The organism is Pseudovibrio denitrificans JCM 12308, from assembly GCF_001310815.1.
GTDB classification, from domain to species: domain Bacteria; phylum Pseudomonadota; class Alphaproteobacteria; order Rhizobiales; family Stappiaceae; genus Pseudovibrio; species Pseudovibrio denitrificans.
Genome location: NZ_BAZK01000001.1, coordinates 1 through 57,671, shown reverse-complemented (window position 1 = coordinate 57,671; position 57,671 = coordinate 1). Strand labels below are relative to the sequence as shown.

Genomic DNA, 57,671 nt, shown 5'->3' with positions numbered 1-57,671 from the left:
GCGCAAAAGGGCCTAAGCGCAGATCCGGAAAGAAAAAGTCTGGCCCTGAAAACGAAGCGACCAAAGCAGGTGAAGTAATGGTCAAGCCATCAGAAGAACTGGCACAGGAACTGGGGCTGGAACGTGAGGACAGCTTTGAACCTGATGAAGAGGAAAAGAGAGCCAGCCTTCAAGATGCAATATCAGCAACTGATCAACTTCTGGAAACTGCAAAAGCAAATGCCAAGGATGTACTGGATGCTTCTGATGCCGAGTTTTACGGCATGATCCTGCAGAAAGCCGAAGAACACGTTGCTGCAGCAAAGGACCAGCTCGCGAATGCCAAGTTTGAAGAGGGCGAAAATAGTATAGAGGATTTAAAAATCGTTCTGGACACATTGCACGATGCTCACAAGCTAGGAGCGGCTACCTCTCAACTCGTACCTGGTTATGAGAAAGAGCTTGATGAAATTGGTAAGGAACTCAGTCTTATCCATCTTAAACGTAATACGGTTAGCGATGAGAAAGATTTGGCTGAGTTTGATAAAGGTTACAACGCAGCAAGTGTATCTGTGTTCAACATAGCTCGTTTGTTGAGGGATAAAAACATCCGCAAAGTCAAATACGAAATGGACACCTTACGTGCACACGTAGGCAACCTTGAAAAAATCCTCGGCCGCCACGTCTCTAGGCGCCAGAAGCTGAAAGACATGTTGAAGCGGAAGAAGAAGTAAGCTGGATTGAGTTAGAAATGCAGCCTGATCCTAATAATTATCGGGCTGCTCCACTCTCGCTTCAGCGGTCAGGCAATCCAGATCTGGCGACGTCAAACTTCGCAGAAACGTCTCTAGATCAGTTCTCTCAGTGCCTGTCAGCTTTAGCGGGTGTATTCGAGGATCCTGCCCGGGCAGGCCTGATCCGCCTTGATCGTAAAACCTGATGACCTCGGTCAGTGTACTAAAGTGCCCATCATGCATGTAAGGTGGTGTGACTGTGAGGTTGCGCAAAGTAGGGGTACGGAACTTCCAGCGATCCAATGGGACTTCAGTGACTTCATAACGTCCCAGATCCGCCTCCCGCTTTATACTAACGGAGAGCACCTTTGAAAAGTCCATCTGATGCACAACGCCCGGTGCAACCTGTACGGGGATGCTTGATGGTGGGTTTTGCCGCTCGTTTTCGCGCATTTGGCCATAACCGGTGTCGTGAAACTGATCATCTGTGAAAAGAGCGTACTCCTCCTCAATCAAATGACAACCGCTGCAGCCGCCTTTACCTGTAAAAATTTCGTAGCCACGTTTAGCTGCGTCAGATACAGCCGCCTCGTTTCCACCAAAGTGCCATTGGTCAAAGGGGCTGTTTCCAGCCATCACAGATCGCTGGTAGGCGCCAAGAGCCATACCTATCCGGTCGAGAGACGCATGCGCACCAAAGGCATCCTCAAACAACGGCTTATACTCAAGCAAGCTGTTTAACAGCGAGACCACATGACCTGCCGATGGGTTTGCCATTTCATTGCGTGCTGTAAGAGGTCCGATGAACTGGGTTTCCAGCGAAGGATCGCGCCCATCATGAAAGAGAGTGCTGAGATACCCAACGTTGAGAATACTGGGCGAGTTTCGCTTGATGCTGCGCCCTTCAACACCGATCGCCGTGCTCAGCTCCCAGTTGGTGAACCCTTGCTCCGGCACATGACACATGGCGCAGGACATGGTGCGGTTGATAGATAAACGCCGGTCAAAAAACAACTTCCGGCCCAGCTCAATCTTCGCGCGCGTTGGTGGATTATCTGCCGGATGAGGAATGGGCGGAAGCCCGAGCGGAGTGGAGAGAGAGCGTTGTAAAGCGGCCTTAGACCAGCTTTCCGGATCAACCTCACAACTCGGTTGCGCGGCTGTGTTACCCAAGGAAATCAGAAAACCAAGCATGATGCATGAAAATGAGAAGCGCGGCATCAGGACCTGCTTTCTTCCATCATAAGTGTCTCAACATCCGTGATCAGCAAGCGTGGATCAATCGTCCCCAATCCATAAACGTTGCGGATGTTCCCTTGACGATCAACCAGATACATCCGCAGTAGGTGATTGATCACATCCTGATCGTTAGAACGGTCAACCACCTGACCATATCCATCCAGAATAGGCTGCAGGGCATCCATGCCGGAGGTCGTCAGCACATGCCAGGGGAGCTTTTTCTCTGCATGTTCATCAATCTGCATGGGGTAAGCGAAGGAGTTGATTGCCTCCACCGTATCGCGCGAAGGATCAAAGCTGATAGTCAGCAGTTGAACATCTTCACGAAGGCGTGGAAGCTTCTCGCTGGTCTCATAAATCTCAAAGAGCGTGGACATTGCAATCGGGCAACCGTTGACATCACCGCACATGAGATAAACGAAACTCACCAGACTAATCTTGCCACTCGTGAGGTCGCTCAGGTTCTTGGATGCCCCATGAATATCGAGCACCTGCCCATCAGGAGCTGCTTTGAATGTGTTCAGGCGATAAGAACCTGGAGCAGGTGGTTCAAACTGGAATTCTTCACTGGCGTTAAAGGCTGCCGCGAAGGGGCGTGAGGCTGCAGCCTGACTAGTTACCATTGCATACCAAAGCACGGGCACAACCGCAGCAAGACAACTCACTGCAAGGATTTTTTTGAGTAAACGCATGTCACCGACCAGCTTTATGAACCAAGCACGGGGCAGCGAGAAAGCCGCCCCGTGTCGAACCTGAGTTAGCTTGAATAAAGCTCTGAGCTGCCAAAACGCATGATGTGCGCGCGCCCAAGGCCAAGCTTGTAAAAGTCGATGTTGAAGTCTTCGACGAGCTCTTTGCCATCCCAGCTAAAGGCCCTCAGATACTGCACGTCATCATCACCTTTTTTGTCCCAGTTGGCTAGTAGAGAGGAGGTGAAGTATACGCGTTTGCCATCCCAGCTCTGGCTGACCATGTTGACCTGTCGGTCGATGGTTTTCTCGTAAATCTGGAAAGGTTTATGCGGGTTGGAAATGTCAAAGAGGCGGGTCTTGCCATCCATGAAACTGTTGACCCAAAGCGTCTGGTCGTCAGCAGCAATGGAAATGTCGACGGGTAGTGGAATGTCTGCCGGATTGCCAATGTCCGCCACATCCTTGGCCTGCCATTCGCCGTCCTCGTCCTCGTAGATCAACCAGAGTTTGGAGGTCAGCGCTGTGGTCGAGAAGGCATAGTTTGCGTTCGGTCCCCACGGGAAACGGATCTCCAATGGAGCTCCCGGCACATTGAACACTTTGCGTGGCTGGCGTGTATGCAAGTCCCACTGCACGATGGTGTTCCCGAACCGCTTCATGGCATCAGCATCCTGCAGCATCTGACCAAAGTCCATCATATAGTTGGACCAGCCAGTGAAGGAGGAGGTCAGCATGACGTTCTTGCGGATCAGCGCTCGGATATCATACCCATACCCGTCGGCAACCGCATCCCCAACGGCAACGGCTCCTTGCATGTTGGCAGTCGTCGGCATCCAGTAGGTCGCCACATAGTCGCCAGCATCATTGTACTCTACCAGTGCGGTACGCCCACCATGATCATCATCATTGGAAAGTCCGGTGATCATCATACTGCCGGGCAGGGCGAAGAAGGTATGTGGGCCAACAACACCGCCAGAATCCTTGACGAACGTCTCTATGGTTTTGTGCAGGGTCGGTTTTGAAGGATCTGTGTGCACATCGAAGATAAAGATGCGGTTGGTGTCTAGCCCACCTGTCCAGAAGTAACGGCGGTCCGCTGAAAACCCTCCGTGATGCGCTTCATTGCGCCCACCAACGGACAGGCTGTTGATCACCTGACCACGCGTTGGCGAGTCCGGGCGCAAGTCAACCGTGACCAGTTTATCTTGCTCATCGCCCATGCCTTCCACGCCCAGTGTCCAGACATAAACGAACTCTTCCTGACCTGTAATCTTAGGCATGTACGGAGACTGGCAGGTCTCATCCGCAAAGGCTCTGAATGGAGCCGTCATGGCCGCAGAAGCTGCAACCAACGCAACAAATTCCCGTCTATTCATAATATCCTCCCCAAAATCAATAAATGAGTATTCCGTTGTGCCTCCGGTTAGTTTGCAAGAGCTTCTGAATGCACTCTTTCTGCATCTACAATTGAACAATGTTGTATCGCTGCCGCCGCCCGGATGTTCTCTTCCATCAAAATCGGCAGAATACGGCTGTGAAGGTGTGTCTTGATCCGGTTTGTCGGGCCCACAACACCCATACTGAAGATGGAGCCAAGCCGGTCCACATTGATTGGAACGGCAACACTGGTAACACCTTCCTCGATCTCACCATCGCACAGCGCATACCCAGAGCGCCGGACTTGCTCCAACTCCGTCGCGATTTGAGAGGCGTCTGTCAGCGTGTTTGCAGTAAAGCCGTGTGGCTCACCAGTCAGCAACTCCTCGCGCAGCTCCGGCAATATGAAAGCAGCGATGGCTTTGGCTGAGGAGCACGCATGGGCTGGCCTGATGCCAAGTCCTGGATAGATGTAGGGGATTGCTGGATCGCTCGGCGTTTCAATATGAATGAGATCAACACGGCCTCCGCGATAACGGGCCAGAAAGGCTGTCTCGCCAATATCAATGACCAGCCGATGGATCATAGCCATCACAGCTTTGATAACATGAGAATCCGATTTACCGGTCAGGGCGATTTTGACAAAACGGATGCCAAGAACATACCGCTTGCCATCATCCACTTCATCCAGAAAACCACAGTCCAGCAGGGACGAGAGATTCCGATAAATCGTTGCTCGTGGCAGCTTCGTCATCTGCGCAAGATCATTCGCACTGACAGGCTTGGCAGACCCCGCGACAGATTCCAGAAGCTGTATCAATCGTTCCTGCATAGAAATCTCACAATTCGGACGCTTTGAGCGTAATCTGAGAAAACTTTTTGCAGCAACCCATAAGAAATCATGGGTCCAATTCGCCTGAACTGGGTGAGGTGAAAACAGAAGTCATGTGAAACGATGTTTCACTTGCAAGCGGCTTTAACTGGCAGATAAGCTGGAAAAATCTGAGGAGCTAGCCTGTAAGCGTGGGGAGTAATCTGCATGTCATTTCGCTCAGCGATTAAATCCAGAATTGCGGAATACATTACAAGTGAAACCAGATTACGCAGAAAACGTGAGGCTTTTGAGAAGCAGCGAAAACGTCAGAGTCGTCCTCATGAGGTTCATTACTTCCATCATGTGTCTGACCCATACTCACACCTGACCCTTCAAAAGCTATCAGGGTTCCAACAGAGCTACAAAATCAAGCTGACGATCCACCTCATCTCAGGCCCACCTGCATGGGCAACACCAGATCGGGCAGGCTTGGATGCATATGCTCTCAAGGACGCCAACCAGCTCGCCGTGCATTTGGGATTATCTGGGGTCTCTCAAAAAGCGCCCAGTGCGGAACGTATCGCCCAAGCTGAAGCTGCAATGGCAGCTTGCCTCAATGCGGGCATGGATATCGGGAAGCTGCAGGACATCAGTAACGCGTTGTGGTCAAACAACGAAATTGCACCGGTCTCTGAAGTGAATGTAGAAGCTGTAAAGGCGCAGGGAGATGCCTTGCTTGAAAAACTCGGCCATTACCTCGGCGCCACATTCTACTATGGAGGAGAATGGTACTGGGGCGTTGATCGACTCCATTATTTGGAAGAGCGCCTGCAACAGCTCGGCTTAGGGCCAGCGCCTTCCAGTGACCGAAAAAACGGTCCGGATCAAGCGTGAGTGATGCCAGGATTTCCTGCAATGAAATAGATCTCTTCCTATCTTTCCGAAGCCCATATTCTTATCTCGCCTTCAACAGAACATGCGAACTCAGCGATCGGTTGGGAGTCAAACTTAACATTCGCCCCGTACTGCCCATGGTCATGCGTGGCCTGCCAGTACCACCGGCCAAGCGAAAGTACATCCTCATGGATGCTGCTCGCGAAGCCCGCTACCACGGCATCCCGTTTGGTCGAATTTGTGATCCTCTAGGACGCCCGATCGAACGTGGCTACTCTCTGCTGCAGTATGCGGAAGAAGAGGGACGCCTCAGAGAATACTGCAGTGCCTTCATGACAAGTGTTTGGTCCAAAGGAGTTGATGCGGGCACCGACATGGGATTGGCGAAGATTGTAGAAACAGCTGGACTGGATTGGAGCAAGGCCCGCATCATTGTCGACAACGATGACTGGCGTGTGCAGGTAGAAAAGAACCGGGAAGATCTGACAGCTCTCGGTCTCTGGGGCGTGCCGAGCTATCGTGTCGGTACCGCCGCAATCTGGGGGCAAGATCGCCTGTGGGCTGTCGAGGCCGCTTTGCAGCACACCACGACACCCATCGTTAGCTGACAGCCTTAACCCAGATAATCCTTAAACGCATTGATGCGCACGGCAAGATCTCGTGGATTTGCAGAATGTTGGCTCAGCTTGGCAAGCAGCTCTACAACCGTCTCACAGCGTGTGCGTAGTGCTTTGTCTTCCGCTGTAGGCTCGTAGCATCTAGCTTCTCATTTTCCTGCAAAGCTGAAACAGCATGCTCCGTCCGTGCAATCGCTTGCGCCAATACCTTATCCAGGATGACCTGTGCACGACCTTCATACTCTTTCTGGTCAGTCATGTTGGAAAGGTGAGGGCACATGAAGGTGATGTCCTCAGCAATCGCACTCTTCATGGCAAATGAAACACGCTTCAAGGCTTTGGAAACCACCGGAGGCATGCGCCCCACAGAGATATCATATCCCGCCATCAACAGTGAGTTCGGCAGGTTTTCAGAGTACTGCATCAACGCAAGATAAAAGAAACCTGAGCACTGGAACAAATCAATCGCAGCACCTTGCACCGCATCGCTTTTCTCGCTCTCACCGTTCAGCAGGACAGTCAGCTCACTCAGCGCATTAAAGCGCTCTTCAATAAGCTTCCGCGCTTCATCCAACCCATTCGCAAACGCTTTGGGAGATCCACTTGCCATTGGCAAAAGCGGGCTGGAAGTATCAAAAAGATCAGCCAGCGTTCTGGCAGCGATTTCGACTTGTTCAGACAAAGTGCGTTTCCTGATCGTAAGAGCGAAGCATGCCGCTTCCTACCCCACGATCAACGGCTGATGCAATGCGCAACATCGCACAGGTGCTCAGGTTCGCTGAGTAACGCACTGATAAATCGACCCCCCAAAATGAAAACGCCTCCATGATCATTCTCAGGAAGATCGTGGAGGCATCTCTCAAAACTCAAAGCTCACGGAGCAATCACTTATAATAGCCATACCCGTAGGAAGCCTGATGCTTGTTGAGCCGTGCTTTGCTGACATCAAAGTTGTTCAACACCACACCAAGCGTCTTACCCGGAGTCTGATCAAGCAACTCCTTTGCCTGCTCAACAAGTCCACCATCCGTATGGTTCCACGAAGCAACCAAAATAGTGCCATCGACAACATGAGACAGTACGCGGCTATCAATCAGTGGAATGACGGGCGGGCTATCAATCACAATGAGGTCAAAGCTCTTACGAGCACCTTCCAAAAGCGTTTTCATCGCTTGAGAGGACAGAAGCTCAGCTGTCTCCCAAAGTTCACGATGATTTGGAGCTGGAAGCGCGTAAAAGTTTGACCCTTCCTTGTGTTTTACGGCATCCGCAATAGTCACTTTGCCTGTCAGGACATCAGCCAGATTCTTCTCGCTTGAATCTCCCTGAGTCTCGGAGGTCAGCTGTCTGCGCATATCTGCATCAATAAACAACACCCGTTCTCCCGCTTTCGCCGCGTAGTGAGCCAGATTGCGGGAGATCGTAGACTTTCCTTCACCCGGGATCGCTGAGGTGATCAGCAGTGCTTGATAGGATCATCCATCCTCGCAAACTTAACGGAGGATCGCAGAGCACGAATTGACTCAGCGTAGTGGCTCAAAGGGTTCTCAGATGCAAACTGCGCGACCTCAGACCGCGTGGCGTCATCATTGCCGGCAGTTTTTGATCTCACCAAACCTTTGCCAAACAGCCATCCGAAAAATGATCGGAGCGATGAAGTCGACGCATAACCTTCAATCAGCGGCACCTGAGAGAAGAGAGGAAGGCCGAGACGGCGTTCGACATCTCTTTTGGATTTCAGTGTGTTGTCAAACTGCTCGATCAGAAGGGCAAGAGCGGTCCCCAGAATGAGGCCCACAACAGCAGAGACCAGCAGGAAAAGCTTCTTGTTTGGGAAGCTTGCAATGCTTGGAACCTCAGCCGGGCTGAGCACGCGGCTACTGACAGAGTTCATTTTCTCGAACTCTTGTGTTTCTTTCAGTCGTGCAAGGAAGGACTCATATAGAGTTCTATTTGCATGGGCTTCACGGATCAACTCACGCAGGTAAACCTGAGCATGGTTTTCTGAGTTGGTGACATCACGCAGTTGCTCAAGACTGTCGGAAATGGAAGCTTCACGACGTTTAGCAACAGCCAGCTCATTCTGCGCCGTATCAACAATACGCTGGAGCTCTTTCTCGATCTGGTCCCGAAGGTCTTTCAGCTGTGAGCGAACACTGACCACAGATGGATGCTTATGGCTGTATTTCACTGTGAGCGCTGCTTCCTTCCGTTCAACTTCAGAAGCTTTCGCGCGCAGTTGTGTAATAACGGCAGATTGGGCGGCATCGGCAAAGGAAGAAGTGGAACCGCCACGCACCAGCACTTTATCAATCTGATCAACCCGCGCCTGAGCTTCAGCAGTTTTTGTCCGGGCATAGACGAGTTGCTGGTTCAGTGCTGCGATCTGCTTTTCGTTGATAGTACCGCCACCAGCAACCTGAAGGTTGAACTCGTTTCTGAACTGTTCAACAGCCTGTTCCGAGCTGCGAACCTTAACACCTAGCTCGGACAAACGAATGCTAAGCCATTCACTGGCCTGACGAATGGCATCGTATTTGGTAGCAAGACGATCCGCTAGATAAGCCTCAGCAAACGCGTTAGCAAGCTGAGCAGCCATCTCAGGAGAATGTGCCCGGTAGGAAAGATCAACCACGGTTGTATTACGGTTCAAAGTCACGTGAAGGCCATCAAGCACACGCTGCTCAAGGCTGACCGTAGCTGGCGGCTCACCTGTCACTTTCGTAAAGACTTCCGACAACAAAGAAGGCTTTGATTGAAAAGCTGGCGAGTTCTCAAGATCGTTTTCTGCAATCACGCGTTTGGCAACCGCATTCGATCCGATAATCTCGATCTGGCTTTGCAGCAACTTGTTGTCAGAGCCAAAGCCGCTAAGAACAGCTTTCACGTCAACCACATTAGATGCACGCGTTTCGATGTAAACGGAGGTTACAGCCGTATATTTAGGCGCTGCAAGAAACGCAAAGGTGAGGCCGAGCACTGTCACAAACCCGGTAACACCAAGGATCAGTGACCAATACTTGCGTACATACTGAAAGGCCAGGCGAAGATTGATAATATCTTCTGTCGGGGCATTCGATGCCAGGGAGTTTTGCATGACTCTCAATACTCTACTTTTGCGGTTATCCCTATCAGATGCCGGTCGTAGCTGTTGTCAGCTTCAGATGACTTGCGTGTTTCAAAGTCATAGTAGGCACCGAATTTCAGGTTGCGATTGATAAGATGTTTTGCTTCCAGTCGTGCACGGAAGGTGTTGTCGCGACGATCCGAGCCGGTGTAGTTTTCACGATTGAAAGAAAGAAGCGGTGAAAGGATGAGGTTGCGACGGAGTTCGTAATCCAATGACAGCCTGGCATTCGAAGTGAGCTTGCTAACCTGTCCATCAAGTGAGCTTTCTTCGACGGCTTGTCGCCCTTTGACTTTTACAACCAAAAGCGGAGAGGGCATCCATTGCATGTCCACATTGAAGGAGTAGGTGGAGATATCTCCGCGGCTACCCAACTGATAATTTTGATTGAGATACCCAATACCTGCAGCGCCATGGAAGTTGCCGCGTTTATCAACTTCCAGCCCTGCCAGAACCTCAAAGCCGCTTGAATCTCGATTATCTTCCCCAGAAGCTTTCCAATTGCGTGCGTTGTATTCCGCACTCACAAAGGTACTCAGTCCAGGCGAGAAAGCGTAGTTCACTTTGCCAATCAGACTATATCGCGTGCCATCGCGCGTATCCTGATCGATGATGCTGCCGTCTCTTGCTTCAACGTCATGATAGTTAAAGTGACTGACTGTACCTCCGCCGATGAACCTCAGACGATTGAAAACTTTGGATATACGAGCCGTCGCAGAGTAAGCTTCCCGTCGAATGCCGTGTTTGGCATCCGAAGACGTATCGGCTTCACCCAGTTCATACTGTCTTGCTTCCATGCCAGCGCCCAGATCCAGCGTAAAGTCTCTGAGAACTTCCAATCTCGCGCCTGTAGAAACGCGGCCAGACAAGGTGGAGGCGTTCGGTTTTGAAAAAGCATGCTTTTTCTGGCCTGATAGGTTTACACGAAACCGATGACGAGAGATCTCTGAGCTAATGGACAGTGAAGGAGCAAATAGACCAACCATGCTACTATCTGCAGACCTTCTGGTCTTATAGAGATTGCTGTCAAAGTAGAGGCCGGAGGTGAGGGAGGGCATGAAAATCCAGTTGGCGTGCCGAATGCCTTTGGCGTTGTACTCTGGATGAGACTTAAGGCCGTATCCTCCGGCGTTTTGCAGCAAAGCCTCCGAAAGATCCGAAGCGGTTGCTGTCTCGAAAGCAGAACCGGCCATGCAAGTTGCCAAAATGAACTTTAAGCTGCGCATTGGGAGAAACTCATTTTCCGTGACTATTTCAAACTCTGTGTCAAAAGGGAGGAACGCAGTCTTGACTGTCGTGCTCAGGAAATTTCATGCAAGAGAGGTGCTGAGGGACTTGAGAACTTCGAAAATGGTTTGCTGCCATCTACACAATGTGCAGTGGCAGCATCTCTCGGTTTTCGAACAGCTCTGCTTCAGCTCATGCGTCGAAGCCTAGTCCTTTTGCTGCACTGAGAGTTGGCTTCCCCGAAACTCTGGCATGGTTGCATGCCCCGCTGCGCTGATGCCTTCACGCTTTAGAACGATGACCATAGTCATGAAGATGATTTTCATATCGAGCCAGAAGCTCTTGTTCTCCACGTACCAGACATCCAGTTCAAAGCGAGAATCCCAGTCGATGCTGTTGCGCCCATTCACTTGAGCCCAACCGGTGATGCCTGGCTTCACAAAATGACGCATCATCTGACGCTTGGAGTAATGCTTCAGAAAACCAGCATGCTGTGGGCGGGGACCAACAACAGACATCTCACCCTTGAGAACATTCAGGAAGCCTGGCAACTCATCGACACTTGTCGCACGCAAAATGCGTCCAAATGTTGTGAGGCGTTGATCGTCTGGCAGAAGGTTTCCATGTGCATCGCGCGCATCGGACATGCTGCGAAACTTGTAGATCTGGAACACGTCGCCGTTCAGCCCGGCACGGTCTTGCTTGAAGATAATAGGGCTTCCGAGTCTCGTGCGCACCAAAATAGCTGCGATAATCATCAGAGGTGATACAAGCAGCAAGACAGCAAAACTAAAGACTATATCGAATATTCTAATCATGGTGCATTTCAACTACTGTCACTCACGGCGCGAATTACTTCACTCCGTCATGGTCTCAATTTGAGCAAGCCCCCAACACCCTCAGAAGAGCCACCTCACGAACAGGTTGCGATTTAACGCAACAGAAATCCTATGTGGCAGTTGTATTGATTAGATTTTTCATAGAAATCTCACCAATGCCAATCTGATTTCAGTTGGGCTAGGTATTTGATTCCAAGTAATAAAGTCAACGAAATAAATATAGATAGTCACATAACTTAATTTATAAAACTACATATAATAGTTTAACTATCTTAATATGGGATTCTATAAATATTTTAACTAATATATACTTTAATGAAAGGGCGTATTGTTTCATTAAAATTCACTAAAATTCTTTATATCTATAACTGGCTATTATTGGCTGATTTCAGCCAATAATAGCTCTGAAAAATTTGATTTCTCAATTTGATTTCAGAGGGGGGGAGGACTACGCAATTGAAGTTTTGATTAGTGTATAGTTATATGTAGTTAACTTAATCTGGTATGGTTGATTGTATTTATCGGCGTGTAATTGAATATAATTATAATGAAATAGTAATGGCAATTTATTAAGTTAGATATCAATTCCAATAATCCTCATAATACTTATTGTTTTTGCTTTATTGGATTGACTTGCTTGTGTGTGTCGAAATATTACCCTTCAGGTTGCTATGAATGTTAGATGATCACTGGGGTAAGTGAGTAAAAGTTTAAACTAAAGGCAACAATAGCGGAGGCTGTTCACCAGTCTCATTTGGATCATGTCTCATTGCTGTGAGAGAGGCCGTTGGCTTGAGAGAGTGCGGTATTATAGCAATTGAGTTCGATCACCATATCTAGTTTACTTGATCGACCAAGACACATGCGAATACTTCTTGTTGCTAATAGTAGCTTTAAACTAATCAACTTCCGGCGTTCTTTACTTCAACAACTACAGCGAGAAGGGCATGAGCTTATCGCTGCCACTCCGCGTGATGAGTACACGCCTGAATTTCAAAAAATGGGAGTGACCTATGTTGAGCTTCCTATGGATGCCACAGGGACTTCTGTTGTTGCAGAGCTAAAGTTGTTGCTGCGGATTTTTGAAATTACAAGAAGGCATAAGCCTGATGCTGCGCTTGGCTTCACGATTAAGCCGAACATCTATGGCGCAATGTCTTCTCGTTTGCTTGGTGTGCCATTCATTCCCAATATCACAGGAATGGGTAGTGTTTTTGATCGTGATGACTTGTTCGCGCGTCTGATCAAGACACTTTACAAAACGGCCTTCCGGCGCTGTCCCCGTGTTTTCCTTCAAAACCCTGAGGACTTGGCTTACTTCGTAAGAAGCGGCCTCATTACAAAACAACAAGCATGCTTGTTACCCGGTTCAGGTGTGGATCTCACAAACTTCCAGATCACAGCATTGCCTGGCGCTGGCAGTCAAAGAACGTTCACTCTTGTCGCTAGAATGTTGAAAGAGAAGGGGGTCTTGGAGTTTGTTGAAGCTGCACGTGCGTTAGCTCCCAACTTTCCAGATGCCCGTTTCGTCCTGCTAGGCCCGTCAGGCTCCGGAAAGGCAGGCGGATTAGATGAAGCTGACATAAAGAGGCTAACAGCCGATGGTGTAGTTGAGTATCGCGGGCCGGTTAAAGATGTACGACCTGTTGTGGCCGACGCAGATTGTGTGGTGCTGCCATCCTATTATCGGGAAGGTACTCCCAGGTCATTGCTTGAAGCTGCCGCGATGGGGCGCCCGATCATTACCACAACCATGCCGGGATGTAAGGATGTGGTCGATGAAGGGCAAAACGGTTTTCTTTGTAAGCCAAGAAGCGGCCAATCAATCGAAACCGCCATGCGGCAATTTCTTCTGATGAGTGAAGCCGCAGTGAATGAAATGGGCACGGCCTCACGAAGAAAGGCTGAGCAAACGTTCGATGAGCGGATCGTTATCAATCACTACACCTCGGTTCTGCAGCAAGCCTCATAAGGCAGTCTGAACTGAATAGGGTCAGATCACATAGAAAACTCGTAGAGTTACTCTTCACAGGATGCGTAGATCGCACGTTCGATGATCTCTTCAGTGAAGAGGGGTGGGACAAAAGAAAAGGGAAATGGTGTGAAGCAAAAATGGCTCAATGGCTTAACAAGTCTCTTCATCCTCGGTCTCTTGCAGGGCTGCGCTTCAGGTGAGTTTGCAGGGCAGGAAGCGCAAAACCAGATAACTTCTGACCGCATCTTTTCTCAGCCCGAAGCTTATCGCCTTGGCCCGAGTGACAAGCTCCGCGTTATGGTGTTTGGGGAGCCCGACCTGTCAGGTGAGTTTGTGGTTGATGATCAGGGCAAACTCGATCTGCCACTCATTGGCGATATTTCAGCCAACAACAGCAGTGTGAAAGAGCTGGAGAGCCGCATCGTAGCCGCCCTTAAGGATGGTTATCTCAAGGAGCCGCGCGTAAGCTTGGAAGTGCTGAGTTCCCGTCCGTTCTTTATCCAGGGTGAGGTGGCTCGCCCGGGTGAATACTCCTACAAAAATGGATTAACCCTGCAAGATGCAATTGCTGTTGCTGGCGGCTACTCCTACCGCGCAAATACATCGAGCATTTTCATCCGTCCGGTGGGAAGCAATTACGAGGTTCCCGTAAAGCTAACGGGTGCCCGCCTTTACCTGCGTCCGGGTGATAGCATCCGCATTCCAGAGAGATACTTCTAGTTTCGTGCAAGCTTCAGTGAACTATCAGAAAAGCCGTAAAGGGATGCATCTATGATTTCGCGTCTGCTCAGACATGCTGCCGGCATTAAAGTACTCGTTCTTAAAGGAACTGAGGCACTGGCAGGCGCGGCCATGACGATCTATCTGGCGCGTATTCTTGGGCCCGCAGAGTTTGGCGTGTTCGCCTTTGGTTTGGCAACAATCATGTTATTGGCGATTCCGATCAAGAATGGCGCTTCAACATTGATCACCAAACACGTGGCGATCGCTCGGGAAGGGAATGGGGCAGCGCAAGCCTCACCACTTTTGAAGACAGGCATACGCCTATCATTGATCTACGCATCTGCAATCATCATGGCTCTTTGGGGGGCCGTGATGATGAGCGATAGTGAGAACGTGTTTATTGCGAGCGTTGCGGTATTCTCTTTGGTGCTGCCACTCCTGTGTGTGACAGGCCTGATGGAGGGTGTTCTACGCGGCAGCTTTCGCCCAAATGCAGCTATCCTTGTCGGCACTGTTCTCGTGCCGCTCTTGGTACTCGTCGTTGCGTTTCTTTTAACAGAGCAAATGCGCGCTGAGGGATGGGCCTACGCTGTATATATTTACATCGGAGCCGGTGCAGCAATTACTATTTTGAGCATCACACTCACATGGCCTTACCTTCGCTCACTGTTCTCTCAACACGACGGTTCATCAATGAATGGCACCGAATGGCTTAGCCTCGTCGCACCATTCGCCATTGTAACCGGGCTTCTCATCTTCAATCGTCAAATCGACACCATCCTTCTGGGAACGCTTGCTGGCGAAAAGGAAGCCGGTATCTACCGAATAGCAGCTCAAGCCTCAGTGCTCGTCACATTTGGAATGCAGGCTATTGGCCATCTGTATGCACCATACCTCGCAACAGCAGATAAAACCGCAGCATCATCCAAAATCTCAGGTTACCTGCGCAAAAGCGTATTGTTCTCAGTCGCATTTGGCGGGCTTGCATTGATCTCACTGGCGCTGTGGGGGGATGAGGTCATCAGGCAATTGGCTGGTCCAGAATATCTGGAAGCCTATCCGGTCATGCTCGTCCTGTGCACCGCTAATCTTGCCGTCGCTGTAAATGGTGCAACCATGCAGGCGCTTTACATGCAGGGGCATCAGAAACGAACGGCCTGGATCTTCTTTGCTGCCGGTGTTCTGTCAGTCATCGCAAATGCCTCACTGATCCCGTACCTGGGCATCAACGGTGCTGCAATTGCAACCTCAACCGCCATTGTCACGTGGTCCCTCGGGCTCCGCTGGTTAGCCTGCGATGTCTGGCAACTATCCTTTCTTACACTTTCACCACGCCTTCAGGAGCAAAAACCATGAAGTTACAAAACTTCCTCCCAACCGGACATTTCTGGGACAACGCTCTGTCAATTCTAAATGCACGCAAGCGTTTGGGATATTTTCCAAACCCACGTAATCCGCGTAGCTTCAACGAGCACATCCTCGCGCAGAAATGGGCGTTCAAAGGTGATCTGTCATTGGCAAGTCGGGTAACCGATAAAGCCGAAGTAAAAAACTGGCTGACTGAAATCGGTATGGAGCACTTGATTGTTCCAACTCTGGGTGTCTTCGAAAATACGTGGGAAATAGACGCATTCCACTTTGCAGGAGAACTGATTGCCAAGTCCACTCATGGAAGCGGTAAAGCAGTGATCCGGACTGCTCAAAATGGCAGAGCGTTCTCCATGGAAGATATGGAAGTGTTTCGCACTTGGTTCACTGAAGATTACTACAAGCGAAGCCGCGAGCCGAACTACAAAGGTCTACGCAAACGCATTATTGTAGAGCCTGTACTGCGTGATGAGACAGGTGGTCTCCCAAAGGACTACAAGTTCTTCTGTGCTGATGGGGAACCATTCGTGATCCAGGTTGATCATGGCCGTCACACACGTCATACCCGTCAGCTCTATGATGCCAATTGGCAGCTGCTCCCATACTCAACCATTTATGAGCGTGATCCAGCTCCAATGCCAAGACCAGCTTTGCTGGATGAAGCGTTGGCAACAGCTCGCCAGCTGTCAAAAGGTTTCGGACTTGTCCGTGTTGATTTTTACTTCATTCCATCAGGTCTCAAACTGGGCGAAATGACCTTTTTCCCCGAAAATGGAGCAGGACGGTTCTCTCCAGCAGAGGGTGATCTGCAAATGGGCCAGCAGTTCGTGAAAGCGAGCCAAACTGGAGACATGCATATAGGATCATTTGAGCAAAGGGCCTAGTACCTATGTGGCCGTATGTCATCATCAGTGGGGTTGTTTACTCTGGCAGCATTCTCTCAGTTCTTGACAGGCGTACGTCTGTCCTGAGCTGGACCGTGCTTGCATCCTTTGCCATCGCACTAAGCGCCTTTATTGGTTTTCGTTTTGAAGTTGGAAAAGACTGGATTCAGTACAACTACATCTTCAAGCTGATAACCGAGCTGCCCTTTGTCGAAGCGATGGACTTCACTGATGTTGGATACAGTTTTATAAACTGGCTTGCCTTTCAATTAGGCTTTGGCATCTCAGCGGTCTTTTTCTTTTGCGCAGTCGTCCTTGTTGTCGGGCTGATGATGTTCGCTGCGCTAACACCCTATCCCTGGCTGGCCATGGCCATTGCGATGCCCCATATCGTAACGATCATGGCCATGGATCACATACGGCAAACAACGACGCTCGGCTTCATCTTGATTGGTCTTGCTCTTCTGGCTCGTGACCGGGTTTGGGCGTTTATGGGTTGCATCGTGTTAGGCGCTCTGTTCCATCGCACTGGCATCATGTGTCTCGTTTTTGGATTGTTTCTTGTCCAAAAAAATCGGTTACTGCTTTATCCAGCCGTGCTTGGCATCAGTGCTATCCTCATGAAGTTCCTGCTGGCAGATCAGATAGGGGTCTACTTCCTGCGTTACGTCGAAACTTCAGCAGGCTCAAGGGGGGCGTTGATCCGGCTGCTTCTGAATGCTCTACCAGCGGTAGGTTTCCTGATCTATGGAAAATACGCAAATCTTCCCGAAAAACTGGATAAGGTGATGCGCGCCATGGCATGGGCTGCTGTGATCTCCCTTATGGTGTTGCCACTGCTACCGTCTGCTGTCATCATTGATCGCATCGGAAAGTACTTCCTCCCGGTTCAAATTCTGTTCTTTCCACTCCTCGTATCTCTGCTCCACGGATACGCACTTCGCTTTATCGCGACATCACTGCTGTGCGCCTATTTATTCCTCACGCAGTTTTATTGGCTCTATACAAGTGAACTGGCGGACTACTGGGTGCCTTATAAAATGACACAGTTTTAAGGACGTCTCCGAAACCAGCAAATAACCCAGTCCAAGCCAGCAAAATCTGTTGCGTCGCAGGTGAGGTGATATAGGTTTCCTCAAAACACTTTGAGCTGATGCTCGGGTTCGGGGAGGATGTTTTATGTTGGATGCGGCTGTTAAGGCTCTGTCGGACGAGCAGCTGGAGGAGCTTACGAAGGTTCGCCAGACGTTGCATATGTCGCCGGAAGCCTCTGGGGAAGAAGAGCAGACGGCGCGGTTTGTGGTGGAGCAGCTGAAGCAGATTGGTGCGGACCGTGTTGTGAGTGGGATTGGCGGTTTTGGTGTTATTGCTGAATACCAAGGGGCTGCTGATGGACCAACGGTGATGATCCGGTGTGAGCTGGATGGCCTGCCGATTGAGGAAATCTCTGAGGTTCCCTATCGCTCGCAAGTTCCGGGTAGGGGCCATCTATGCGGTCATGACGGGCATATGGTGATGGTTCTGGGCGTCGCGCATATGCTGGCAAAATATCCACCGCAAAAGGGCCGTGTGCTGCTCATGTTCCAGCCTGCGGAAGAAACCGGGGCAGGCGCGCCAGCCGTCATTGCGGACCAAAAGTTCGCTGAGTTTCGCCCTGATTTTGCATTCTCATTACATAACCTGCCGGGCCGCCCGATGGGAGAGGTGAGCATATGCCGTGAGTATGCTAACTGTGCCTCTCGCGGCATGCAGATCAACCTGCGTGGCAAGAGCTCTCATGCGGCAGCTCCGGAAGATGGGCTGTCTCCAGCCACCGCAATGGCAACGCTCATGGGAGTGCTGGCTGAACTGGGTGCTGGCGGGGAAATGAACGATCAGTTTGCGCTCAGCACCTTAACCCATGCCCGTTTGGGAGAGCCGACCTTTGGCATAGCGCCGGGCTTTGGCGAGCTGCGCGTCACACTACGCTCCATCAGTGATGCTTTGATGGATGACATGGTCGCGCGGGCAGAGCAAGCTGTTGCGCGTGCAACGAAAGATCTGGAAGTCTCCATTTCCTGGCACGACATCTTTCTGGCTTGCGTCAACCATCCGGAAAGCCGGGATCACATCATCAAAGCGGCTAAGTACAATGGTGCGGCACTGAAGGAACTGGATTTTCCAATGCGATGGTCAGAAGATTTTGGTCGGTTCGGATTGGATGGAGCCAAATCAGCTATGTTCTTTTTGGGCTCAGGCGAAAACCAACCTCAGCTGCATAATCCGGACTATGACTTCCCAGATAAGCTGATCCCAGTCGGAACAGCAATGTTCACCACTTTGATTGACCAGCTGCTTGGATTAAATGATTGATCTTTAAAGCTCATGCCCGCCGAGGTTTAGTGCGGCGGGCATGAAAATTCACATCAGTGACGCGGTGACAAATGTAGTCCCGCAATCGTGCAGCGCACGGAACCTCCGGCCAGTTCCAATGTTGGAATAGCGAGCGGCAGCAATGTTGCAGAAGCTGAAATTCGTTCCCGCTGTTCTTCCGTCAGCACATCATAAGCCGTCTGCGAAAGTGCAAGCAGCGGTCCGTCTTTGCCCATCAGTTCGATTGCATTGCCTGCAAAGGAGGACACCTGTGCATTGCTCAGCTCAATCACATCACGCCCAGTCGATTGCAGACGGGAGACCACTTCGGCACGCCGTGCGGTATCGGTGATCATCTCGGTGCCGATCAGCGCAAAGTTGGTTCCAACGCACATCAAAACATTGGTGTGGTAGATGGAGGTGCCTTTGTCGTCTTCCGCCGCGAACACCATTGGCTCGAAGTTGAAGTGCGTACAAAAGCGCTCCAGAGCGATCGGGTTGGTTCTGTCACTTTCAACCGCATAGGCCACCCGGTCGATATGATCGAGCACCATGGCACCGGTACCTTCCAGATAAAGACCATCCTGCTCAAGGCCAGAATAATCAATCACATCCTGCACACGGTAGTTGCTCTTGAGCATCTCAAGAATGTCCTGGCGACGCTCCAAACGGCGGTTTTCTGCTTCATCGGGAAGATGGCCACATGTCCGCCCGCATGGGTAGAGAACCAGTTGTTCGGGAAGACGCAATCCGGAAGTCCCGGATTGTCGCCCTCAAACACATGCACCCGAACCCCATAAGCTTCCAGCTGCGCAATCATGGCAGAGTGCTCGTCGTAAGCCTGCTTGGCATGATCCGCATCTGTTGTGATCTCAGCCTGAAAGGCGTTGTCAGCAGCAGTTTCAGCGTTGACTGAGAAGTGATGGGGCCGAACCATCACAACAGCACCTGGGGCCTGAACTGAAGTCCGGTTCATGCAGTCTCTCCACCTTCAGGATTGGCGCGCATCACCATTCCAAAAAGGTCACGTGGATCATCTGGGTCTGCCAGCATGTCCAGATCATGATAAAGGCCAGTGCTTCCAGCTGATCGCGAACATAACGCAGAGCGGAGAAGTCCTCTGTTGCAAAGCCAACGCCATCGAACAGAGTAATCTGACGATCGCTGGTGCGGCCCTCTGCCTGTCCGGTGATCACCTTCCACATTTCAGTAACCGGGAAGTCTTCAGGCATCTGCTGAATTTCACCTTCAACACGGGTCTGCGGTGGATACTCAACAAACACATCAGAGCGGGAGAGGATGCCGCTGGCAAGCTCGGTTTTGCCTGGGCAGTCGCCACCAATCGCGTTGATGTGCACACCGGTGCCGACCATGTTGTCGGAAAGAACGGTCGCGTTCTGCTTGTCAGCCGTACAGGTGGTGATGATCTGTGCGCCAAGCGCAGCTTCTTCCGGGCTCTTACATGGCTGCAAGGTCAAACCACGACCTTCCAAATTGCGCATCAGCTTTTCCGTCGCTTTCGGATCAATGTCATAAAGGCGCAGAGTTTTGATGCCGCAGATTTCCTTCATGGCCAGCGCCTGAAACTCGGACTGAGCTCCGTTGCCGATCATTGCCATGGTGTGGGCATCCTTTGGAGCCAGATGCTTGGCCACAACGGCAGAAGTGGCAGCAGTGCGCAGAGCGGTCAGAACGGTCATCTCGGTCAGCAGCACCGGGTAGCCGGTGTAAACATCAGCCAGAAGACCAAAAGCAGTCACAGTCTGCAGACCTTCCTTGGTGTTCTTTGGGTGGCCGTTCACATACTTGAAGCCGTAGGTCACGCCATCAGAGGTTGGCATCAGTTCGATAACGCCTTCCTTGGAGTGGGAGGCCACGCGAGGGGTCTTGTCAAACAGCTCCCAGCGACGGAAGTCCTCTTCCACATACTCGGCAATGCCGGAGAGCATGGTTTCAACGCCAATGCGGTGAACCAGTTTCATCATGTTGTCGACGCTGACGAATGGAACGAATGCACGTTCTGACGGGGCAGGGGCTGACATGAGCTTTCCTCAAGTAATTACAGTTTCCCTAGTATCAACTGTACAAATTGCAAAAAACATATAAATCTTGCTAAGTATGCAAGATAGTTTTTGACAGATTGCTATGTAATTTTTATATTATTGTTAAACCCATGGGTTGAGGCGGGGCATGAAGCAAAACCAGATTGCGAAACACATATATGACGACCTTGACAGGCAACTGATCGGCCTGTTGCGTCAGGACGGGCGTGCTCCGGTTTCAAAACTTTCTCAGATTATGGGTGTCTCAAGAGCGACCGTGCAGGCACGTATGGATCGCCTTCTGGAGACGGGAGCACTTCTTGGGTTTACCGCCCGAGTGCGCGAAGATTATGACAGCGGCGAAATCAGAGCGGTCATGATGATCGAGGTGATGGGACGCAACACCTCGCAAGTTATTCAAAAGCTTCGCGGATTGCCGGAGCTTCAGGTGCTGCACACCACAAGTGGAAAGTGGGATCTGGTTACAGACATACGTGTCGAAAACCTCTCAGAGTTTGACCGTGTGCTGCGTGAGGTGCGCCTGATTGAAGGCGTCATGAACAGCGAAACCAGCATCCTCCTCTCAAGCGTCTAAATCACTCCGTCCTGCAGCAAGGCTTTGATGAACCATTCCACGGCTTGTCTGTGAGACTGGGATTTGCGAGAAGCCACATAGAATTCTGAGGTCCACGTCAGGTTAGGATGCTCCAGCAAGCGCATATTGCCGGTCTCAACCCACTGCGTAGCATAATGGTCTGGTAGAACGCCCAGAAACTTCCCGCTAAGGATAAGCGCGGCGGCAGCTTCCATGTTGGTCACTATTGCTTTGGGCTCAGGTGTTTTGGCATCGCGCGCCACAATCATATCGTAGGAACGCTGGCACACAGCGTGATTGCTCAGGATCTCCGGTGAGATCTCATCTTTGCCTGCATCAAACAGCTCATGCTCGCGGCCACAATAAAGAAAGTGGTTCTCGCTGCAGACCTTGATGTACTCCAGCTCATCCCGCTTGCGCTTAAAGGGTGCCAACGCAATATGTAGGCTGCCGGTGATCAGGCCTTCTTTCAGATCATTAGGAGAGGCGACAACGATCTCCAGATTGACGTCGTTTTCCTTTGAAAAGAACCGCTGCAACGCAGGTACAAGTGGAAAGCCCGGTAGGCTGATCACCGTATCCACGATGCCAATGCGCAACTGCCCGGTGATGGTTCCGCGCAGCTCCAAAAGCTCTGCATCAAAGTCCTCAACCATCCGGATGATTTCGCAGGCTTTCTCATAGGCGATCTTGCCGCGCTCGGTCAGCTGAAAGCCACTGCGCCCGCGCTCGCACACACGATAACCCAGTGCAATTTCCAGATCTCGGATCCGGCAACTGATGGCGGATTGTGAGATCCCCAACCGGAACTGAGCCTCTGAAAAACCACCACATTCCACCACAGCACAAAATGCTTCCAGGAGATTGTTTCTGAGAAGTTTCATCTAATGTTCTTTCTGTTCTCAGATAATTTAATTACATTGATATATTTCATGTAAACATAACTTATTTGATATTTTTTCTCAGTTCAACATCGAGTGTGCTGGTGGCGAGGAAGGAAGAGCGAGTTCTGTGGGAGGATCAAATGAGCTCAATTCTTAAGTCGCTAAAAGCAATGACTGCTGCAATGGTTCTGAGTGCTGCACCGCTCAGCGCCCATGCGGAAGACTGGAAGTTCGCTATTGAAGAAATTCCAGGTTCCATCATGGATGCCTACGCGCAGGAGTTTAAAAAACGTATTGAAGCCAAGACCAACGGGGATGTGACCATCACAATCTTCCCGATGGGCACACTTGGCACACCAACGGACACGGTTGAACAGGCAACGGACGGGCTGATCCAGTTCACCAACGTCTCCATCGGCAATCTAGGCACCATTGTCCCGGAAAGTCAGATTTTCCTGCTGCCTTATCTGTTCCCCTCTGATGCCAAGGCAGTTTCTGACATTCTGAACAACTCCAAGACCATTTACGGTGATCTGAACGATGATTTCCGCAAGCGCGGTCTGGAAGTGCTGACCATGTATTCTGAAGGGCCGCAGGTCTGGACGACGAACAAGGAAATCAGAAACCCGGATGATTTCTCCAACTTCAAGATGCGTGTGATGGTCTCTCCAATTCTGCTGGAGACCTACAAGAACATGGGCGCCAGCCCAACACCACTTCCATTTGGCGAAGTGTTCGGCGCATTGCAGCTTGGTGCCGTTGATGGGCAGGTCAACCCGGTCCCGACCATCGAGGAAATGAAGTTCTATGAAGTGACCGATTACCTCATCTGGGCAGGTGAGCAGGAGCTGGTGACCACCGTTGTTGCTGGTACAGATTGGTTCGACACGCTCTCGCCAGATCGTCAGAAACTGGTCCGGGAAACCATGGCCAGCATGTCCGGGTTTATCGATGGCGTTGTCACGGACTTCAACCAGAAGCGCCTCGATATCATCAAGTCCAGCAAGCCGGATATCAATCTCGTTGTTCTGTCGGAAGAAGAGCGTGATGTCTTCCGCGCCCGCAGCGAAGCAACTGAAAGCGCGTATGTGGAAGCGGCAGGAGATCGCGGCAAAGTTCTGCTCGACGCTCTGAGAACTGAGATCGCGTCAACTCATCAATAAAGGAATACCCACACTCCAGCCTGAGGCATGGGGTGTGGGCTCACTGGAGGAGGGAGCCGATGGAACCCCGTTCTGTCCCCTTTAAGCTCCTCGGGAAAGTTGACGGCATAATATGTAAGATTGAGGTCTTCATCCTCAGTTGGGGCATCATCGCCATGGCCGTAAACACCATCGCGAATGTGTTCGGGCGCTATGTCTTTCATCAGTCGATCTACTTTTCAGAGGAACTCAACGAGTTCTTGATCGTCATCATCACGTTCATGGGATTGGGCTATGCCACGCGAAAGGGCATCCACATTCGCATGTCCGCCATCTACGACGCATTGCCGAAAAAAATGCGCAAGATTCTGATGATCCTGATCACGATCATGACCGCAACAATGATGGCTATCCTCACTTGGTACGCCGTTGAATATGTTGCCAAAGTCGCAAGCCGTGGCCGGGTCACACCAGCGCTGCAGGTGCCGCTCTATCTCACCTACATCTGGGTGGTGATCGGCCTCGCTCTGGCAACCCTGCAATATCTCCTGACAGCCCTACGCAACCTCAATCTGGCTGAGGAGGAGATCTACGTCTCCTATCTGGAAGTGGACAGCTACGAAGACCCGGAAACAGCCGCGGCTGTGGCGCGCTTCGTGGAAAAAGAAGAGGGGGCTGTAAAATGACAGAACTCATGCTCACGGTCATGATCGCCCTGCTGCTCTTCGGCTTCCCCATGAAGATGCCGCTGATCTCGGCGGCGTTCATCGGCTTTCTGATCTATTTTCCAAACTTCAGTCCGCAAATCCTGATCCAGCAGATGATCGGCGGCGTCAAACCATCCGCTTTGGTGGCCGTGCCCATGTTCATTCTGGCAGCAGATGTTATCACACGAGGTCATTCCGCCGATCGCCTGATTGATGTGGTGATGCGGTTCATGGGGCATATCAAAGGCGGTCTGGCCATCTCAGTCACCAGCGCTTGTGCGCTGTTTGGCGCGGTTTGCGGCTCAACGCAGGCCACCGTGGTGGCAGTTGGTGGCGCCATGCGTCCGCGCATGCTCAAGTCCGGCTATTCAGACAGCTTCACCATTGGCCTCATCGTCAACGCCGCTGATCTGGCCTACCTGATCCCGCCATCCATCGGCATGATCATTTATGGCGTTGTATCGGGCACTTCGATCTCCCAGCTCTTCATTGCGGGGATCGTACCAGGCCTCATCATCGTGGCGTTCTTTTCCGCCTACTGCATGTGGCATGCCTACAAGCACGACATTCCGGTGCTGGATCGATCTGACTGGGGCGAGCGATTGACCGCCGTCAGACGTGCTGTCTGGCCTATGGGTTTCCCAGTCATCATTGTTGGCGGCATCTATGGTGGTGTCTTCTCACCAACTGAAGCTGCGGCCATCTGCGTGCTCTATGCGGTTGTTCTGGAAGCGTTAATCTTCAGATCCATCCGCCTGCGGGACCTGCCGGATATCGCTCTCTCAACGGGCGCAATCACCTCTGTGGTGTTCATCCTGATCGCAGCAGGTGCGGCGTTCTCATGGACCCTGTCGTTTGCGCAGGTGCCACAAACCATCATCAGCTCACTGGGCCTCAACGAAGCCGGTCCAATGCTCACGCTGACGGCGATCATTCTAGCCTTCTTTATCGGCTGTATGTTTGTCGATTCAATCGTGGTGATTTTGATCCTGGTGCCAATCTTCGCACCACTCATCAAGTCCACGGGGCTGGATCCGGTTCTGGTCGGTGTTCTCATCACACTGCAAGTCGCTATCGGTGCAGCCACACCGCCATTCGGCTGCAACCTGTTCACGGCCATCGCTGTGTTCCGCAGGCCTTTCGTGGATGTTGTGCGCGGCGTACCGCCATTCCTGCTGATCCTGCTGCTGACCACGGCACTGGTGATGGCGTTCCCACAAATTGCGTTGTTCCTCCCGGAACTCGCCTACAGATGATCAAGTAACGGAGAAAAAAATATGTCTGAACATGGATATGCGTCCGGGCGTTTGAACCTGCCATTTGTTGGCATCTCAACCTTTGGCAAAAAAGAATATGTGTGGGATTGGGATGCCATTGATGCAGACGTAGCAGTCCTCGGTGCACCATTTGATTTCGGCGCCCAGTGGCGCTCCGGTGCTCGTTTTGGCCCACGTGCTGTCCGCGAAGCATCCACGCTGTTTTCCTTCGGTCACGCGGGGGCTTACGACCATGAGGATGATGCAACCTATCTGGGCGGTGATGTCCGTATCGTTGATATTGGGGATGCAGACATCATTCATACTAAAACGGAAGAAAGCCACACGAACATTCAGGTGGGCGTCAAGAAGATCCTGGACGCAGGCGCACTGCCTGTGGTGATTGGCGGAGACCACTCCATCAACATCCCATGTATTCGCGCATTTGAAGAAGACTGCGCCAAGAATGGTCCAATCCACGTCATTCAGATCGATGCACACCTCGATTTCGTGGATGAGCGCCACGGCGTCACCGAAGGTCACGGCAACCCGATGCGCCGCGCGATTGAGAAAGACTACGTTTCCGGCATGACCCAGCTGGGCATCCGCAATGTGTCTTCAACCGCCAAAGAAGGCTACGACGATGCCCGCGCAAGAGGATCTGACATCCTCTCTGTTCGTCAGGTGCGTGAATTGGGCCCGGAAGCTGTGCTCAGTCGCATTCCGGAAGGCGCACGTTACTACGTGACCATCGATATCGACGCTTTCTGCCCGTCCATCGCATCCGGCACCGGCACCCCTAGCCATGGTGGCTTCCAGTACTATGACGTTCTGGAAATCCTGCAGGGCCTCAGCAAACGCGGCGATGTGGTTGGCATGGATCTGGTGGAAGTCGCCCCAGCATACGACCCATCAGATTCAACCAAATCCTCGCCGCCCAGCTCCTCCTCAACTTCATCGGCTTTATCTTCCATAACAAGAAAAGCTGATTGAGCTGAAAGCGCTTAAAACCAAAAGAAATCCCGGGTCACAGCCCGGGATTTTCATTTTGAGGAGTTGGAGTTGAGAGCCGCAAATCAGCTTCGTGGTTTCAGGTTCTCCGGGTCATAAAGCGGAGCGTAGCCGATGCCGACAACTTCAACCGGGTACACCTCGTCGAAGTAAGAAACTTCAAGCTTGCGGCCTTCCTCGCAATACTCTTTGGGCAGGTAGGCCAGGGCGATGTTTTTGCCGATGCTCGGGCCGTAGGCAATGGACGTTGTGTACGAACGCCGGCCCAGTTCATCCATCAGAGTTTCACCGGTCTCTGGATGCATCACGGGCAGATTGCCAACCGGGAAGCGGGCCACACCGTCCTTGTCGATGTTGTCTGTCATCACCAGAGTACACAGCATCGCTGGTTGAGCCTCACGAGCACGATAGGCAACATGCTTCTCCTTGCCCCGGAACTCAGCAGCCTTCACTTTCGGGCGTGCCAGATCAGCTTCAAACAGATTGTACTGCGTATGCAGATCAGCGTTTTGCAGGCGTAGGGATTTTTCAAGACGGCGCGAGTTTGCATAGGTCTCAACGCCAACCGCAATCACTCCAATCTCACGAAGCGCATCCCAAACGGCAAGGCCGTCTTCATAGCGCATATGCAGCTCCCAGCCTTGCTCGCCTACATAGGAGATGCGGAAAGCGGAAACCGTTTTGCCTGCAATGGTAATCTCGCGGATAGCTGCAAACGGAAAGTTCTCCACGCTCAAAGCGTCAGGATCATCAACCACCTTCTGCAGGTTCTCACGGGCATTCGGCCCCCAGATGCCAATAGTGGTGTAATCCTCGGTCACATCAGCGATGGTCACGTCCCAGCCGTTGTCATCCGCAACGCGCTGCATGTAAACAAGGTCACGTGCCCTGCATCAGCGCCATTCACCAGCCGGCAGCGATCATCCATGCGGAACACAGTAAAGTCTGCACGCACATTGCCATCATCATCCAGCATGTGGGTGTAAATGCCTTTGCCGATGTTGTTGTCACCGCCAATTTTAGCAGCACACAACCACTCCATAAGCGTGACATGGTCCGGGCCGGAAATATCCGTGATGTGGAAGTGTGAGAGGTTGATGATGCCGCAATCCTCACTCATCTCCAGATGCTCAGCATTGGAAACCCGCCAGAAATGTCGATTGTCCCACTCGTTCTCGCGCTCAGGCACCCGGTTGCCGTGCTTGACCAGCAAATGCTCGTTGGCCGCATATCCGTGCGCACGCTCCCAGCCACCCAATTCCATGAAGTATCCGCCCAGTTCAACCTCACGCTCATAAAACGGAGAGCGCCGAATACCGCGCGCATTTGCAAACGGCTCACGCGGGTGAACCGGCGGGTTATAGATCTTCTTGGCTGTTTCCCAGCAGCGATCATGAATGTACTGCTCGTTCAGCTGGAACTCGTTGAACCGGGAAAAATCAACAGAGTTGTGGTCGATATGGGTTTTGCCATGGGTCATCCAGTCAGCAATCAGCTTGCCCATGCCCGGACCGTCCTTGATCCAGATGCCCACCGCATACCAAAGCCCGCGCAGCTTTCGGCTTTCACCCATGGACGGTCCGCCATCAATGGAGGTTTGCAACAGGCCGTTGAAGGAATGGCTTTCGTTGAACCAAGCTCTGCCAGAACCGGCGTCAGCTCCATGGCCTTCTCAAGCGGCTCAATCACATCTTCGAGCACCAGATCCCGTTGAGAGGGAGACAGACGGGCCTGATCTTTCTCCAAAATCTCACGCGGATGAACAAGGCGAGGGTTTTCTTCGTAGTAGTAACCCCATTCAATCTGGCCACCCTCAGTGCTCTTCGGATCGCCTGTATCACGCATATAGGCTGAGTTACCCTGATCCCTCAAAAGTGGCATGCCGATCTCAGCGCCAGTGCCTTCAAACTCGTTGTAAGGACCAAAAAAGGTGAGGGGGTGATCCACCGGCATAACGGGCAGATCCTCACCCGCCATCTCCGCAATCAGACGCCCCCACAGCCCTGCACACACCACCACATGATCTGCATGGATCGTGCCGCGCTCTGTCATCACGCCAGTAATACGGCCATCTTCCGTTACAAGTTCCAGCGCAGATGTGTTCGCAAAAATCTTGAGATTGCCGCTGTCAACGCCCTGATCAATCAGCTTACCCGCTACGGTTTGCGAGCGCGGCACCACTAGGCCCGCATCTGGATCCCACATGGCACCCTGGATCTGATCTTCTTCCAGAAGCGGGAACTTCTCTTTTGCTTCAGCTGCGCTGATAATTTTCACATTGGTGCCAAACGCCTTGCCGGAATCCACGCGCCGCTTCAGCTCCGCCATACGCTCATCATCGCCCACACGGGCCACTTCCAAACCGCCGATCCGTGCGTAGTGGCCCATCTTCTCGTAAAAATCCATGGAATACATGGTGGTCCAGCAGGTCAGCAGATCGTGGCTGGTGGCGTAGCAGAAGTCAGAGGCGTGTGCCGTGGACCCGATATCCGTCGGAATGCCAGACTTATCGATGCCAACAATGTCGTCCCAGCCGTTCTCAATAAGGTGATGAATGACCGAGGCTCCAACAATGCCGCCAGCGCCAACAATCACAACTTTCGCTTTGCTTGGAAATGCGGACATGATCTCGATCCTTTACTTCAGTGGAGCACTCGCTGGTGTGGGGGAGCGTTTGACAAGGGGCTTTATGAGGTGAAGACGACGGTGCTGTTGTCGTTGAGCATGACGCGGCCTTCCAGATGGTACTTGACCGCCCGGGCCAGCACGCGCGATTCAATATCGCGGCCTGTTGCCACGAAATCCTCGGCTGTCATGCCGTGGTTCACGCGTTCGGTTTCCTGCTCGATTATCGGCCCTTCATCCAGGTCCGGCGTCACGTAATGCGCCGTGGCACCGATCAGCTTCACACCTCGGTCGTGCGCCTGATGGTAGGGCTTTGCGCCTTTGAAGCTTGGCAGGAACGAGTGGTGAATGTTGATGATCATGCCAAAGAACTTGCTCGACATTTCATCAGTCAGCACCTGCATGTAACGCGCCAGAACCACAAGCTCAGCATTGGTGCTTTCAATCAGTTCCGACAGCTTGGCTTCCTGCTCCAGCTTGTTTTGCTTGGTGATCGGCCAATGGTGGAACGGAATGCCTTCGTGGTCGGCAACACCTTGACTATCCGCATGGTTGGAGACAATTGCCACAACCTCCGCATCCAGCCAGCCCACTTTGATCTGATAGAGCAGATGCAGCAGCGCATGATCAAATCTGGAGACCATGATGATGATCTTGGGCTGACGTGAGAAATCCTCCACCTTCAGCCGCATCTTGAAGCGATCAACGGCAGGTGACATGGCCAGTTCCAGAGCGGCCTTGTCGATGTTTTCAGGCACACGCACGGCAACGCGCAGGAAAAACTGGTTGGTCTTGCGATCGCAGAACTGGTTCGCTTCAACAATATTCGCGCCGCGGGACGCCAAAGCAGAGGTCACTGTCGAAACAATGCCCGGCTGATCAACACAGGTGAAGCGGAGGATGAAGGTGGTCTCACTCACTGGAATTGTCTCTCCCAATCAAATTCCCAAATGAAACAAGGCGTTTTGCAGCGACCTTGGCATCATCAAACCATCAATTTGGCGAGAATTACCGCCCGGAAATAGGAGATTTGCGTCACAATGGGATTACCCAGACGACATTTGTCGCCCCAAACACTCCCCATCTCACGCCCGATCAATTTTCACGGCAAAGCAAATTCAATGCATAGCCAACCAGACTCAAATTAAGTATAAATACTGCATGACTTAGATGCGTTTGCGGCATCTCTTCTGACTGGCAGGGCCACGATCAAACAGGCAGCCAACGGGAAGGGAAACGGCAATCGCAGATGAAGTCGAAATGGTCAGAGCAACAGGATATTTGTGCCACTGAAGACAGGTTGAAACTGACCGGGATCGCAGGGACCCGGAGCGCAAAAGCCAATGGAGACATGGGCTGAGATCGCTCCGCATTTTGGGAGAGCATTTTGTATGACACAAGCGACCTCGCAGCCGACCACCGCGCTTCGCAAACCTGTTGCCAGGCAGGAGAAAACCCGCTTGTCCGTGGGCTTCATCCTCGCCAAACGCTTCACCCTCTGCGCCTTTGCCAACTTCGTGGATGTGCTGCGCCTTGCAGCCGATGAAGGTGACCGCAGCCGCCCGATCCTGTGCAACTGGACCGTTCTCTCCGATACCATGGACCCGATCCCCTCAAGCAGCGGCATCTCGGTCCATCCAAAGGAACGGCTGGGAGACCCGCGCAGGTTCAACTATATCGTTGTCGTTGGTGGTCTTATTGAAGACGGCACAGATCTGAGCGCGGGCTATCAGAACTTCTTGCAGGAAGCCGCCGCTGCCGGAGTGCCGCTCGTGGGCGTTTGCACCGGCGCATTCCTGCTGCACCGCGCCGGATTGCTGGATGGATACCGCAGCTGTGTCAGCTGGTTCAGCCACTCAGATTTTAAGGAACAGTTCGACGGCCTCGATCCGGTCACCGATCAGATCTTCGTGGTCGACAGAGATCGTCTGACTTGCGCAGGCGGCGTCAGCTCCGCCCATCTGGCGGCCTATCTGGTGGACAAACATGTAGGCACGGCACATGCCAACAAAAGCCTTCACATCATGATCATCGATGATGCCCATCAGGCTGAAAAGCCCCAACCGGGCATTCCGCTGGATCTGAAAACCCAGAACCCCATCGTGCAACGTGCGCTTCACATTATGCAGCAGAACATTGATGCCCCGATCTCCATTCAGGAAATCGCGCAGCGCATGGGCAAGAGCAAACGCCAGATCGAGCGATACTTCCGCCTGTCTCTGGAAACTTCACCGCAAGTCGCGTTCCTCAACATCCGTCTGGACCTTGCCCGCCATCTCGTTCTCACCAGCCAGAAGTCCGTCGCTCAAATCGCGGTCGACTGCGGGTTCTGCGATTCATCCCATCTCAGCCGCATGTTCCGCCGCCGGTATGGCTGTACACCGCAGGTGTTGCGGGGACTGCCAGCCCCTCAGGAACAAGTCGCCTGACGCAAAAATGCCGCCGAGGCTGAACCCCAGCGGCATCTTCATTCGCAATAACAGTCAGTTCTATCGAGGCTCGCTCGCCAGACCGCGCCAAATCGCAACGCACATGATAAGCAGCACGATCGTGAACGGCAGGCCAGTTGAAATCACCATGGATTGCAGCGACTTCAGGCCACCTGCAGAAAGCAGCAGCACAATCGCGATCAGACCTTCAAACAAACACCAGAACACACGCTGTGGTGCAGGGGCGTCCACTTTACCGCCAGCTGCGATGGTGTCGATCACCAATGAGCCAGAGTCGGAGGAGGTGACGAAGAACACGATCACTAGAACGATGCCGACAAAGCTTGTGATGGTTGCCCATGGCATAGCATCCAGCATGGTGAACAGCTGAACCGGCAGAGCGGCCTGCTGAACAGCGGTGTAACCGTCATTGACGATCTGGCTGATCGCAGCGCCGCCAAAGATGGACATCCAGAGCACACACACCAGAGACGGGATCAGCAGCACGCTGACAAGGAACTCACGAACCGTACGCCCACGGCTTACACGTGCGATGAACATGCCCACAAATGGCGACCAGGAGATCCACCAGGCCCAGTAGAACGAAGTCCAACCTTGCATGAAGTTTACATCTTCACGACCCACTGGACTGGAAAGGGCAGGCAGATACTGCAGGTAAGCGCCAAGGTAGTTCAGCACATCCGGCAGCAGGATCATGCTTGGGCCAGCGATAACAACGAACATGACCAGCAGAACGGCAAGGCCCATGTTGATCTCAGAAAGCAACTTCACACCTGCTTCCAGGCCGCGCACAACAGAAACCAGAGCAACTGCGGTGATGCCGGTGATCAGAATAACCTGCCACGTACTGTCAATCGGCATACCAAACAGCTTGTTAAAGCCGGAGTTGGCCTGCACTGCACCAAGGCCAAGAGAGGTTGCCAGACCGAATAAGGTCGCGAAGACCGCCAGAATATCAATGATATGACCCGGCCAACCCCACACGCGCTCACCAAAGATTGGATAGAACGCAGAACGGATGGTAAGCGGCAAACCTCTGTTATAACTGAAGAATGCAAGGCTCAAACCAACCACAGCATAGATCGCCCATGGGTGCAGCCCCCAGTGGAAGATGGAGGCCGCCATACCCAGACGGATCGCTTCTTCTTGCGTCGCCGCAGCACCAAGAGGCGCCCAGTCAGTGCGCACGCCATCAGCTCCAACTGTGGTGCCGCCAAGAGCGGAGGAGAAGTGACTGATCGGCTCAGAAACGCCGTAGAACATCAGGCCGATGCCCATTCCGGCTGCAAAAAGCATTGAGAACCAGCTCACATAGCTGAAATCAGGTGTCGCTTCCTTACCGCCAAGGCGGATCTTGCCATAAGGGCTGACGACGAGAACCAGACACAGAATAACGAAGATGTCGGCAGAGCCGATGAAGAACCAGTCAAAGCCTTTGGTCACTGTCGAAAACAGCAGGCTGAAAACGGAGTTTGCCTGATCTGGCAAAAAGAGGGTGTAAGCAACAAAAGCAACAACAGTCAGCGCTGAGATCGCAAATACCGGATTGTGAATGTCAAAGCCGATTGGCCCAAGTTTTCCTTCAATATTGTCTTGGCCAAGACTGTAATCCGAGTCTGCCAGTTCGTCCGATGGACTATCTAAAACCCCCGCCGGGGGGCGGTCGGTATTGCGTAAATCAGTCATGCAGCTTCTCCTGTGTTGGACCTTCTATTTTGTGGTCAGGAGAGATCCTTTGGCTGGACCTTTCTTATCGTTCTTGTTGATCGGATACCCGTTTTTTGTGTTTGTTTTCAATGGTTGGGGGAGCGTCTGACACTAAAGTTCAACTTCAATGTCAGAAAGTGGTGTGGTGCAGCAGATCAGGATCTTGCCCTGATCAATCTCTCGTTTGCGAATGCCGCCGCCATGCTGCATGTCGGTTTCACCCGAAACGAGTTGAGACTTACATGTCCCGCAAATACCGCGCTGACAGGATGCCATCGGCAAAATACCAGCCTCGCGGGCTGCAGAAAGGATTGTCATACCCGGACCGCACTCCACCACATGGCCGGTCTTGGTAAAGCTGACGCGGTAGGTCTGGTCACTGATCTCTGGCGCAGCAACTTGCTCTTCAAACGTACCGGCTGTTTCAGCGCCAAAGTCAAAGCTCTCTTCATGGTAGTTGGTCATGTCAAAACCAGCTTCCAGCAGCATGTTCTGCACGCCTTCCATAAAGCGGGCAGGGCCACAGCACAGGATCTTCCTGTCCTTGAAGTCCGGTGACATCAGCGAAAGCATCTGCAGGCTCAATCGTCCTTCAAACCCGCTCCAGCTGTTATGGCCGGAGGTTGTGCTGCACGTAAATGACAGCTTGAAAGCTGGGTTTTGCGCTGCCAACAACTCCAGTTCATCTTTAAAGATGATATCCGCCGGAGTGCGTGCTGCATGAATAAAATGGAGATCAGTCGGCGCACAAAGATCACAGGCCGTGCGTGTCATGGACATCATTGGCGTAATGCCACTGCCAGCCGAAATGAACAGCAGTTTTTCTTCCTGTGTCGCATCCGTGGTGAACTCACCAGCAGGACCGGTCACATTCACTTCCTTGCCCGGCACCATGTTGTCAAGCAGCCAGTTGGACCCCGGACCGCCCGGCACCCGTTTGACTGTGATTTCAATACGGTAAGGCCGCGCAGCACTGGCTGAAATCGTATAGCTGCGCATGATCATGCCTTCGACAGGAAGTTCAAAGGTCATATGCTGGCCGGGATAAAACCTGAAAACACGGGGCTCACGTGCCGAAAACAGGAACGTCTTTACATCATGCGTTTCCTGCCGAACCTGTCGGCAGACCAGAACATCATCCACCTCCGGATCCCACATGGGGATCCGGGTTGCCTCGGTGAAGTGCTCTTCATCGTAGTCTGTGACGGTCTTCAGATCATCAAAAGTTACATTCTGGGTCATGCATCCGCCATTTCAATAGTATCGGCAGGCATGTGCGCTTTATGACGCTCAATGTACCACTCACACAACGCCTCCACATGAGGCTCCGTGTACTCAGAGTAAGGGCCTTGCTCATAAGCTGGGTCTTCACTGCCCAGCTGTGCCAAACGCACAAGATCCGCATCTTGCTGGTTGGTCATCATCCAGACTTGCTTCAGATTATCGAGGTTGTAATCCTCTCCCTCAATCGCATCCTTGTGCACCAGCCACGTGGTCCGCACCAGCGTTCGATCCGGCGACAACGGGAAGGACGCGAACGTCACGATGTGATCGCTCATGAAATGGTGCCATGAGTTGGGGTTATGCCAGAAGCTCAGTCCCCCAAGTTTGGCGTCTTTGAAATCACCAAGAAGCTTTTTGCAGGCAATCTTGGTATCCAGCGTATGGGACTCGCCTTCACCCATCAACGGCAGGCGAATGCAGCGGAAACTGGTGGTGTTGGAAAGCTTGTCTACCTCAGCAGAAGGTAGGCCTGCAGCCTCCCAGCGCTTATGCTCGCTCTCGAGCAGAGACAGGTACTTGTTAACGTCCGCAGTGCGCCGCTCATCCATCTCATCAGGCGAGAAGCCAAAGCCGAACTCGGAAAGTGGCACGGTCAGCTGCGGATGCGTACCTTCGCAGTGATAGCACTCACGGTTGTTCTCAAGCGTCAGCTTCCAGTTGCCTTCCTCTACCAGATCAGCGGTATAGGCCACCTTGCAGTTGGCAATATCATGAGGCGCGATGTAGCGCTCCATGGTCTGCGCCATCTCTTCGATGTCTTCCGGCGGGTTCTTGGCAAGGCAGATGAAGAGAAGGCCAGCAATGGAGCGCACATGAACGGTCTTCAGGCCATGGCAGGTCTTGTCAAAGTCCTTGCCCATATGCTCAGCCAGAATGAGTTCACCATCCTCATTGTACGTCCAGCCATGATAGCGACACACGATGTTGCCGATGGTCGCTTCAGGCTCATCAATGAGCTTCGCACCGCGATGTCGGCAGATATTGTGAAAACCACGGATCTCCATGTCATCACCGCGCAAAAGCAGGACAGATGTCTTGCCAATTTCGACGGTGATGCAATCACCTGGTTCGGGAAGTTGAGGTTCAACAGCCACGAAAATCCAGTGCTTGCGAAAAAACACTTCCATGTCCAGATCAAGAATGTCGGGAGCACTGTAGAAGGGGGCTCTGAGGCTTTTGCCCTTTTCGCGGTGAGCTATAAGATCTTTGATATAAGACGGAACGCTCATGTTCAGATACCTCGGCTAAAAATGGTGCCTGGGGAGTTGACCGGTGCAGGTTGCTGAGATGACCAGGTTGGATGCCTGACCGCGACAAACGAGTGAGTTAAGGGGCGAATCTGACTCTAGGGAAAACGAGTCCAGATTTCTTTTGGGATTTAGATGCTTGGGGCATCTGGTTAAAGTGACAAGTGAAAGGCGTCGGGAGACTTTATTATAGCTCTGCCGAACCTGAGGGGGACAATGATCAGCGACCGTCATTAGCTCAGCACAGAAGAGCCTTTGGCCGGATTGCAATCCAGAAGACTTGAGCGAAGCGCAAGCCCTGAAAAATGCTGACTGATACACTTTAAGCCTCCCTCTTATCGTGCGGCAGCTCTCCTAATTTTCAGGTGCCGTATCTTTGCGTCACACACCCGAAAATCGAGAGTAATCAGGAAATCTAGTTCGAATTAATCTCACACTGGCAGGAAGTTTGAGGCATTTTGCCAGTAAAAATGCGACGCCTGAACACTGTGATTGGTGTAATCATGACAAGCGCTCAACTGCACGCAGCAACGCCTTGCCAAATCAGCGGATGCTGATGCAGCCCATGTCGCAATACTTCTGGTGGAATCTGTTGGACCTTGCTGATCACTCAAGGCGAGTGCCATAAAAAATGCGGCCCTAAAGGCCGCATTCAAACTCTTTTGTGGCAACGGAAAGCAGCCCCATCACATGGGGCACAAACGATCGCCAGACATCCAGCCGAAACTGGTTCTGCTCCTCCCGCGTCAGGATCACCTGCACACTATCAAAAACAGTCCGCACCCCACACCCAACCGTCAGCTCCCTCAAGTTGCGGGGACACGACGTGGATAACAGCTCCTCAGCTTCTGGTCCCGAAACCCGGATACTCACTTCGCGGCTGGAAACCTCCGTCAGACTATGAACAGCATCTGCATAAACTGCCGCCAGAGGTTCTTTGATCTTCGCTCGCTCATCCATTGGGCAGGTCAGCATCCATTCATCCGGACCCAACTTGAGAGCGGTCACGTTGCCGGAGCGAACCAGCTCGCTGATGGTGGACGGCAGCTCAAATCCGAGGGCTTTTGACATAGCAACGGTGTTTTCGCGTTTGCAACGCAAACTAAAACGGCCCATCGCTGGCAGAGTTTCGACTATGGTGTTGAAAGCCATTTGCGCCGCTCCTTTAAAGATTAATCCGCTCGCCATCAGGATCGTAAAACACGGTCCCGGTAACGGTTGCACGATGGGTTTGTCCCGGCATCGGAACGTCGATCGACTTCCCATCCCGCTCAAAACCACCTTCAATCAAGGCCATGGCAATGGAACGCCCCAAAGATTCACTCCAGTAGGAAGATGTCACATGTCCCAGCATCTTAGCCGGAATGGAGGTATCTCCAGACTCCACAATCTGCGCGCCTTCCTCCAGCACAACACTCGGGTCTTCCGTCAAAAGCCCAACCAACTGCTTGCGGTTTGAAAGCAACATGTCAGGCCGCGTCAAAGACCGCTTGCCCACGAAATCCGGCTTCTTCTTACCAATCGCCCAGGTCAGCCCCGCATCTGCAGGTGTAACTGTGCCATCAGTGTCTTGGCCGACGATGATGTAACCCTTTTCTGCGCGCAAAACATGCATGGTTTCAGTGCCGTAGACACACATGTCATACTTCTTGCCTTCCTGATAAAGCATCTCCCAAAGTGCTCGACCATGTTCAGATGGAACATTCACCTCAAAACCCAGCTCCCCGGTAAAGCTCACCCGGAACAACCGCGCTTCAAACCCGCCGACAGTACACTCACGAAGTGCCATATGCGGAAAGGCTTCGGTAGAAAGATCAGTGCCTTTGACGAATGGTTCCAATACCTTACGTGCATTCGGACCATTGAGCGCAATGGTGGACCACTGCTCAGTTGTTGACGTTAGCCACACATCCAGATCCGGCCATTCAGTTTGCAAAAAATGCTCCATCATGGTCAAAACCCGCGCAGCACCGCCAGTTGTCGTCGTCACATGGAACCGATCCTGACTTATCCTCCCAATCACACCATCATCACGAATGAACCCATCTTCACCCAGCAGAAGTCCATAACGACACCGCCCCGGAGCAAGCTTGGACCACGGGTTGGTGTACATCCGGTTCATGAACTCGGCTGCATCCGGTCCCACCACCTCGATCTTGCCGAGGGTAGAGGCATCAAACATGCCCACAGAAGCCCGGGTTTCTCTGCATTCCCGCGCAACAGCAGCGTGTATATCTTCGCCAGCCTTTGGATAATACCAGGCCCGGCGCCAGAGCGAGACAGGTTCAAAAACGGCACCGTTTTCTTCCGCCCAACTGTCAATCTTGGTCTTGCGCGTCACCTCAAACAGCTCATCCTTGTGGTAACCCGCAAAGGTGCCGAATGTGGTTGGTGTGTAAGGCGGACGGAAGGTTGTCAAACCAACCTTGGGAGCAGGGCGTCCTAACTCGTCAGCTGCGATCTTCAGCCCGTTCATGTTGGACATCTTGCCCTGATCGGTCGCCATGCCATTGGTTGTAAAGCGCTTTACGTGCTCAATGGAGAGCATACCTTCACGCACAGCAAGACGAATATCCTTCGCTGTCACATCATTCTGGAAGTCTACAAATGCCCGGCGAGCAACTTATCATCGTTGCTCGGCAGTTCTTCCATCACGATGCCAGACCCGGCCCGGTCGCCATCCACATCAACCGAAATGGTTTTCGCAGTCTGTCCCAAAGAGGTCAGTGCTTGCTCTGCTGCAAGCACACCATCATCAAACGCTGCCTGCTGGCTCCACAAACCGCGACCGCCACCCGCAATATGGCAGCGCTCTGTCTTCTCTCCAGGAAGGAAAACCTCGTTCTCCTCATCCCAATGCAAGCTGCCCTTGGTGTGAGAGAACAAATGCAGCGATGGGGTCCAGCCTCCACTCATCAACACTGTATCGCAGGAAACAGACGTAATATCAGAGACTTTCCCATCACCGGTTACCCTACCAACCTGAACGCCAGAAACGCGTTTCTTACCTGCAACGCTCAAAACTGTGTGGCCTGTCTTTACAGTTATGCCCCGCGCTTGCGCCTCAGAAAGCAGATGATCGCCAACGGAAGAACGCACATCAACCAGCGCAGCGATCGTCACGCCCGCATCAACCAAATCAAACGCTGCATACCAAGCAGAGTCGTGCGAAGTCATAACAACAGCCGCAGTGCCAACCTTCACCCCATACCGATTGAGGTATGTCTGCGCAGCACTTGCCATCATCACGCCCGGGCGATCATTGCCATCAAACACCAAAGGTCGCTCCAGCGCGCCTTGCGCCAGAATGACTTCCTTCGCCCGAATGCGCCACATCCGCTCTCGCGGTGCACCTGCTGGCGGATATGCCAGATGATCCGTCAGCTTCTCAGCCACACCCACCATGTTCTCATGATAGTACCCAATCGCAACAGACCGTGTCATGAGGCGCACATTCGGAAGTGTACTAAGCTCTTCAATACATTCAGAAAGCCACGTTTCTGTCGGCTTACCATCAATGCTCGCAGGCGCTTCAGAAAGCAGGGAGCCACCAAGCTCCCGGTTCTCATCCACCAGCACCACATCCGTGCCATTCCGTGCTGCAGTGAGCGCCGCAGCAAGCCCAGCAGGACCGGCGCCGACAATCAGTAACTCGGCGTACAAATAGCGTGAAGCATAGGCGTCTGCGTCCGGCTCGCTTGGTGAAACTCCCAAACCAGCAGAGGCCCGAATGACCGGCTCATAAACCTTGTCCCAAAAGCTCTTTGGCCACATGAAGGTCTTGTAGTAAAAGCCAGCCGCAAAAAGCTTATGTAGCTTATCGTTGATCGCACCAACGTCGAAGTTCAGGCTTGGCCACTTATTCTGGCTGACAGTTGTCAGTCCCTCATAGATCTCCTGAACGGTTGCGCGCGTGTTCGGCTCAAACCGTCCGGCACCTCCGCGAGACGTCCCGATCAGCGCATTGGGCTCTTCTGATCCTGCTGTCACCGGCCCACGAGGGCGATGATACTTGAACGAACGCCCCATAAGATGCACGCCATTCGCCAGCAGGGCGGAAGCGACCGTATCGCCCTCAAAGCCTTCATAGGAAACACCATCAAAGGTAAAGCGAATGCGCTTGTCGCGATTGATGCGACCTTTGCCATCAACTCTCAAGTTGCTCATTGCTCTTTTCACCTTCTTCAGAACCAGTCGGACGAGGCTGCTCAATCTCATAGGTCGCGATAAACTTATCGCTCACGGTGTTGCGCAAGGCATTGAAATAACGTCCACATCCATGCGTATGGCGCCACTGTTCAGCATGGTCTCCCCGCACATTGGAACGGATGAACAAGTAATCCCGCCACTCAGCATCGCTCTGCTCAGCAGGGTTTAGTGGACGAGCGATATGCGCTTGTCCTGCATACTCAAACTCAAGCTCGGGTAGTTTTTCCTTGCAATAAGGACAGTGAATTAAAAGCATCGGCTGCCTCCTTAATGCGCAACAGCAGCAGCGGCTGCTTCGTCAATTAGACGTCCGGTTTCAAAACGTTCAAGCGTAAATGGTGCATTGATCGGGTGGGGTTCATCTTGTGCGATCGTATGCGCAAACACATGCGCAGAGCCCGGCGTTGCCTTGAAACCACCCGTGCCCCAGCCACAGTTGAGATAAAGCCCTTGCACCGGCGTCTTGCCAAGGATCGGAGAACGATCCGGCGTCACGTCAACAACTCCGCCCCATTTGCGCAGCATGCGTATGCGCCGGAAGATCGGGAATACCTCGCAAATCGCAGCCAACGTATGTTCAATCAGTGGAAGCCCGCCGCGTTGGGAATAAGACACATACTGGTCAGTCCCGGATCCAATCACCAGCTCCCCCTTGTCAGACTGGCTGATGTAAGCGTGCACGGTGTTGGACATAACCACCTGCGGAAAGATCGGCTTCACAGGTTCTGACACAAGCGCCTGCAAGGGATAGCTTTCCAGTGGAAGGCGAACCCCAGCCGTATCCATCACAACGGAGGTACCACCGGCTGCTGACACTGCGATCTTCTTCGCTTTCACAAAACCACGGGCCGTTTGCAGGCCAGTCACGGCTCCTTCAGGCCCGCGCTCAATGGAAAGAACAGGGCAGTTCTGAATGATATCAACACCACGCGCTGCAGCCGCACGCGCATAACCCCAGGCCACCGCGTCATGACGAGCAGTTCCACCACGCTGCTGGAAGGCGGCACCCATCACCGGATAACGTGCGCTTGGCGAGATGTTGAGCGGTGGGCACTTCTCTTTTGCCTGCTCAGGTGTGAGCCACACATTGTCGACGCCGTTCAACCTGTTGGCATGGATATGCCGCTTAAAGCTCTGCACATCATGAACATTATGCGCCAGCATCATCACACCGCGCTGCGAAAACATGACGTTGTAATTGAGATCCTGACTAAGCCCATCCCACAGATCCACCGCATGGTCGTACAAGCGCGCGCTTTCGTCATAAAGATAGTTGGACCGGATGATGGTGGTGTTACGGCCTGTATTGCCACCGCCAAGCCATCCCTTGTCAATCACCGCCACATTGGTGATGCCATGTTCCTTGGCCAGATAATAAGCAGCGCCAAGACCATGCCCACCGGCACCCACGATGATGACGTCATACTCGCTCTTAAGCTCAGCATCAGGCCATTGCGGCTCAACATTCTTATAGCCCGTAAGCGCGCCCTTCAGAAGCGATACTGCGGAAAATTTTGACAAGGCTACCTCCTTGGAATTCAAGCAAGTTTGCCCACTAAGTAAAATCGTGTATGGTACTCTTGCGAAGAATTTGGAGTATTTTTGCGCAAGGGGTGCAGATGGCAATTACCGATAGTCCTTCACGGAAATCTCGACCTGCACTCAATGTTGCTTCATTCTTGCCAACCGTTTCACGCTCTCTGCCTTCGCCAGCTTCATCGACGTCCTGCGCCTTTCAGCAGATGAAGGGGACAGCAGTCGTCCGATCCTTTGTAACTGGAGTGTTATTGCTCCCGACATGAAACCCATCCGCGCCAGTTGCGGCGTGCGCATTCATCCTGATACCGGTTTGGCTGACCCATCCAGTTTTGATTATCTGGTTGTTGTCGGCGGCCTGATTGAACACATCGAGCGACTGGATCGTCGCTATGTAGACTACTTGCAAAGCGCTGTGGCTAAGAATGTTCCTCTGATTGGCCTGTGTACCGGTAGCTTCATACTGAACCGGGCAGGTCTCATGAATGGATACAAATGCTGCGTTAGCTGGTTCCACCGCACGGATTTTCTGGAACAGTTTGATGGCTTGGAGCCAGTCTCGGACCGGATCTTCGTAGTGGATAGGGACAGGATCTCCTGTTCTGGCGGAACAAGCGCTGTTCATGTGGCAGCATATCTGGTGGAACGACATGTTGGCCTGCGCCAGGCGCGTAAAAGCCTGAATATTCTCATGGTGGATGAAGCGCAGGATGACAGCAAAGCCCAGCCGTTCTTGCCCACATCGCTGAAAGCTAAAGATAATCTGGTCCAGCGTGCAGTCCTCATGATGCAGCAGGAGACAGAAAACCTGCGCAGCATCGAGCAACTCTGCAAAATGCTGGGAGTAGGGCGCCGCAGTCTGGAAATGAAGTTCAAAGCGGATCTGGGGAAGTCACCCGCTGAAGCCCTCAGTCACATTCGTATAGAAGAAGCCAAACGCTTGCTGGATGAAACAGATGCCACCATAACAGACGTAGCAATCCGCTCCGGCTTCTTCGATGCATCCCACTTCAACAAGGTCTTCAAAAAACACACCGGCCAAACCGCCAGCACCTATCGCAAATCCCTGATTGATTAGCGGCGCAGTTTCTTAATCCCAAAACCAACCAGTCCAAACACAGTCGCCCAGAACGCAATGGAAAGCACTGTTGACCACACAAGCAGCAGTGCCGACATGTCTCCTAACAGGATACCGGAGGACCAACTGACAACGATGAAGGGCAGTAGGAGAACATTCGCTAACACAGGCGAAACCTGCAGGCCAACAAAAAAGCCCAGAGGGGCAACGATAATCCCGAAGAGAGCTCCGGCAATGATGAAGATGTTTGTCATGATCCAACCAGAAACGCAAAACGAAGATAAATCTCAAGCTGACTTCCAACTTAGGGGCTCTCTGTAAACAAGAAAACCGTAAGCCGGTCGGTTCCTTAAGATGCCCTCACCGAAAACGGTACCTGCAAAATAAAGTTGTGTCTAAAATATAGTCACGACCAAAAATCGCATAAATAATAATCAAAAATACTCACTTATGAGCAGTGCCTGACAAACTCCGCGCGCTCAAAGAAATGTAAAATAATCAAATATTACAAAGCATTATTGACTTTTCTCAACTCCGCGAAATGCTCTGGCACAGGATTTGCTGAATTCATGCTGACCTAAACGTTTTGTGGTCGCTGAGCACTCTGGAGCAACCAGTGGTGCCGTCACTCATACAATTGGAGTTGGGAATGGTTCGTTTCAGCAAAAAAGTGATTTCTGCAGCAGGTGCATCTCTTTTGGCATCTACGATCATCAGCGGAGCAGTACAGGCCGAAGATACCATCAAGGTTGGCATCCTTCACTCACTTTCAGGTACCATGGCCATCTCAGAAACCACACTCAAAGACGTCATGCTCATGCTCATTGAAGAGCAGAATGAGAAGGGTGGTCTTCTTGGCAAAAAGCTGGAACCCGTTGTTGTCGATCCTGCCTCCAACTGGCCTTTGTTTGCGGAAAAAGCACGTGAACTGCTGGAAGTACATAAGGTCTCAGCGGTATTCGGCAACTGGACTTCAGTCTCCCGTAAATCTGTTTTGCCAGTCTTTGAGGAGCTGAATGGTATCCTTTTCTATCCAGTGCAATATGAGGGCGAGGAAAGCCAGCGAAACGTCTTTTACACCGGCGCTGCCCCCAACCAGCAAGCCATCCCAGCAGTCGATTATCTGCTTGAACACGAAGAGGTGGAGCGCTGGGTTCTGGCGGGAACTGACTACGTCTACCCGCGTACAACCAACAAAATCCTTGAGGCCTATCTGAAGTCCAAAGGTGTGTCTGAAGAAGATATCATGATCAACTATACTCCGTTTGGTCATGGGGATTGGCAGACGATTGTTGCTGATGTCAAAGCCTTCGGTTCAGCTGGTAAGAAAACTGCCGTTGTGTCCACCATCAACGGCGATGCGAACGTGCCATTCTATAAGGAACTGGGCAACCAGGGCATCTCCGCAGAAGACATCCCGGTTGTGGCCTTCTCAGTTGGAGAAGAAGAACTGGCAGGTCTGGATACTGCACCACTCGTCGGTCATCTGGCAGCATGGAACTACTTCCAATCTGTCGACACAAAGATCAACGGTGAGTTCATCGAAACATGGCAGGTCTATACGGGTGATGATGACCGTGTCACCAACGATCCAATGGAAGCCCACTTTATTGGCTTCAATATGTGGGTGAAGGCCGTCGAAAAAGCAGGTTCCACGGATGTGGACAGCGTGATTGATGAAATCGTTGGTGTATCCGTGCCCAACCTGTCCGGCGGTCACTCCACCATGATGCCAAACCACCACATCACAAAGCCGGTTCTGATCGGTGAAATTCAGGAAGATGGCCAGTTTGATATAGTCGATGAAACGGACGGTCTTGTTGCAGGCGATGCATGGTCTGACTACCTGCCAGAATCCGCCAAACTCATAGCTGACTGGCGCAAACCGCTCTCCTGCGGAAACTTCAACGTCACTGCCGGATCCTGTGGTGGCGCAGCCACCAACTGATCCAATTCCCACCAAGCCAGTGCGGGTGCGCTCCAAACGCATCCGCGATCATATGACCTTTTAAAAATGAGGAGCACATGGGGAAGAGGATTTACCCAATAGTACTCTGCCTGTTCATGGCGTTTGTCCTGGTAACGCCAGCACATGCAAGCGCGACACTGGAAGAAGCGGTTCAGACTCTGGCAACGGGTAAGCTCAAAGAACGCGCCACCCAGATTGATCAACTGGCAAGCTTTCAGGATGTGCGCGTGGTTCCGGTGCTGGAGGCTCTCGGGGCAGGGACACTGTTTTTCCGGAAGAGCGACAAAGCGGTATTCAGAACTGCGCCAACCAGGGATGGACTTCAGCTTATAGAGCCGTTGACCGGTTCAGTTGTGGCCACTGAAGCCAAAAAGAACCTGCGTAAAATCAAGGTCAACAACAAGCTACGTCGTCAACTGAAAGCCGTAATTGCGGATCTCACATTAGCAAGTGCTGATGAAGGCATGCGCTTGCAAGCAGTGAATGCTCTTGCAAAAGCTGGAGACCATAATGCCTTGCCGGATTTGAAGGCAGCCCTTGCAAAAGAGCAGCATGAAGCCATCAAAACAGCGCTGTCAGAGGCTATCGCAGCCTTGACTTTGAAAGATCCTGAGGCAACCGAAGAAGAAAAGTTGTCGGCGCTCATTCTCTTTAAAGAAAAGGGCAACCAGCAAGCACTCGCAATCGTATCCGCTTTTGCAGCGCAAGCTTCTTCGCCGCAGGAACAGGCTGCTGCTCAATCGGCTCTTGCGTCCGTCGAAAAAACACTGGCCTTCTGGGAAGCGGGACAGAACATCTGGTATGGCCTGTCGCTAGGATCAGTTTTGCTACTGGCAGCTATTGGTCTTGCCATCACATTTGGCGTTATGGGCGTCATCAACATGGCCCACGGCGAAATGGTGATGATCGGCGCTTACACCACATTTGTTGTACAAGAACTTATCCGCACCAGCTTTCCGGGAGCCTTTGAGTATTCACTGGCCATCGCACTGCCAGCCGCTTTCTTCGTACCAGGTGTTGTCGGATTAGCACTGGAACGCAGTGTGATCCGCTTCCTATACGGGCGACCGCTGGAAACTTTGCTAGCGACCTGGGGTGTCTCTCTCATGCTCCAGCAAGCGATACGCTCCATCTTCGGCCCAACCAATCAGGAAGTCGGCAATCCTGAATGGATGTCCGGTGCGTTTGAACTGGGCGGCCTCACACTTACAGCTAATCGTTTCTGGATCTTAGTTTTTGCGCTGTTTGTGTTCGCGGTGCTGCTGGTGGTCCTCAAACACACGCACTTCGGCCTGCAAATGCGCGCCGTCACACAAAACAGAGGCATGGCTGCCTCCATGGGCATTCGCACGCCATGGGTCGATGCGTTCACATTCGCTCTTGGCTCAGGCATCGCCGGGATCGCTGGAGTAGCCCTCTCGCAAATATCCAATGTCTCACCAAATCTAGGCCAGCTCTATATCATCGACAGCTTCATGGTCGTCGTGTTCGGTGGCGTCGGCAATCTGTGGGGCACGCTTGTCGGTGCCATGAGCCTCGGCGTGGCCAATAAGTTCCTTGAGCCGTACTCCGGCGCAGTTCTGGCAAAAATCCTCACCCTCACGGCCATCATCCTGTTCATCCAAAAGAAACCGCGCGGCCTGTTCGCGCTGAAAGGACGGGCGGTAGAAGCATGATCTCCCGATTTCTTCTCGAAAAACTGGAAGGACACATCCTCTGGTTTGCAGCCGTAATCATGATGCTGGCTGTTCTCGTGCCACTCTTCAATCTAGTTGTACCAGCCGAACACCCCTTGCATGTGCCGAGTTACATTGTCGGCTTGCTGGGCAAATACCTGTGCTACGCTATGCTGGCGCTGGCCCTTGATTTAGTCTGGGGCTACTGCGGTATTCTATCGCTTGGTCATGGAGCCTTCTTCGCACTCGGCGGATATGCCATGGGCATGTACCTGATGCGCCAGATTGGCGACCGGGGTGTCTATGCTCATCCGGTACTGCCAGATTTCATGGTGTTCCTCAATTGGCAGGAATTGCCTTGGTTCTGGTATGGCTTTGATCAGTTCTGGTTCACAGCGCTGATGATCCTCGCTGTGCCGGGTTTATTGGCCTTCGTGTTTGGGTATCTGGCATTCCGCTCGCGGGTCACAGGTGTTTATCTGTCCATCATCACCCAGGCGATGACCTACGCCTTGCTGTTGGCGTTCTTTCGCAATGATATGGGCTTTGGAGGCAACAACGGCCTCACAGACTTCAAGGATATTCTAGGCTTTCCGTTACAAGCTGACGAAACCCGGGCAGCGCTCTTCGCTGCAACAGCTGTTTTCTTAGCAATATCACTTGTAGCGTGCTCCTTTGTCGTGCGGTCTAAACTCGGCAAGGTCATGCTGGCAGTCCGTGATGCTGAGAGCCGTACACGCTTCATCGGCTACCGTGTTGAGCATGTGAAACTGTTTGCTTTATCCTCTCTGCCATGATCGCCGGTATCGCAGGGACGCTCTATGTCCCACAAGTGGGCATCATCAATCCGGGAGAGTTCGCGCCAGCCAACTCTATCGAAGTGGTGATCTGGACTGCTGTCGGTGGCCGGGGAACATTGATTGGTCCGATCATTGGCGCAGTGCTCGTCAATGGCGGCAAAAGCTACTTCACCGCTGCATTCCCGGATCTGTGGCTCTTCGCCCTTGGTGGCCTGTTTATCATCGTCACTCTTTTCCTTCCCAAAGGCATTGTCGGTCTGATGGAACAGTTACGCCACTCATTGGCACGCCGCATTCCTCAAAAGCAAAGTATAGCAACACCGGAGGCCGCGGAATGATCCAGACGCAAAACGCACCCCTTCTTTACATGGATGGTGTTTCAGTCAGCTTCGACGGATTTAAAGCCATTGATAACCTGTCGCTCGTGGTTGAGCCGGGGGAGATGCGCGCCATCATAGGCCCTAACGGTGCTGGCAAAACCACTATGATGGATATCATTACCGGCAAGACACGACCCGATAAAGGAGAGGTCTTCTTTGAAGGAAGCACTGACCTAACGCAATTGGATGAAGCCGATATTGCCCGTATAGGGATCGGCCGAAAATTTCAGAAACCAACCGTTTTTGAAAGCCAGAGTGTCTTCGACAATCTGGTACTGGCTCTTGAGGGTGAACGCAGTGTTTTTGCAGCGCTGTTCCATAGCCTGGACGAAGAACAGCGCAAGCGGATTGAAGAGATCCTGGAGACAATCCGCCTGACATCGCGCCGTGATGTACTGGCAGCAGACCTTTCTCACGGTCAGAAGCAATGGCTCGAAATCGGCATGCTGCTGGCACAGGACCCCAAACTGTTGCTGGTCGACGAACCCGTTGCAGGCATGACGGATGCAGAAACCATCGAAACCGCGCGTTTACTGCGGGAGATCGCCAAAACCCGATCCGTCATTGTCGTTGAACACGACATGAGTTTCATTCGGGATCTGAACGTCAAGGTGACATGTTTGGCAGAAGGTTCTGTACTTTCCGAAGGCTCTCTGGCCCATGTTTCTTCCGATGAAAAAGTCATTTCAAGCTATCTGGGGAGGTAAAGCATGCTGAACTTGGAAGTCAGCGGTGTGGATCTGCACTATGGTGCTGCGCAAGCCCTGCGCGGTCTTTCTCTTAATGCGGAAGAAGGACAGATCACCTGTGTGTTGGGCCGCAATGGTGTCGGTAAAACCTCACTTCTGCGTGCCATAACAGGGCATCAACGGATTTCTGATGGGGACATCCGCGTGGACGGAGCGAGCCTTGGCAGCTTAAAGTCATATGCCCGCGCCGCACAAGGCATCGCCTATGTGCCTCAGGGCAGGGAGATCTTTCCTCTGCTCAGCGTACGTGAGAACCTGCAAACCGGTTTTTCTCGCCTGCCACGCAAGGAAAGGTTCATTCCGCAAAAGGTCTTTGAGTTGTTCCCGATCCTTGAAAAAATGATGGATCGTCGGGGAGGAGATCTGTCAGGCGGGCAACAACAGCAGCTGGCTATTGGACGTGCATTGGTAACACGCCCACGCTTGCTGGTGCTGGATGAACCCACAGAAGGCATTCAGCCCTCCATTATCAAAGACATAGGCAGAGCCATCAAACAGCTGAAAGAGGAGGGGCTAACTATCCTGCTTGTAGAGCAGTATCTCGAGTTCTGCCGAGAACTTGCTGATGTAGTTTACATTCTTGACCGTGGTGAGATCGTCCATACAGGACCGGCCAGTGATCTGGATAAAGACCATGTCCGCCAGCATCTTACCGTTTAAGCAAGTTAGCCAGCCACTCGAAACGAAAGTGCCTCGGGTACCGGCTATGCAGCGCACAAAAGGCACCGGCAGAGTTGGGTTTAAAGCCGCTCAGCATGAAGGACTGCCTCCAACTTTGCAGGAACTCTATCAGGAAGGTGCAGCCAAAATCCGTCTGCCAAAGGTCTATGATGATATGGCCGAGGCCGCGCTCATAAACACCAGTGGCGGTGTCACAGGTGGGGACGTGTTGAATTGGCACGTGAACCTGCAGACCGGTGCCAAAGCCGTGCTGACCACACAGGCTTGCGAGAAGATATATAAGTCTTCAGAAGGCACTGCACAGATCACCAACACACTGAACGTAAAAGATGATGCTGAACTGCACTGGCTGCCGCAGGAGACGATCCTTTTTAATGAGGCCAGCCTGTCTCGAACGCTTCAAGTAGATCTCGCCCCCTCTGCACGTTTTCTTGCCGTTGAAGCAGTCATACTGGGTCGTCAGGCCATGGGTGAAACAGTTGAACGCGCCTACTTCAAAGACACATGGCGTGTACGCAAAGCTGGAAAGCTTATTCATGCAGATGATGTGCTTTTAAACGGTGGTCTGGGAACGAGAGCAAAAAATACTGCAGTCCTTAACGGAGCACGGGCCTTCGCCTCCATTCTCTATATCGGGCCAGATGAGGAAGACCTTTTGAAGGCACGCGCGCAAAACCTCCAGAAACTGCAAGATCCCAAGCAAGTAGTCCTCAGTGCTTTTCGAGGAAAGCTCGTTGGACGGGTGATGGCGCAAGATGGCTATACTTTGCGCCAAACCCTGATCCCACTTTTACAAAGTCTGCGGTTGGGACGTGAGCTGCCGAAGCTCTGGAACCTTTAAGAAATATCGGGAGAAATCATGAACCTTACACCAAGAGAGAAAGACAAGCTGCTGGTCGCCATGGCCGCGCAAGTCGCACGTAATCGACTTCAGCGAGGTGTCAAACTCAACCATCCTGAAAGTATTGCCCTCATCACCGACTTCGTTGTTGAAGGTGCAAGGGACGGTCGAACCGTTGCGGAGTTGATGTCAACCGGAGCCGATGTATTGACCCGTGAGCAGGTGATGGAAGGTATTCCTGAAATGATCCATGACATTCAGGTGGAAGCCACATTCCCGGACGGTGTCAAGCTCGTCACCGTCCATAGTCCGATCCGTTAGGAGGTATTCATGATCCCGGGAGAAATCATAACAGTCTCAGGTGATCTGACCCTGAATGAAGGCCGTGCGAGTGTATCGATTAAAGTCGCCAACACCGGAGATCGACCGGTGCAAGTGGGTAGTCACTACCACTTTGCTGAGGTCAATAGTGCGCTCAGGTTTGATCGTTTAGTGGCACACAGCATGCGCCTAGATATTGCACCAGGAACAGCCGTGCGCTTTGAACCGGGGCAAACCAGAGAGGTCTCCTTGATTTCCTTTGGAGGCAGTCAAACTCTTACCGGATTTCAGATCAAAGAAGTGGAGACCACTTAAATGGCAGCCACGATTTCAAGAGCAGCCTATGCCGATATGTTTGGGCCAGCAGCCGGAGACAAAGTTCGTCTTGCGGACACGGAGCTCTTCATCGAAGTTGAAGCCGATCTGACCACATACGGCGAAGAAGTGAAATTCGGTGGAGGCAAAGTCATTCGCGATGGCATGGGGCAAAGCCAGTTATCGCGAGCAGACGGTGCCGTTGATACGGTCATCACAAACGCGCTTATTGTCGATCACACTGGCATCTACAAAGCAGATGTGGGTCTGAAAGACGGTTTGATTCACGCTATCGGAAAGGCGGGTAACCCGGATACGCAGGATGATGTAACCATCATAATTGGTCCCGGAACTGAGGCCATTGCAGGGGAAGGCAAAATCTTGACGGCTGGCGGCATGGATGCTCACATCCACTACATATGCCCGCAGCAGATCGAAGAAGCTCTAACCTCTGGCGTCACGACAATGCTCGGTGGAGGTACAGGACCAGCCCACGGCACCCTCGCAACCACGTGCACCCCAGGGCCGTGGCATATTGCCCGTATGATTGAGGCGGCAGATGCATTTCCAATGAACCTTGCTTTCGCCGGTAAAGGCAATGCTTCACACCCCAAGGCACTGGAAGAGATGGTACTTGCTGGTGCTTGCGCCATGAAACTGCATGAGGATTGGGGCACAACTCCTGCAGCAATCGATACCTGCTTGAGCGTGGCGGATGAACACGATGTGCAGGTGATGATCCATACAGATACGCTGAATGAAAGCGGATTTGTTGAAAATACAGTTGCAGCCCTCAAAGGCCGTACGATCCATGCCTTCCACACTGAAGGAGCAGGAGGCGGGCATGCGCCGGATATCATCAAGGTCTGTGGTCTACCTAATGTGATCCCGTCATCCACCAACCCGACGCGCCCTTACACTGAAAACACAGTGGCGGAACATTTGGATATGTTGATGGTCTGTCACCATCTGGACACCAACATTCCAGAGGATGTTGCCTTTGCGGAAAGCCGTATTCGCAAGGAAACCATCGCGGCGGAAGATATCCTCCACGACATGGGAGCCTTTTCCATCATCGCCTCTGATAGTCAGGCTATGGGCCGTGTAGGTGAAGTGCTCATACGCACCTGGCAAACTGCGGATAAGATGAAGCGTCAACGCGGACCGCTACCTGAAGAAACCGGAGACAACGATAACTTCCGCGTCAAACGTTATATCGCCAAGTACACGATAAACCCTGCCATAGCTCATGGTCTTTCCAGACATATCGGCTCCATTGAGGTCAGCAAACGTGCGGATCTAGTGCTATGGTCTCCTGCTTTCTTTGGTGTCAAACCGGACATGGTGCTTGTGGGTGGCACCATTGCAAATGCTGTGATGGGCGATCCAAACGCCTCCATTCCGACACCTCAGCCTGTTCATTATCGCCCAATGTTCGGTTCGTTTGGCAAAAGCCTGACAAACTCCTCGGTCGTGTTTGTTTCAAAGGCCGCTCAAGCAGCTGGACTGCGGGAAAAACTCGGTACTGCAAAGCAGATGGTTGCGGTCGAAAACACCCGTTCCGGCCTCTCTAAAACGTCCATGGTGCACAACAGCTTGATGCCTCACATGGAAGTTGATCCCGAAACTTACGAAGTGAGGGCAAACGGTGAGCTGCTGACCTGTGAACCCGCCGATATCGTCCCAATGGCACAAAGGTATTTTCTGTTCTGATGATCAAAGCAACTTCTTTGAAAAGAGCTGGCGATTACGCTGGCACCCCCGCATTCACCATCACACTCGCTCATGATGAACGCCATTTACGGCGCAAACGCCTCGCATCGACGTGCGGAACAGGCATTATGGTGGATTTGCCGGAACCAGTTGTTCTGGGTGAGGGGGACGTCTTTGTGTTAGCCGATGGCCAGCTTGCAGTGATCGCTGCAACGATTGAACCACTCTACAAAGTTACAGCGCGTGATCCCCTGCATTATGCTGAGCTTTGCTGGCACTTGGGCAACAGGCATTTACCGGCACAAATCACGCCTCCTGCCATCTTCATTGGTCGAGACCATGTCATCTATCATATGTTGGAAGGACTTGGAGCAAGGATAGAGGAAGTTAAACTGCCGTTCTCGCCGGTGCGTGGTGCCTATCATAAACATGGTAGTCACGCCCATGAGCATAGTCATGAATGAAGTCGCTCCAACGACGGCTCTTCTACAACTCATGACTTGGCTTTCACCCAGTTTTCCGACTGGAGCATTCGCTTATAGTCATGGGCTTGAAAGCGCGATCCAGCGTGAGTTGATCACTTGTAGGAGCGATGCAGAGGAGTACCTACATGATCTAATTCACACTGGAAGCCTGTGGAATGATCTGGTCCTCGCATCACTATCTTGGAAAGCGGCCACGCAAGAAGATATTGCATTTCTTTGCCAGCTGAATGAACTCGCACTTGCTCTTTGTCCGGGAGAAGACCGGTTTATGGAAACAACCTTACAAGGGGATGCGTTTTCAAAAGCAGCAAAACCGTGGGGCTCTGAAAAGATTGCTCTCCAGCTCGACAGTGCTGACCTTGCTTATCCGATTGCCGTTGCAACAATCGCTGCAACTAACTGCGTTCCTCTGATAGCAACTCTAGCCGCATATCAACACAGCTTCTGCGCAAATCTGGTCAGCGTCATGATGCGTTTGGTTCCACTTGGACAGACTGATGGCATGCAAATTCTCGCAGATCTGGAACCTCATCTGGCTGAACTCTCTATGAGGGCAGCAACTGCAAGCTTAGACGATCTTGGTAGCACTACGCTTCACGGTGATTTTCTTGCCATGGCACACGAGCACCAGCACACAAGGATTTTTAGATCATGACCTCTTCAAACGGACCGTTGCGTGTTGGTATCGGTGGACCGGTTGGTTCCGGTAAAACCAGTCTGACCGCAGCTCTTTGCTCAGCACTGCGCCACAAACTCTCAGTCGGAGTAATCACCAATGACATCTACACAAAGGAAGATGCTCTCGCGCTCGTGAAGATGCAGGCCCTTTCGGAAGATCGGATCATCGGTGTTGAAACTGGCGGTTGCCCGCATACTGCCATTCGCGAAGATGCCACTATCAATTTACAGGCTATTGATAAGTTAAATGAGCGTCATCCCGATCTGGATATTGTCTTCATTGAATCTGGCGGAGACAATCTGGCAGCAACGTTCTCTCCAGATTTAGCCGACTTGACGATCTACGTCATATCAGTGTGCCAGGGCGAGGAAATCCCTCGTAAAGGCGGTCCCGGCATAACCCGGTCTGACTTGCTGGTGATCAATAAATCAGATCTTGCACCATATGTAGATGCTGATCTTGAGGTGATGAAGGCTGACGCCACCAAAATGCGCGCAGGAAAACCGTTTCAGTTTACCGACCTGAAAAGCAGAAAAGGGCTCTCCGAGGTGCTTGTGTTTCTCGAAGAGCAGGGTGGCTTTGAGGTCAAGCAGGCTATGTAGATTATGCTTTCACACGTAACATCTTTGGATCATACAGCGACGCAAGGTGTACCTCGCAGGGGACGCGTTCTGTGGCGACTTCCAGTTCGTAGTGGCCACCCAGAACGAAGTCGGTGTCGACACCGTCGCTGTTTCGGACATATCCAAGGCCAATGGATTTTTGCAGGGTATGCCCGAAGCCGCCTGAGGATAGCCAACCGACACGAACCCCATCACGGTAGATCGTCTCTCGGCCTGAGAGGATGATGTCGCTATCTGTCACAAAGGTTGCGAGCATCTTCTTAATGCCGTGGGTCCTTTGCTGCTCAATCGCGTCGCGCCCTTTAAAGGCAATATTCTTTTTCAGTTTCACAGCCCATCCAAGGCCCGCTTCTTCCGGCGTATGGTCGGGCCCGATATCGCTGCCCCATGCACGATACCCTTTTTCCAGGCGCAGCGTTTCAATGGCTCGGTACCCCGCATTTCGGAGGCCAAACTCTTTGCCAGCTTCATGGAGAGCCGCATAAACACTGGTGGCATACTCCACGGGCAAATGAAGTTCCCAGCCGAGTTCTCCCACATAGGTCACTCTCAGTGCGTGGACCGGGCAGCCTGCAATGCCGATCTTGCGCGCTTGACCGAAACGAAAACTCTCATTGCTCACATCGTCTCGCGTCACGCGCTCCAGGATGTTGCGTGACTTTGGTCCCATGAGGGAAAGCACCGAATAAGCAGAGGTGACATCGACCAGCTGTACATTCATGCCTGCGGGGATGTTGCGTGAGATCCAGTCGAAGTCATGGGTGGCAAAACCGGTTCCAGTGACGATGTAGTACTCGTCCTCCGCAACGCGAACACAGGTCAGGTCGCATTCGATACCGCCATGGTCATTCAGCATCTGCGTATAGATCAATGTGCCGATTGGCTTGTCGACATCATTGGCTGCGATCCAGCTGAGGGCATCAACCGCATCAGGGCCTTTCAACGTAAACTTGGCAAAGGACGTCTGGTCAAAAAGAACAGCAGCAGACCGGGCAGCCTCATGCTCACGGCCGACAGGTTCGTGCCAGTTTGGCCTTGAGAAAGTATAGATATCCCGCTGCTGCTCACCGTTTTTGATATCTGCGTACCAGTTGGGGCGCTCCCAGCCCAGCTTCTCACCAAACACGGCACCATCTGCTTTCAGGTACTCGTAGAGTGGTGACTTGCGGCAGGGGCGACCACTTTCATGCTCTTCATTGGGCCACGCCATTGTGTAGTGCTTGGCATAGGCTTCCTTGGTACGTGTTCTGATCCAGTCACTGTCAAAATGGGGGCGGCCAAAGCGGCGGATATCAACGGGCCATAAATCAAACGGCGGCTCCCCTTTGGCTATCCACTCAGCCAGAGCCATACCAGCTCCGCCACCAGCTGCGATGCCAAAGGCGTTAAAGCCCGCATTGACGTAAAAGTTTTTCAGCTCCGGTGCTTCCCCCATAATGAAGTTCCCGTCGGGGGTGAAACTTTCCGGTCCATTGATCAGCTCCTTGATCCCGGCAGTCTCCAGCGCTGGCACACGGCCAAGAGAGAGTTCCATCAAAGGTTCAAAGTGCCCGAAGTCGCTGTCGAGCAAGGTGTAGTGGAAGCCTTTTGGAATACCGTCCTCTGCCCAGCTCAGCGGATTGGCTTCATAGCCACCCATCACAAGGCCACCGACCTCTTCTTTGTAGTAGGTCAGTCTGTCCGGATCCCTCAAAGTCGGCAGATCTCTGGGAACACCGGGAATGGGTTCAGTCACGAGATACTGATGCTGCATTGGAACTAACGGCACATTCACACCAACGCTTTTTGCAAAGTCTCGTGTCCATTGCCCGCAACACGCTACCACAACAGAACAGTCGATCCGGCCACCGGAAGTCTCAACCCCTTTGATCACACCCTTTTCAACGTCAACGCTCAGCACCTTGGTATCTTCAAAGATCTGCGCGCCAGCCATTCGTGCGCCTTTGGCAAGCGATAAAGTAATGTCCGATGGGTTCGCCTGACCATCACTGGGCAAAAAGGCTGCGCCAACCACATCGTCCACCTGCATCAGTGGCCACAACTCCTGTGCTTCCTTCGGCGTCAGCAACTGCATATCAAGCCCGAAAGAGTGGGCTGTCGTTGCTTGTCGTTGAACCTCTGTCCAACGTTCATGATTGCAGGCAAGCCGAAGCCCGCCGTTCATCTTCCAGCCTGTCGCTTGTCCGGTTTCCTCTTCGAGGCGCTTGTAAAGATCTACGGAGTAACCAAGCAGCTGCGTGATGTTTGCATTAGACCGCAACTGCCCCACCAAACCGGCAGCATGAAAGGTCGTACCGGAGGTCAGCTTCTTCCGCTCCAACAGCACAACGTCCCAGCCCAGTTTGGCAAGGTGATAAGCTGTTGAGCATCCAACAATGCCGCCACCAACGATCACAGCTTTGGCCGTTTTCGGTAATTCCTTCATTGCAACCTCATTTTAACTGGAGCTCAGCATAAGCGCGTTCAAACCGGAGCAGGTTTTCTCTGGTGTAATTGGCGTAATCAAACTGGATTTTGGATGTCTGCTCGGAAACCATGCTCCACATGCTTTCACGCAGCAAAGACGCACATTTCATCGAGTTGTATCTCTCCCACAACTCATCTGAAACGGGCGTGTCGAAATACGTTTCCAGAAGCAGTGTCTGCAGGTTTTCTGAAAGACTGGCGTTGGTGGCTAAACCTCCAAGATCAAACAAGGGAGAGTTCATGCCGGCATACTCCCAATCCACCAGCCAAAGTCGGCCGTCCTCATTCAAAATGTTGGCAGGCAGCAAATCGTTATGGCACAGCACCAGTTGCACCTTGCCAACAACAGCCTCAAGCTTTTGTGCTTTTTGCATCAGATCATCAAGCTTGGGTATGTGATCGGAATCGAGCAAGCGTAGGGTTTCTGTGTAATCCCGCAGGATATGAAATACCCAGAATGCCAAAACAGGCCCCCGGATCAGTTGCGTTGCGTCTCTGTGAACTTTTCCAAGCAGCGCCGCGATCAACTCAAGCATCTCAGGCTGCTGTATTTCTTCCTCACTGAGTGGATCTGCTGGAATGTAATCCTGAACAAGCGCGCCTTTTTGAAAGTATCGAACCGCAGGGGCTACACCAGCTGCATGAGCGGCCCGGCAAGCTGAAAGTTCGTTAAATCGCATCACCCCATGTTCAACGATGTCTTCTCCCAACCGAACAACATAGATGCGGCCTTCATCGGTGATCTTCACGTTGAAGTTTGTAATGCCACCACCCAGTATCTCAGCGTTGCTGGGCGCTTTCCAGAAGGGCAGTTCAAGTGCTTTGGTTACGGCTAATTCCTTCGTCAACGTCTCAGTCATGTCACCAGCCCCAATCTTGCTTGAGAGGATTTAGCGAGTGCGGATAAAATACGGTCCGCAATAACGGCAATGAAGGCAACGGCAAGACCCGCCACGATGCCTTGCCCAGTGTTTGCTTTGGTAAGAGCGATGTAAACTTCCTGGCCTAGATCACGCGTTCCCACCAATGCGGTGATCACAAGCATGGAAAGAGCCAGCATAATGGTCTGGTTCAATCCCAGAAGAAGGGAAGGGACCGCCAAGGGCAGTTTGATACGCCAGAGCAACTGCCAGCGCGTGCATCCTGAAACTTTGCCAGCCTCGATAACCTGCGGATTGATCTCGCGTATGCCGTGAGCGGCATACCGTAAAGCGGGCGCCATAGCGTAAAGCACAATCGCCACCATGGCGGAAAATTCGCCAACCCTGAACAGCATGACAACCGGAATGAGATAAACGAAGCTCGGAAGCGTCTGCAGCGTATCAACCAGTGTGCCAAGAACCCGGTTCGCCAGTTCAG

General features: G+C 52.3%; 47 protein-coding genes and 6 pseudogenes (1 of these 53 running past the window's edge). 28 read left to right on the top strand and 25 right to left on the bottom strand.

Annotation, left to right across the window (positions count from 1 at the left end):
• Window positions 1-713, top strand: the 3' portion of a protein-coding gene (locus JCM12308_RS28580) for a hypothetical protein (protein WP_208978114.1). It extends 2,479 nt beyond the left edge of the window; the window shows 713 of its 3,192 coding nt (coding positions 2,480-3,192); its start codon lies off the left edge, out of view; the stop codon is at window positions 711-713.
• Between the two features lie 30 nt (window positions 714-743).
• Here the strand turns inward: JCM12308_RS28580 and JCM12308_RS00255 are convergent, their stop codons facing one another.
• The 4 genes from JCM12308_RS00255 to JCM12308_RS00240 all read right to left on the bottom strand — a co-directional run bounded on the left by JCM12308_RS00255 (window position 744) and on the right by JCM12308_RS00240 (window position 4,853).
• The gene (locus JCM12308_RS00255; RefSeq protein ID WP_054782510.1) at window positions 744-1,934 is read right to left on the bottom strand and encodes a cytochrome-c peroxidase; all 1,191 of its coding nucleotides are present in this window, start codon (window positions 1,932-1,934) and stop codon (window positions 744-746) included.
• Window positions 1,934-2,644: an SCO family protein gene (locus JCM12308_RS00250; RefSeq protein WP_054782509.1), complete on the bottom strand. Its 711-nt coding sequence runs from the start codon at window positions 2,642-2,644 to the stop codon at window positions 1,934-1,936. The genes JCM12308_RS00255 and JCM12308_RS00250 overlap by 1 nt, the downstream gene beginning before the upstream one ends.
• Before the next feature lie 65 nt (window positions 2,645-2,709).
• Window positions 2,710-4,020 (bottom strand): methanethiol oxidase, encoded by a 1,311-nt coding sequence (gene mtoX / locus JCM12308_RS00245; protein WP_054782508.1) that lies wholly within the window; start codon window positions 4,018-4,020, stop codon window positions 2,710-2,712.
• Window positions 4,021-4,067: 47 nt separating this feature from the next.
• Window positions 4,068-4,853 (bottom strand): IclR family transcriptional regulator, encoded by a 786-nt coding sequence (locus JCM12308_RS00240; RefSeq protein WP_054782507.1) that lies wholly within the window; start codon window positions 4,851-4,853, stop codon window positions 4,068-4,070.
• A 207-nt stretch (window positions 4,854-5,060) separates the two neighbouring features.
• On the opposite strand from JCM12308_RS00240, the gene JCM12308_RS28575 reads away from it, so the two are divergent.
• Both JCM12308_RS28575 and JCM12308_RS28570 read left to right on the top strand, forming a co-directional pair.
• Entirely contained in the window at window positions 5,061-5,729 is a 669-nt protein-coding gene (locus JCM12308_RS28575) for a thioredoxin domain-containing protein (protein ID WP_208978113.1), read from the top strand.
• Window positions 5,726-6,337: a 2-hydroxychromene-2-carboxylate isomerase gene (locus JCM12308_RS28570; protein ID WP_208978112.1), complete on the top strand. Its 612-nt coding sequence runs from the start codon at window positions 5,726-5,728 to the stop codon at window positions 6,335-6,337. Before JCM12308_RS28575 ends, JCM12308_RS28570 begins: the two co-directional genes overlap by 4 nt.
• 91 nt (window positions 6,338-6,428) lie before the next feature.
• Here the strand turns inward: JCM12308_RS28570 and JCM12308_RS00230 are convergent, their stop codons facing one another.
• From JCM12308_RS00230 to JCM12308_RS00215, 5 genes are all read right to left on the bottom strand, one after another.
• Window positions 6,429-7,028: a hypothetical protein gene (locus JCM12308_RS00230; protein ID WP_208978111.1), complete on the bottom strand. Its 600-nt coding sequence runs from the start codon at window positions 7,026-7,028 to the stop codon at window positions 6,429-6,431.
• Between the two features lie 202 nt (window positions 7,029-7,230).
• Entirely contained in the window at window positions 7,231-7,755 is a 525-nt protein-coding gene (locus JCM12308_RS28565) for a CpsD/CapB family tyrosine-protein kinase (RefSeq protein ID WP_244271804.1), read from the bottom strand.
• A 47-nt stretch (window positions 7,756-7,802) separates the two neighbouring features.
• Window positions 7,803-9,443, bottom strand: coding sequence for a GumC family protein (locus JCM12308_RS00225; protein WP_208978110.1), 1,641 nt, complete (start codon window positions 9,441-9,443; stop codon window positions 7,803-7,805).
• A gap of 5 nt (window positions 9,444-9,448) precedes the next feature.
• Window positions 9,449-10,666: an outer membrane beta-barrel protein gene (locus JCM12308_RS00220; protein WP_208608684.1), complete on the bottom strand. Its 1,218-nt coding sequence runs from the start codon at window positions 10,664-10,666 to the stop codon at window positions 9,449-9,451.
• 240 nt (window positions 10,667-10,906) lie between these two features.
• Complete coding sequence (locus JCM12308_RS00215) at window positions 10,907-11,518, bottom strand: sugar transferase (RefSeq protein ID WP_008546424.1); 612 nt, start codon at window positions 11,516-11,518, stop codon at window positions 10,907-10,909.
• 883 nt (window positions 11,519-12,401) lie between these two features.
• On the opposite strand from JCM12308_RS00215, the gene JCM12308_RS00210 reads away from it, so the two are divergent.
• The 6 genes from JCM12308_RS00210 (at window position 12,402) to JCM12308_RS00185 (ending at window position 18,841) form a co-directional block, all read left to right on the top strand.
• Window positions 12,402-13,511, top strand: a complete 1,110-nt coding sequence (locus JCM12308_RS00210) for a glycosyltransferase family 4 protein (RefSeq protein WP_054782505.1) — start codon at window positions 12,402-12,404, stop codon at window positions 13,509-13,511.
• A gap of 129 nt (window positions 13,512-13,640) precedes the next feature.
• Window positions 13,641-14,234, top strand: coding sequence for a polysaccharide biosynthesis/export family protein (locus JCM12308_RS00205; protein ID WP_208608683.1), 594 nt, complete (start codon window positions 13,641-13,643; stop codon window positions 14,232-14,234).
• Window positions 14,235-14,285: 51 nt separating this feature from the next.
• Window positions 14,286-15,593: an oligosaccharide flippase family protein gene (locus JCM12308_RS00200; protein WP_054782503.1), complete on the top strand. Its 1,308-nt coding sequence runs from the start codon at window positions 14,286-14,288 to the stop codon at window positions 15,591-15,593.
• Complete coding sequence (locus JCM12308_RS00195; RefSeq protein WP_054782502.1) at window positions 15,590-16,489, top strand: ATP-grasp fold amidoligase family protein; 900 nt, start codon at window positions 15,590-15,592, stop codon at window positions 16,487-16,489. The genes JCM12308_RS00200 and JCM12308_RS00195 overlap by 4 nt, the downstream gene beginning before the upstream one ends.
• A gap of 95 nt (window positions 16,490-16,584) precedes the next feature.
• A complete protein-coding gene (locus tag JCM12308_RS00190) occupies window positions 16,585-17,544 on the top strand; it encodes an EpsG family protein (protein ID WP_208978109.1) in 960 nt (319 codons plus the stop codon).
• A gap of 124 nt (window positions 17,545-17,668) precedes the next feature.
• A complete protein-coding gene (locus tag JCM12308_RS00185; protein ID WP_054782500.1) occupies window positions 17,669-18,841 on the top strand; it encodes an amidohydrolase in 1,173 nt (390 codons plus the stop codon).
• A gap of 53 nt (window positions 18,842-18,894) precedes the next feature.
• Here the strand turns inward: JCM12308_RS00185 and ctlX are convergent.
• Window positions 18,895-19,817 (bottom strand): annotated as a pseudogene (gene ctlX, locus JCM12308_RS00180) (citrulline utilization hydrolase CtlX).
• A pseudogene (ocd, locus tag JCM12308_RS00175) lies at window positions 19,814-20,883 on the bottom strand (ornithine cyclodeaminase). The pseudogenes ctlX and ocd overlap by 4 nt, the downstream one beginning before the upstream one ends.
• 148 nt (window positions 20,884-21,031) lie before the next feature.
• On the opposite strand from ocd, the gene JCM12308_RS00170 reads away from it, so the two are divergent.
• Window positions 21,032-21,478 (top strand): Lrp/AsnC family transcriptional regulator, encoded by a 447-nt coding sequence (locus JCM12308_RS00170; RefSeq protein WP_075697437.1) that lies wholly within the window; start codon window positions 21,032-21,034, stop codon window positions 21,476-21,478.
• On the opposite strand, the gene JCM12308_RS00165 is transcribed toward JCM12308_RS00170, so the two are convergent.
• Window positions 21,475-22,362 (bottom strand): LysR family transcriptional regulator, encoded by an 888-nt coding sequence (locus JCM12308_RS00165; protein ID WP_054782499.1) that lies wholly within the window; start codon window positions 22,360-22,362, stop codon window positions 21,475-21,477. The two genes, JCM12308_RS00170 and JCM12308_RS00165, sit on opposite strands and share 4 nt — an antisense overlap.
• A 140-nt stretch (window positions 22,363-22,502) precedes the next feature.
• On the opposite strand from JCM12308_RS00165, the gene JCM12308_RS00160 reads away from it, so the two are divergent.
• The 4 genes and pseudogenes from JCM12308_RS00160 to speB all read left to right on the top strand — a co-directional run bounded on the left by JCM12308_RS00160 (window position 22,503) and on the right by speB (window position 26,456).
• Window positions 22,503-23,525, top strand: a complete 1,023-nt coding sequence (locus JCM12308_RS00160) for a TRAP transporter substrate-binding protein (protein WP_041768521.1) — start codon at window positions 22,503-22,505, stop codon at window positions 23,523-23,525.
• A gap of 59 nt (window positions 23,526-23,584) precedes the next feature.
• Window positions 23,585-24,190, top strand: coding sequence for a TRAP transporter small permease (locus tag JCM12308_RS00155; protein WP_054782498.1), 606 nt, complete (start codon window positions 23,585-23,587; stop codon window positions 24,188-24,190).
• The gene (locus JCM12308_RS00150) at window positions 24,187-25,467 is read left to right on the top strand and encodes a TRAP transporter large permease (protein ID WP_054782497.1); all 1,281 of its coding nucleotides are present in this window, start codon (window positions 24,187-24,189) and stop codon (window positions 25,465-25,467) included. The genes JCM12308_RS00155 and JCM12308_RS00150 overlap by 4 nt, the downstream gene beginning before the upstream one ends.
• A gap of 21 nt (window positions 25,468-25,488) precedes the next feature.
• Window positions 25,489-26,456: pseudogene (gene speB, locus JCM12308_RS00145) on the top strand (agmatinase).
• A gap of 87 nt (window positions 26,457-26,543) precedes the next feature.
• On the opposite strand, the pseudogene JCM12308_RS31175 reads toward speB, so the two are convergent.
• Window positions 26,544-29,103 (bottom strand): annotated as a pseudogene (locus JCM12308_RS31175) (GcvT family protein).
• A 62-nt stretch (window positions 29,104-29,165) separates the two neighbouring features.
• Window positions 29,166-30,023 (bottom strand): formyltetrahydrofolate deformylase, encoded by an 858-nt coding sequence (gene purU, locus JCM12308_RS00130; RefSeq protein WP_054782495.1) that lies wholly within the window; start codon window positions 30,021-30,023, stop codon window positions 29,166-29,168.
• A 471-nt stretch (window positions 30,024-30,494) separates the two neighbouring features.
• Here purU and JCM12308_RS00125 point away from each other — a divergent pair, with 471 nt between their 5' ends.
• Window positions 30,495-31,532 carry a GlxA family transcriptional regulator gene (locus JCM12308_RS00125; protein WP_008547190.1) on the top strand — a complete coding sequence of 346 codons (1,038 nt, stop codon included), beginning with the start codon at window positions 30,495-30,497 and terminating at the stop codon, window positions 31,530-31,532.
• A gap of 60 nt (window positions 31,533-31,592) precedes the next feature.
• Here JCM12308_RS00125 and JCM12308_RS00120 read toward each other — a convergent pair whose 3' ends face one another.
• From JCM12308_RS00120 to JCM12308_RS00090, 7 genes and pseudogenes are all read right to left on the bottom strand, one after another.
• Window positions 31,593-33,239 (bottom strand): BCCT family transporter, encoded by a 1,647-nt coding sequence (locus JCM12308_RS00120; RefSeq protein WP_174519162.1) that lies wholly within the window; start codon window positions 33,237-33,239, stop codon window positions 31,593-31,595.
• Window positions 33,240-33,371: 132 nt separating this feature from the next.
• A complete protein-coding gene (locus JCM12308_RS00115; RefSeq protein WP_054782494.1) occupies window positions 33,372-34,502 on the bottom strand; it encodes an FAD-binding oxidoreductase in 1,131 nt (376 codons plus the stop codon).
• Window positions 34,499-35,773: an aromatic ring-hydroxylating oxygenase subunit alpha gene (locus JCM12308_RS00110; RefSeq protein WP_008547298.1), complete on the bottom strand. Its 1,275-nt coding sequence runs from the start codon at window positions 35,771-35,773 to the stop codon at window positions 34,499-34,501. Before JCM12308_RS00110 ends, JCM12308_RS00115 begins: the two co-directional genes overlap by 4 nt.
• Before the next feature lie 657 nt (window positions 35,774-36,430).
• Window positions 36,431-36,943 carry a sarcosine oxidase subunit gamma gene (locus tag JCM12308_RS00105; RefSeq protein WP_054782493.1) on the bottom strand — a complete coding sequence of 171 codons (513 nt, stop codon included), beginning with the start codon at window positions 36,941-36,943 and terminating at the stop codon, window positions 36,431-36,433.
• A 13-nt stretch (window positions 36,944-36,956) separates the two neighbouring features.
• Window positions 36,957-39,958: pseudogene (locus tag JCM12308_RS00100) on the bottom strand (sarcosine oxidase subunit alpha).
• Entirely contained in the window at window positions 39,939-40,256 is a 318-nt protein-coding gene (locus JCM12308_RS00095; RefSeq protein ID WP_054782492.1) for a sarcosine oxidase subunit delta, read from the bottom strand. The pseudogene JCM12308_RS00100 and the gene JCM12308_RS00095 overlap by 20 nt, the downstream one beginning before the upstream one ends.
• 11 nt (window positions 40,257-40,267) lie before the next feature.
• Entirely contained in the window at window positions 40,268-41,521 is a 1,254-nt protein-coding gene (locus JCM12308_RS00090) for a sarcosine oxidase subunit beta family protein (protein WP_054782491.1), read from the bottom strand.
• A gap of 277 nt (window positions 41,522-41,798) precedes the next feature.
• Between JCM12308_RS00090 and JCM12308_RS00085 the strand changes: the two genes are divergently transcribed.
• On the top strand, window positions 41,799-42,614 hold the full coding sequence (locus tag JCM12308_RS00085) for a GlxA family transcriptional regulator (RefSeq protein WP_244271796.1): 816 nt from the start codon (window positions 41,799-41,801) through the stop codon (window positions 42,612-42,614).
• On the opposite strand, the gene JCM12308_RS00080 is transcribed toward JCM12308_RS00085, so the two are convergent.
• Entirely contained in the window at window positions 42,611-42,868 is a 258-nt protein-coding gene (locus JCM12308_RS00080; RefSeq protein WP_054782490.1) for a hypothetical protein, read from the bottom strand. The two genes, JCM12308_RS00085 and JCM12308_RS00080, sit on opposite strands and share 4 nt — an antisense overlap.
• A 395-nt stretch (window positions 42,869-43,263) precedes the next feature.
• Here JCM12308_RS00080 and urtA point away from each other — a divergent pair, with 395 nt between their 5' ends.
• The 12 genes and pseudogenes from urtA (at window position 43,264) to ureG (ending at window position 53,825) form a co-directional block, all read left to right on the top strand.
• The gene (gene urtA / locus JCM12308_RS00075) at window positions 43,264-44,562 is read left to right on the top strand and encodes an urea ABC transporter substrate-binding protein (protein ID WP_054782489.1); all 1,299 of its coding nucleotides are present in this window, start codon (window positions 43,264-43,266) and stop codon (window positions 44,560-44,562) included.
• Window positions 44,563-44,678: 116 nt separating this feature from the next.
• Entirely contained in the window at window positions 44,679-46,259 is a 1,581-nt protein-coding gene (gene urtB / locus JCM12308_RS00070; RefSeq protein ID WP_054782488.1) for an urea ABC transporter permease subunit UrtB, read from the top strand.
• Window positions 46,256-47,397, top strand: a pseudogene (urtC, locus tag JCM12308_RS00065) (urea ABC transporter permease subunit UrtC). The gene urtB and the pseudogene urtC overlap by 4 nt, the downstream one beginning before the upstream one ends.
• Entirely contained in the window at window positions 47,394-48,146 is a 753-nt protein-coding gene (urtD, locus tag JCM12308_RS00060) for an urea ABC transporter ATP-binding protein UrtD (RefSeq protein ID WP_054782487.1), read from the top strand. Before urtC ends, urtD begins: the two are co-directional and overlap by 4 nt.
• A 3-nt stretch (window positions 48,147-48,149) precedes the next feature.
• Window positions 48,150-48,848: an urea ABC transporter ATP-binding subunit UrtE gene (gene urtE, locus JCM12308_RS00055; protein WP_054782486.1), complete on the top strand. Its 699-nt coding sequence runs from the start codon at window positions 48,150-48,152 to the stop codon at window positions 48,846-48,848.
• 46 nt (window positions 48,849-48,894) lie between these two features.
• Window positions 48,895-49,710, top strand: a complete 816-nt coding sequence (locus tag JCM12308_RS00050) for an urease accessory protein UreD (RefSeq protein WP_054782485.1) — start codon at window positions 48,895-48,897, stop codon at window positions 49,708-49,710.
• Window positions 49,711-49,728: 18 nt separating this feature from the next.
• On the top strand, window positions 49,729-50,031 hold the full coding sequence (locus JCM12308_RS00045) for an urease subunit gamma (protein WP_054782484.1): 303 nt from the start codon (window positions 49,729-49,731) through the stop codon (window positions 50,029-50,031).
• Between the two features lie 9 nt (window positions 50,032-50,040).
• The gene (locus JCM12308_RS00040) at window positions 50,041-50,346 is read left to right on the top strand and encodes an urease subunit beta (RefSeq protein ID WP_054782483.1); all 306 of its coding nucleotides are present in this window, start codon (window positions 50,041-50,043) and stop codon (window positions 50,344-50,346) included.
• On the top strand, window positions 50,347-52,059 hold the full coding sequence (gene ureC / locus JCM12308_RS00035; protein WP_054782482.1) for an urease subunit alpha: 1,713 nt from the start codon (window positions 50,347-50,349) through the stop codon (window positions 52,057-52,059).
• Complete coding sequence (locus JCM12308_RS00030; protein ID WP_054782481.1) at window positions 52,059-52,523, top strand: urease accessory protein UreE; 465 nt, start codon at window positions 52,059-52,061, stop codon at window positions 52,521-52,523. The genes ureC and JCM12308_RS00030 overlap by 1 nt, the downstream gene beginning before the upstream one ends.
• Window positions 52,516-53,199, top strand: a complete 684-nt coding sequence (locus JCM12308_RS00025; protein ID WP_054782480.1) for an urease accessory protein UreF — start codon at window positions 52,516-52,518, stop codon at window positions 53,197-53,199. Before JCM12308_RS00030 ends, JCM12308_RS00025 begins: the two co-directional genes overlap by 8 nt.
• Window positions 53,196-53,825, top strand: a complete 630-nt coding sequence (gene ureG / locus JCM12308_RS00020; protein ID WP_054782479.1) for an urease accessory protein UreG — start codon at window positions 53,196-53,198, stop codon at window positions 53,823-53,825. Before JCM12308_RS00025 ends, ureG begins: the two co-directional genes overlap by 4 nt.
• Window position 53,826: 1 nt before the next feature.
• Here ureG and JCM12308_RS00015 read toward each other — a convergent pair whose 3' ends face one another.
• The 3 genes from JCM12308_RS00015 to JCM12308_RS00005 form a co-directional block, all read right to left on the bottom strand.
• Window positions 53,827-56,271, bottom strand: a complete 2,445-nt coding sequence (locus JCM12308_RS00015) for a GcvT family protein (RefSeq protein ID WP_054782478.1) — start codon at window positions 56,269-56,271, stop codon at window positions 53,827-53,829.
• A 7-nt stretch (window positions 56,272-56,278) separates the two neighbouring features.
• Window positions 56,279-57,172 (bottom strand): choline/ethanolamine kinase family protein, encoded by an 894-nt coding sequence (locus tag JCM12308_RS00010; RefSeq protein ID WP_054782477.1) that lies wholly within the window; start codon window positions 57,170-57,172, stop codon window positions 56,279-56,281.
• Window positions 57,169-57,671 (bottom strand): ABC transporter permease (locus JCM12308_RS00005; RefSeq protein ID WP_128647293.1); only part of this gene is annotated, 503 nt, incomplete at its 5' end. The genes JCM12308_RS00005 and JCM12308_RS00010, both read right to left, overlap by 4 nt.

What these genes read in the sequence shown, in the direction of transcription:
- JCM12308_RS00255 (WP_054782510.1), bottom strand. Translation starts at nt 1,934, where the DNA reads ATGCCGCGCTTCTCATTTTCATGCATCATGCTTGGTTTTCTGATTTCC.
- JCM12308_RS00250 (WP_054782509.1), bottom strand. Translation starts at nt 2,644, where the DNA reads ATGCGTTTACTCAAAAAAATCCTTGCAGTGAGTTGTCTTGCTGCGGTT.
- mtoX (WP_054782508.1), bottom strand. Translation starts at nt 4,020, where the DNA reads ATGAATAGACGGGAATTTGTTGCGTTGGTTGCAGCTTCTGCGGCCATG.
- JCM12308_RS00240 (WP_054782507.1), bottom strand. Translation starts at nt 4,853, where the DNA reads ATGCAGGAACGATTGATACAGCTTCTGGAATCTGTCGCGGGGTCTGCC.
- JCM12308_RS28575 (WP_208978113.1), top strand. Translation starts at nt 5,061, where the DNA reads ATGTCATTTCGCTCAGCGATTAAATCCAGAATTGCGGAATACATTACA.
- JCM12308_RS00225 (WP_208978110.1), bottom strand. Translation starts at nt 9,443, where the DNA reads ATGCAAAACTCCCTGGCATCGAATGCCCCGACAGAAGATATTATCAAT.
- JCM12308_RS00220 (WP_208608684.1), bottom strand. Translation starts at nt 10,666, where the DNA reads ATGGCCGGTTCTGCTTTCGAGACAGCAACCGCTTCGGATCTTTCGGAG.
- JCM12308_RS00215 (WP_008546424.1), bottom strand. Translation starts at nt 11,518, where the DNA reads ATGATTAGAATATTCGATATAGTCTTTAGTTTTGCTGTCTTGCTGCTT.
- JCM12308_RS00210 (WP_054782505.1), top strand. Translation starts at nt 12,402, where the DNA reads ATGCGAATACTTCTTGTTGCTAATAGTAGCTTTAAACTAATCAACTTC.
- JCM12308_RS00200 (WP_054782503.1), top strand. Translation starts at nt 14,286, where the DNA reads ATGATTTCGCGTCTGCTCAGACATGCTGCCGGCATTAAAGTACTCGTT.
- JCM12308_RS00195 (WP_054782502.1), top strand. Translation starts at nt 15,590, where the DNA reads ATGAAGTTACAAAACTTCCTCCCAACCGGACATTTCTGGGACAACGCT.
- JCM12308_RS00185 (WP_054782500.1), top strand. Translation starts at nt 17,669, where the DNA reads ATGTTGGATGCGGCTGTTAAGGCTCTGTCGGACGAGCAGCTGGAGGAG.
- JCM12308_RS00170 (WP_075697437.1), top strand. Translation starts at nt 21,032, where the DNA reads ATGAAGCAAAACCAGATTGCGAAACACATATATGACGACCTTGACAGG.
- JCM12308_RS00165 (WP_054782499.1), bottom strand. Translation starts at nt 22,362, where the DNA reads ATGAAACTTCTCAGAAACAATCTCCTGGAAGCATTTTGTGCTGTGGTG.
- JCM12308_RS00160 (WP_041768521.1), top strand. Translation starts at nt 22,503, where the DNA reads ATGAGCTCAATTCTTAAGTCGCTAAAAGCAATGACTGCTGCAATGGTT.
- JCM12308_RS00155 (WP_054782498.1), top strand. Translation starts at nt 23,585, where the DNA reads ATGGAACCCCGTTCTGTCCCCTTTAAGCTCCTCGGGAAAGTTGACGGC.
- JCM12308_RS00150 (WP_054782497.1), top strand. Translation starts at nt 24,187, where the DNA reads ATGACAGAACTCATGCTCACGGTCATGATCGCCCTGCTGCTCTTCGGC.
- JCM12308_RS00125 (WP_008547190.1), top strand. Translation starts at nt 30,495, where the DNA reads ATGACACAAGCGACCTCGCAGCCGACCACCGCGCTTCGCAAACCTGTT.
- JCM12308_RS00120 (WP_174519162.1), bottom strand. Translation starts at nt 33,239, where the DNA reads ATGACTGATTTACGCAATACCGACCGCCCCCCGGCGGGGGTTTTAGAT.
- JCM12308_RS00115 (WP_054782494.1), bottom strand. Translation starts at nt 34,502, where the DNA reads ATGACCCAGAATGTAACTTTTGATGATCTGAAGACCGTCACAGACTAC.
- JCM12308_RS00110 (WP_008547298.1), bottom strand. Translation starts at nt 35,773, where the DNA reads ATGAGCGTTCCGTCTTATATCAAAGATCTTATAGCTCACCGCGAAAAG.
- JCM12308_RS00105 (WP_054782493.1), bottom strand. Translation starts at nt 36,943, where the DNA reads ATGGCTTTCAACACCATAGTCGAAACTCTGCCAGCGATGGGCCGTTTT.
- JCM12308_RS00095 (WP_054782492.1), bottom strand. Translation starts at nt 40,256, where the DNA reads ATGCTTTTAATTCACTGTCCTTATTGCAAGGAAAAACTACCCGAGCTT.
- JCM12308_RS00085 (WP_244271796.1), top strand. Translation starts at nt 41,799, where the DNA reads ATGAAACCCATCCGCGCCAGTTGCGGCGTGCGCATTCATCCTGATACC.
- JCM12308_RS00080 (WP_054782490.1), bottom strand. Translation starts at nt 42,868, where the DNA reads ATGACAAACATCTTCATCATTGCCGGAGCTCTCTTCGGGATTATCGTT.
- urtA (WP_054782489.1), top strand. Translation starts at nt 43,264, where the DNA reads ATGGTTCGTTTCAGCAAAAAAGTGATTTCTGCAGCAGGTGCATCTCTT.
- urtB (WP_054782488.1), top strand. Translation starts at nt 44,679, where the DNA reads ATGGCGTTTGTCCTGGTAACGCCAGCACATGCAAGCGCGACACTGGAA.
- urtD (WP_054782487.1), top strand. Translation starts at nt 47,394, where the DNA reads ATGATCCAGACGCAAAACGCACCCCTTCTTTACATGGATGGTGTTTCA.
- urtE (WP_054782486.1), top strand. Translation starts at nt 48,150, where the DNA reads ATGCTGAACTTGGAAGTCAGCGGTGTGGATCTGCACTATGGTGCTGCG.
- JCM12308_RS00050 (WP_054782485.1), top strand. Translation starts at nt 48,895, where the DNA reads ATGCAGCGCACAAAAGGCACCGGCAGAGTTGGGTTTAAAGCCGCTCAG.
- JCM12308_RS00045 (WP_054782484.1), top strand. Translation starts at nt 49,729, where the DNA reads ATGAACCTTACACCAAGAGAGAAAGACAAGCTGCTGGTCGCCATGGCC.
- JCM12308_RS00040 (WP_054782483.1), top strand. Translation starts at nt 50,041, where the DNA reads ATGATCCCGGGAGAAATCATAACAGTCTCAGGTGATCTGACCCTGAAT.
- ureC (WP_054782482.1), top strand. Translation starts at nt 50,347, where the DNA reads ATGGCAGCCACGATTTCAAGAGCAGCCTATGCCGATATGTTTGGGCCA.
- JCM12308_RS00030 (WP_054782481.1), top strand. Translation starts at nt 52,059, where the DNA reads ATGATCAAAGCAACTTCTTTGAAAAGAGCTGGCGATTACGCTGGCACC.
- JCM12308_RS00025 (WP_054782480.1), top strand. Translation starts at nt 52,516, where the DNA reads ATGAATGAAGTCGCTCCAACGACGGCTCTTCTACAACTCATGACTTGG.
- ureG (WP_054782479.1), top strand. Translation starts at nt 53,196, where the DNA reads ATGACCTCTTCAAACGGACCGTTGCGTGTTGGTATCGGTGGACCGGTT.
- JCM12308_RS00015 (WP_054782478.1), bottom strand. Translation starts at nt 56,271, where the DNA reads ATGAAGGAATTACCGAAAACGGCCAAAGCTGTGATCGTTGGTGGCGGC.
- JCM12308_RS00010 (WP_054782477.1), bottom strand. Translation starts at nt 57,172, where the DNA reads ATGACTGAGACGTTGACGAAGGAATTAGCCGTAACCAAAGCACTTGAA.